The sequence below is a fragment of the Pseudomonas sp. GW821-FHT11G12 genome, from assembly GCF_058808055.1.
In genome coordinates this window covers 395,399-451,229 of the sequence record NZ_JBXARH010000002.1, presented here as the reverse complement: position 1 = coordinate 451,229, position 55,831 = coordinate 395,399, and the positions used below count along the sequence as shown (strand labels likewise).

At 61.7% G+C, this 55,831-nt stretch carries 54 protein-coding genes and 1 other RNA gene (1 of these 55 only partly in view); 25 read left to right on the top strand and 30 right to left on the bottom strand.

Annotation, left to right across the window (positions count from 1 at the left end):
• Positions 1 to 1,268: the 3' portion of a CYTH domain-containing protein gene (locus tag AC1RR7_RS09805; protein WP_493157252.1), read on the top strand. 103 nt of this gene lie to the left of the window's left edge; only the last 1,268 of its 1,371 coding nucleotides appear in the window; the start codon falls outside the window, past its left edge; it ends in the stop codon at positions 1,266 to 1,268.
• A gap of 39 nt (positions 1,269 to 1,307) precedes the next feature.
• Here AC1RR7_RS09805 and AC1RR7_RS09800 read toward each other — a convergent pair whose 3' ends face one another.
• The gene (locus AC1RR7_RS09800) at positions 1,308 to 1,778 is read right to left on the bottom strand and encodes an Lrp/AsnC family transcriptional regulator (RefSeq protein ID WP_007951785.1); all 471 of its coding nucleotides are present in this window, start codon (positions 1,776 to 1,778) and stop codon (positions 1,308 to 1,310) included.
• A 126-nt stretch (positions 1,779 to 1,904) separates the two neighbouring features.
• On the opposite strand from AC1RR7_RS09800, the gene AC1RR7_RS09795 reads away from it, so the two are divergent.
• Entirely contained in the window at positions 1,905 to 2,243 is a 339-nt protein-coding gene (locus AC1RR7_RS09795) for an ACT-like domain-containing protein (RefSeq protein ID WP_493157250.1), read from the top strand.
• A gap of 90 nt (positions 2,244 to 2,333) precedes the next feature.
• Positions 2,334 to 4,118 carry a type IV pilus assembly ATPase TfpB gene (tfpB, locus tag AC1RR7_RS09790; RefSeq protein ID WP_493157248.1) on the top strand — a complete coding sequence of 595 codons (1,785 nt, stop codon included), beginning with the start codon at positions 2,334 to 2,336 and terminating at the stop codon, positions 4,116 to 4,118.
• A gap of 5 nt (positions 4,119 to 4,123) precedes the next feature.
• Here the strand turns inward: tfpB and AC1RR7_RS09785 are convergent, their stop codons facing one another.
• On the bottom strand, positions 4,124 to 5,089 hold the full coding sequence (locus AC1RR7_RS09785; RefSeq protein WP_493157246.1) for a hypothetical protein: 966 nt from the start codon (positions 5,087 to 5,089) through the stop codon (positions 4,124 to 4,126).
• Between the two features lie 138 nt (positions 5,090 to 5,227).
• Between AC1RR7_RS09785 and AC1RR7_RS09780 the strand changes: the two genes are divergently transcribed.
• A complete protein-coding gene (locus AC1RR7_RS09780) occupies positions 5,228 to 5,548 on the top strand; it encodes a DUF2388 domain-containing protein (protein ID WP_169843014.1) in 321 nt (106 codons plus the stop codon).
• A gap of 54 nt (positions 5,549 to 5,602) precedes the next feature.
• On the opposite strand, the gene gcvP is transcribed toward AC1RR7_RS09780, so the two are convergent.
• Positions 5,603 to 8,476, bottom strand: coding sequence for an aminomethyl-transferring glycine dehydrogenase (gcvP, locus tag AC1RR7_RS09775; RefSeq protein ID WP_493157244.1), 2,874 nt, complete (start codon positions 8,474 to 8,476; stop codon positions 5,603 to 5,605).
• Between the two features lie 157 nt (positions 8,477 to 8,633).
• On the opposite strand from gcvP, the gene AC1RR7_RS09770 reads away from it, so the two are divergent.
• Positions 8,634 to 9,776, top strand: coding sequence for a DegT/DnrJ/EryC1/StrS family aminotransferase (locus AC1RR7_RS09770; protein ID WP_493157242.1), 1,143 nt, complete (start codon positions 8,634 to 8,636; stop codon positions 9,774 to 9,776).
• Between the two features lie 70 nt (positions 9,777 to 9,846).
• On the opposite strand, the gene gcvH is transcribed toward AC1RR7_RS09770, so the two are convergent.
• The 9 genes from gcvH to AC1RR7_RS09725 all read right to left on the bottom strand — a co-directional run bounded on the left by gcvH (position 9,847) and on the right by AC1RR7_RS09725 (position 19,153).
• Positions 9,847 to 10,230: a glycine cleavage system protein GcvH gene (gene gcvH / locus AC1RR7_RS09765; protein ID WP_493157240.1), complete on the bottom strand. Its 384-nt coding sequence runs from the start codon at positions 10,228 to 10,230 to the stop codon at positions 9,847 to 9,849.
• A gap of 48 nt (positions 10,231 to 10,278) precedes the next feature.
• Entirely contained in the window at positions 10,279 to 11,361 is a 1,083-nt protein-coding gene (gene gcvT / locus AC1RR7_RS09760) for a glycine cleavage system aminomethyltransferase GcvT (protein WP_096817431.1), read from the bottom strand.
• A 156-nt stretch (positions 11,362 to 11,517) separates the two neighbouring features.
• Positions 11,518 to 13,134: an ABC transporter permease gene (locus AC1RR7_RS09755; RefSeq protein ID WP_493065655.1), complete on the bottom strand. Its 1,617-nt coding sequence runs from the start codon at positions 13,132 to 13,134 to the stop codon at positions 11,518 to 11,520.
• Positions 13,135 to 13,229: 95 nt separating this feature from the next.
• Complete coding sequence (locus tag AC1RR7_RS09750; protein ID WP_096817428.1) at positions 13,230 to 14,234, bottom strand: extracellular solute-binding protein; 1,005 nt, start codon at positions 14,232 to 14,234, stop codon at positions 13,230 to 13,232.
• Between the two features lie 107 nt (positions 14,235 to 14,341).
• Positions 14,342 to 15,559 carry a 2-octaprenyl-3-methyl-6-methoxy-1,4-benzoquinol hydroxylase gene (locus tag AC1RR7_RS09745; protein WP_493157431.1) on the bottom strand — a complete coding sequence of 406 codons (1,218 nt, stop codon included), beginning with the start codon at positions 15,557 to 15,559 and terminating at the stop codon, positions 14,342 to 14,344.
• Between the two features lie 9 nt (positions 15,560 to 15,568).
• On the bottom strand, positions 15,569 to 16,054 hold the full coding sequence (locus AC1RR7_RS09740) for a DUF4442 domain-containing protein (protein ID WP_102619639.1): 486 nt from the start codon (positions 16,052 to 16,054) through the stop codon (positions 15,569 to 15,571).
• Positions 16,047 to 17,234, bottom strand: a complete 1,188-nt coding sequence (ubiH, locus tag AC1RR7_RS09735) for a 2-octaprenyl-6-methoxyphenyl hydroxylase (protein WP_007951808.1) — start codon at positions 17,232 to 17,234, stop codon at positions 16,047 to 16,049. The genes AC1RR7_RS09740 and ubiH overlap by 8 nt, the downstream gene beginning before the upstream one ends.
• Entirely contained in the window at positions 17,231 to 18,565 is a 1,335-nt protein-coding gene (pepP, locus tag AC1RR7_RS09730) for a Xaa-Pro aminopeptidase (protein ID WP_192559255.1), read from the bottom strand. Before pepP ends, ubiH begins: the two co-directional genes overlap by 4 nt.
• Before the next feature lie 27 nt (positions 18,566 to 18,592).
• Positions 18,593 to 19,153 (bottom strand): YecA/YgfB family protein, encoded by a 561-nt coding sequence (locus tag AC1RR7_RS09725; protein ID WP_096817420.1) that lies wholly within the window; start codon positions 19,151 to 19,153, stop codon positions 18,593 to 18,595.
• Between the two features lie 125 nt (positions 19,154 to 19,278).
• Here AC1RR7_RS09725 and AC1RR7_RS09720 point away from each other — a divergent pair, with 125 nt between their 5' ends.
• From AC1RR7_RS09720 to AC1RR7_RS09705, 4 genes are all read left to right on the top strand, one after another.
• Positions 19,279 to 19,488 carry a TIGR02449 family protein gene (locus AC1RR7_RS09720; protein WP_096817418.1) on the top strand — a complete coding sequence of 70 codons (210 nt, stop codon included), beginning with the start codon at positions 19,279 to 19,281 and terminating at the stop codon, positions 19,486 to 19,488.
• Positions 19,485 to 19,802: a cell division protein ZapA gene (locus AC1RR7_RS09715; RefSeq protein WP_096817416.1), complete on the top strand. Its 318-nt coding sequence runs from the start codon at positions 19,485 to 19,487 to the stop codon at positions 19,800 to 19,802. Before AC1RR7_RS09720 ends, AC1RR7_RS09715 begins: the two co-directional genes overlap by 4 nt.
• Before the next feature lie 30 nt (positions 19,803 to 19,832).
• Positions 19,833 to 20,011: non-coding RNA, 6S RNA (gene ssrS / locus AC1RR7_RS09710), on the top strand.
• Positions 20,012 to 20,092: 81 nt separating this feature from the next.
• On the top strand, positions 20,093 to 20,698 hold the full coding sequence (locus AC1RR7_RS09705) for a 5-formyltetrahydrofolate cyclo-ligase (protein ID WP_493157237.1): 606 nt from the start codon (positions 20,093 to 20,095) through the stop codon (positions 20,696 to 20,698).
• A gap of 37 nt (positions 20,699 to 20,735) precedes the next feature.
• On the opposite strand, the gene AC1RR7_RS09700 is transcribed toward AC1RR7_RS09705, so the two are convergent.
• A complete protein-coding gene (locus tag AC1RR7_RS09700; protein ID WP_007911192.1) occupies positions 20,736 to 20,891 on the bottom strand; it encodes a hypothetical protein in 156 nt (51 codons plus the stop codon).
• A 197-nt stretch (positions 20,892 to 21,088) separates the two neighbouring features.
• Between AC1RR7_RS09700 and AC1RR7_RS09695 the strand changes: the two genes are divergently transcribed.
• A complete protein-coding gene (locus AC1RR7_RS09695) occupies positions 21,089 to 21,538 on the top strand; it encodes an EVE domain-containing protein (protein WP_096817412.1) in 450 nt (149 codons plus the stop codon).
• A gap of 46 nt (positions 21,539 to 21,584) precedes the next feature.
• Here AC1RR7_RS09695 and AC1RR7_RS09690 read toward each other — a convergent pair whose 3' ends face one another.
• A complete protein-coding gene (locus tag AC1RR7_RS09690; protein WP_065259922.1) occupies positions 21,585 to 21,992 on the bottom strand; it encodes a flagellar basal body-associated protein FliL in 408 nt (135 codons plus the stop codon).
• Positions 21,993 to 22,142: 150 nt separating this feature from the next.
• Between AC1RR7_RS09690 and AC1RR7_RS09685 the strand changes: the two genes are divergently transcribed.
• Positions 22,143 to 23,120, top strand: coding sequence for an NADPH:quinone oxidoreductase family protein (locus AC1RR7_RS09685; protein WP_493157235.1), 978 nt, complete (start codon positions 22,143 to 22,145; stop codon positions 23,118 to 23,120).
• 15 nt (positions 23,121 to 23,135) lie between these two features.
• On the opposite strand, the gene AC1RR7_RS09680 is transcribed toward AC1RR7_RS09685, so the two are convergent.
• Positions 23,136 to 23,768, bottom strand: coding sequence for a flagellar basal body-associated protein FliL (locus AC1RR7_RS09680; protein WP_493065654.1), 633 nt, complete (start codon positions 23,766 to 23,768; stop codon positions 23,136 to 23,138).
• 225 nt (positions 23,769 to 23,993) lie between these two features.
• On the opposite strand from AC1RR7_RS09680, the gene glpT reads away from it, so the two are divergent.
• Positions 23,994 to 25,343 (top strand): glycerol-3-phosphate transporter, encoded by a 1,350-nt coding sequence (glpT, locus tag AC1RR7_RS09675; RefSeq protein WP_096817403.1) that lies wholly within the window; start codon positions 23,994 to 23,996, stop codon positions 25,341 to 25,343.
• Here the strand turns inward: glpT and AC1RR7_RS09670 are convergent.
• A complete protein-coding gene (locus AC1RR7_RS09670) occupies positions 25,319 to 25,987 on the bottom strand; it encodes a gamma-glutamylcyclotransferase (RefSeq protein ID WP_085708964.1) in 669 nt (222 codons plus the stop codon). The genes glpT and AC1RR7_RS09670 overlap by 25 nt on opposite strands.
• A gap of 355 nt (positions 25,988 to 26,342) precedes the next feature.
• Here AC1RR7_RS09670 and AC1RR7_RS09665 point away from each other — a divergent pair, with 355 nt between their 5' ends.
• Positions 26,343 to 26,819: a sn-glycerol-3-phosphate transporter gene (locus AC1RR7_RS09665; protein WP_096817400.1), complete on the top strand. Its 477-nt coding sequence runs from the start codon at positions 26,343 to 26,345 to the stop codon at positions 26,817 to 26,819.
• A 19-nt stretch (positions 26,820 to 26,838) separates the two neighbouring features.
• Here AC1RR7_RS09665 and AC1RR7_RS09660 read toward each other — a convergent pair whose 3' ends face one another.
• The 6 genes from AC1RR7_RS09660 to AC1RR7_RS09635 all read right to left on the bottom strand — a co-directional run bounded on the left by AC1RR7_RS09660 (position 26,839) and on the right by AC1RR7_RS09635 (position 34,180).
• Entirely contained in the window at positions 26,839 to 27,807 is a 969-nt protein-coding gene (locus tag AC1RR7_RS09660; protein ID WP_493157233.1) for a CDP-6-deoxy-delta-3,4-glucoseen reductase, read from the bottom strand.
• Positions 27,807 to 29,273 (bottom strand): 4-hydroxy-3-polyprenylbenzoate decarboxylase, encoded by a 1,467-nt coding sequence (gene ubiD, locus AC1RR7_RS09655; protein ID WP_007951823.1) that lies wholly within the window; start codon positions 29,271 to 29,273, stop codon positions 27,807 to 27,809. The genes AC1RR7_RS09660 and ubiD overlap by 1 nt, the downstream gene beginning before the upstream one ends.
• 69 nt (positions 29,274 to 29,342) lie before the next feature.
• Positions 29,343 to 31,340 (bottom strand): acyltransferase family protein, encoded by a 1,998-nt coding sequence (locus AC1RR7_RS09650; RefSeq protein ID WP_493157231.1) that lies wholly within the window; start codon positions 31,338 to 31,340, stop codon positions 29,343 to 29,345.
• A 171-nt stretch (positions 31,341 to 31,511) separates the two neighbouring features.
• Entirely contained in the window at positions 31,512 to 32,771 is a 1,260-nt protein-coding gene (gene rho, locus AC1RR7_RS09645; protein WP_003229334.1) for a transcription termination factor Rho, read from the bottom strand.
• 251 nt (positions 32,772 to 33,022) lie between these two features.
• Positions 33,023 to 33,352 (bottom strand): thioredoxin TrxA, encoded by a 330-nt coding sequence (gene trxA / locus AC1RR7_RS09640; RefSeq protein ID WP_003206727.1) that lies wholly within the window; start codon positions 33,350 to 33,352, stop codon positions 33,023 to 33,025.
• Between the two features lie 120 nt (positions 33,353 to 33,472).
• Positions 33,473 to 34,180: a FadR/GntR family transcriptional regulator gene (locus AC1RR7_RS09635; protein WP_493157229.1), complete on the bottom strand. Its 708-nt coding sequence runs from the start codon at positions 34,178 to 34,180 to the stop codon at positions 33,473 to 33,475.
• A 256-nt stretch (positions 34,181 to 34,436) separates the two neighbouring features.
• Here AC1RR7_RS09635 and AC1RR7_RS09630 point away from each other — a divergent pair, with 256 nt between their 5' ends.
• The 5 genes from AC1RR7_RS09630 to ppx all read left to right on the top strand — a co-directional run bounded on the left by AC1RR7_RS09630 (position 34,437) and on the right by ppx (position 38,902).
• On the top strand, positions 34,437 to 35,222 hold the full coding sequence (locus AC1RR7_RS09630) for a transporter substrate-binding domain-containing protein (protein ID WP_096817393.1): 786 nt from the start codon (positions 34,437 to 34,439) through the stop codon (positions 35,220 to 35,222).
• A gap of 21 nt (positions 35,223 to 35,243) precedes the next feature.
• Positions 35,244 to 35,924, top strand: coding sequence for an amino acid ABC transporter permease (locus AC1RR7_RS09625; protein WP_011336489.1), 681 nt, complete (start codon positions 35,244 to 35,246; stop codon positions 35,922 to 35,924).
• The gene (locus AC1RR7_RS09620; RefSeq protein WP_102619629.1) at positions 35,921 to 36,571 is read left to right on the top strand and encodes an amino acid ABC transporter permease; all 651 of its coding nucleotides are present in this window, start codon (positions 35,921 to 35,923) and stop codon (positions 36,569 to 36,571) included. Before AC1RR7_RS09625 ends, AC1RR7_RS09620 begins: the two co-directional genes overlap by 4 nt.
• The gene (locus AC1RR7_RS09615; RefSeq protein WP_249483018.1) at positions 36,558 to 37,295 is read left to right on the top strand and encodes an amino acid ABC transporter ATP-binding protein; all 738 of its coding nucleotides are present in this window, start codon (positions 36,558 to 36,560) and stop codon (positions 37,293 to 37,295) included. Before AC1RR7_RS09620 ends, AC1RR7_RS09615 begins: the two co-directional genes overlap by 14 nt.
• A 104-nt stretch (positions 37,296 to 37,399) precedes the next feature.
• Positions 37,400 to 38,902 (top strand): exopolyphosphatase, encoded by a 1,503-nt coding sequence (gene ppx, locus AC1RR7_RS09610; RefSeq protein ID WP_096817389.1) that lies wholly within the window; start codon positions 37,400 to 37,402, stop codon positions 38,900 to 38,902.
• A 66-nt stretch (positions 38,903 to 38,968) separates the two neighbouring features.
• Here ppx and ppk1 read toward each other — a convergent pair whose 3' ends face one another.
• Positions 38,969 to 41,194 carry a polyphosphate kinase 1 gene (ppk1, locus tag AC1RR7_RS09605; RefSeq protein ID WP_096817387.1) on the bottom strand — a complete coding sequence of 742 codons (2,226 nt, stop codon included), beginning with the start codon at positions 41,192 to 41,194 and terminating at the stop codon, positions 38,969 to 38,971.
• An 18-nt stretch (positions 41,195 to 41,212) separates the two neighbouring features.
• Positions 41,213 to 42,226, bottom strand: coding sequence for a porphobilinogen synthase (gene hemB / locus AC1RR7_RS09600; protein ID WP_007951836.1), 1,014 nt, complete (start codon positions 42,224 to 42,226; stop codon positions 41,213 to 41,215).
• Positions 42,227 to 42,434: 208 nt separating this feature from the next.
• Between hemB and AC1RR7_RS09595 the strand changes: the two genes are divergently transcribed.
• Positions 42,435 to 43,091, top strand: a complete 657-nt coding sequence (locus AC1RR7_RS09595) for a DedA family protein (RefSeq protein ID WP_096817385.1) — start codon at positions 42,435 to 42,437, stop codon at positions 43,089 to 43,091.
• Here AC1RR7_RS09595 and AC1RR7_RS09590 read toward each other — a convergent pair.
• Positions 43,072 to 44,307: a sterol desaturase family protein gene (locus tag AC1RR7_RS09590; RefSeq protein WP_493157226.1), complete on the bottom strand. Its 1,236-nt coding sequence runs from the start codon at positions 44,305 to 44,307 to the stop codon at positions 43,072 to 43,074. The genes AC1RR7_RS09595 and AC1RR7_RS09590 overlap by 20 nt on opposite strands.
• Positions 44,308 to 44,423: 116 nt before the next feature.
• Between AC1RR7_RS09590 and elbB the strand changes: the two genes are divergently transcribed.
• The gene (gene elbB / locus AC1RR7_RS09585; protein ID WP_493157225.1) at positions 44,424 to 45,092 is read left to right on the top strand and encodes an isoprenoid biosynthesis glyoxalase ElbB; all 669 of its coding nucleotides are present in this window, start codon (positions 44,424 to 44,426) and stop codon (positions 45,090 to 45,092) included.
• Positions 45,093 to 45,248: 156 nt separating this feature from the next.
• On the opposite strand, the gene AC1RR7_RS09580 is transcribed toward elbB, so the two are convergent.
• Positions 45,249 to 45,704 carry a YaiI/YqxD family protein gene (locus AC1RR7_RS09580; RefSeq protein ID WP_493157429.1) on the bottom strand — a complete coding sequence of 152 codons (456 nt, stop codon included), beginning with the start codon at positions 45,702 to 45,704 and terminating at the stop codon, positions 45,249 to 45,251.
• Between the two features lie 4 nt (positions 45,705 to 45,708).
• Positions 45,709 to 47,604 (bottom strand): FTR1 family protein, encoded by a 1,896-nt coding sequence (locus AC1RR7_RS09575; protein WP_493157223.1) that lies wholly within the window; start codon positions 47,602 to 47,604, stop codon positions 45,709 to 45,711.
• Positions 47,605 to 47,755: 151 nt separating this feature from the next.
• Here AC1RR7_RS09575 and AC1RR7_RS09570 point away from each other — a divergent pair, with 151 nt between their 5' ends.
• The 5 genes from AC1RR7_RS09570 to AC1RR7_RS09550 all read left to right on the top strand — a co-directional run bounded on the left by AC1RR7_RS09570 (position 47,756) and on the right by AC1RR7_RS09550 (position 52,487).
• Positions 47,756 to 49,129 (top strand): COG3014 family protein, encoded by a 1,374-nt coding sequence (locus tag AC1RR7_RS09570; protein WP_493157221.1) that lies wholly within the window; start codon positions 47,756 to 47,758, stop codon positions 49,127 to 49,129.
• 202 nt (positions 49,130 to 49,331) lie between these two features.
• Positions 49,332 to 50,726, top strand: coding sequence for a COG3014 family protein (locus tag AC1RR7_RS09565; protein ID WP_102619623.1), 1,395 nt, complete (start codon positions 49,332 to 49,334; stop codon positions 50,724 to 50,726).
• 15 nt (positions 50,727 to 50,741) lie between these two features.
• The gene (locus AC1RR7_RS09560; protein ID WP_096817374.1) at positions 50,742 to 51,116 is read left to right on the top strand and encodes a YcfL family putative periplasmic lipoprotein; all 375 of its coding nucleotides are present in this window, start codon (positions 50,742 to 50,744) and stop codon (positions 51,114 to 51,116) included.
• Positions 51,117 to 51,152: 36 nt separating this feature from the next.
• On the top strand, positions 51,153 to 51,740 hold the full coding sequence (gene lpoB / locus AC1RR7_RS09555; protein ID WP_096817372.1) for a penicillin-binding protein activator LpoB: 588 nt from the start codon (positions 51,153 to 51,155) through the stop codon (positions 51,738 to 51,740).
• A gap of 3 nt (positions 51,741 to 51,743) precedes the next feature.
• Positions 51,744 to 52,487, top strand: coding sequence for a penicillin-binding protein activator LpoB (locus tag AC1RR7_RS09550; RefSeq protein ID WP_096817370.1), 744 nt, complete (start codon positions 51,744 to 51,746; stop codon positions 52,485 to 52,487).
• Positions 52,488 to 52,547: 60 nt separating this feature from the next.
• On the opposite strand, the gene AC1RR7_RS09545 is transcribed toward AC1RR7_RS09550, so the two are convergent.
• The 3 genes from AC1RR7_RS09545 to AC1RR7_RS09535 form a co-directional block, all read right to left on the bottom strand.
• On the bottom strand, positions 52,548 to 53,180 hold the full coding sequence (locus AC1RR7_RS09545) for a LysE family transporter (protein WP_085708946.1): 633 nt from the start codon (positions 53,178 to 53,180) through the stop codon (positions 52,548 to 52,550).
• Between the two features lie 114 nt (positions 53,181 to 53,294).
• Positions 53,295 to 53,876, bottom strand: a complete 582-nt coding sequence (locus tag AC1RR7_RS09540; protein WP_096817368.1) for a mechanosensitive ion channel family protein — start codon at positions 53,874 to 53,876, stop codon at positions 53,295 to 53,297.
• Positions 53,876 to 55,786, bottom strand: a complete 1,911-nt coding sequence (locus AC1RR7_RS09535; RefSeq protein WP_096817366.1) for an ATP-binding cassette domain-containing protein — start codon at positions 55,784 to 55,786, stop codon at positions 53,876 to 53,878. The genes AC1RR7_RS09540 and AC1RR7_RS09535 overlap by 1 nt, the downstream gene beginning before the upstream one ends.
• Positions 55,787 to 55,831: the final 45 nt, after the last annotated feature.

The following is a 55,831-nucleotide window of genomic DNA, read 5'->3' as shown; positions in this document are numbered from 1 at the left end:
GCCGTGAGTTGATGAACCAGTACTTCGACACGCCCGAGCGTGACCTGGCCCGGGCCAAGGTTGCCCTGCGCCTGCGCAAGGACGGCGAAGAAGTGATTCAGACCCTCAAGACCCGTGGCCAGAGTGTTGCCGGTCTGTCCGAGCGTAACGAGTACGACTGGAACCTGCCCAAAGCCAAGCTCGACGTGAAGAAACTCGACGGCGAATGCTGGCCCGAGTCCCTCGCCGAGCTGGACAAGAAAACCCTGAAGCCGATCTTCACCACCGATTTCGTCCGCGAGCGCGCCGAAATCGCCTGGGGCCGTGGCAAGACCAAAGTGGTCATCGAAGCCGCGCTGGACCTGGGCCACGTGGTAGTCGGCAAACAGAAAGAAGAAATCTGCGAGCTGGAACTGGAACTGCGCGAAGGCGAGCCTGCCGCGTTGCTGGAACTGGCCGCCGAACTGGCCGAAACCCTGGCCCTGATGCCGTGCGACATCAGCAAGGCCGAGCGCGGCTATCGCCTGTACGACGCCAACAGCTATTCGCTGAGCCTGCCGGCGCCGGCCATCACCGCTGAAACCCCGCTGGACGATGCCTTCGCCGCCCTGAGCTGGCACTTGCTCGGCAGCAGCCAGCGTCTGGCCGAACAGTATCGTTTCAACGGCCACTGGCGCCTGCTGCAGGACTGGGTCGAGAACCTCGCGGAAATGCGCGCCCTGCTCAGCAGCCTCGGCCAGGCCGCACCGCGTCAGTCGACCCACGACCTGCGCGTTGCACTGGACGCCTTGCTGGAAGACTGGCGTCCACTGGTACAGGTCGGTATTGAAGACGAAGACGTGCGCAAAGCCGCGCCGGAGCAGTTCCTCGAAGAACTGGAAGACCCGCGCTGGGGCCTGTTCTCGCTGAACACGTCGCGCTGGTTGCTGGCCCGCACCTGGGCGGCCGACCGCAACACCCGTGGCAATCGCCAGGGCGCTGCGCAATTGGGCAGCTGGTTGCCGCGCCTGCTGGGCGAAGAAGCCACTTCGCTGCAATTGCAGCGTTATCAGCAGCAGCCGGAAGATCTGGCCGAGCAACTGCCGCGCATCGAGCGCATCCAGGTCTGGCTGCACCACGCGCGCAGCGTGCTGGAGATCCCGGAAATGGATCGTCTGTACGGCGAGCTGAACAAACTGGCGCAACTGGCCAACGAGCCGACCATCACGGATGAACTGCTCGATGCGCGCAAGCATCAGGCGATTGCGGTTTACCAGAACCGCGCCTGGAAAATGCTGCTGCGCATGTAATCCCCGGATGATGATCGTTCCCACGCGTGGGAACGATCATCATCGCAATACCGGCAGGCTTGTCGTCGACTTGATCTCCGACAGCGCCACGATCGAGTTCACCTCCTGAATCCCCGGCACCAGCGACAGCTTCTCGAAGAAGAATCGCTCATACGCCTCGATGTCCGCCGCGACAATCCGCAACAGAAAGTCCACCGCCCCCATCAGCACGTAACACTCCAGCACCTCGGGAAAGCCGCGAATCGCCTCGGTGAATTCGGTGAAGTTCGAACGGCCGTGGGCGTTGAGTTTGATTTCGGCGAAGATCTGCGTGTTCAGGCCGATTTTCTTGCGATCGAGCAAGGTCACCTGACCACGAATGATCCCCTCCTCCTTCATCCGCTGAATCCGCCGCCAGCACGGCGACTGCGACAGGCCCACCTGTTCGGCGATCTGTGCGCTGGACAAGGAAGCGTCCTCTTGCAGCAGGGCGAGAATGCGCCGGTCGTAGCTGTCCAGCTCACTGTGCATAAATAATCCTCAAAATCAGCCAACAGCGAATCGATCTGCCTTATCAATCGCCTGATCAGCTCATCTTAGACAAGAAATGCCCAGCATCGGATGTAAAAATTCCTCCACTGATTCCGGAGACCTGCCATGCCACACCTCGAAGCCGTCAACACCCCAGCGCCCCGTGCCGATGTGTGGAACGTCAACAACGCCCATTGCCTTGCGCAGTACCAGATACTGGCCGAGGCCGAGCCGGATTTGCTGGTGCGAGTGCTGAACCTGTTCGCCTTGCAGTTCCTCACCCCGGAGCAGGTCAGCGTCCAGCGTCTGGACGATCTGCTGTCCATCGACATCATCATGGGTGGCCTGAGCTGGCATCGCGCCCAGGTGATCGCGGAAAAACTTCGTAACCTGATCAACGTCTGCTCGGTGAACCTGCAAAACCCCGACGCGGCGTGGGATGCGCCCACTCAGGCGGCAGGCTGACAAAAGCGGAAACGCCTTTGTCGGGTAGTGGCCCAACGGTCTACGGGGCCACGACTATCCTTTGCGAACTGTCGTTCAAAAGGAGCCCGCATGTCCGTTCAACTCGCCACTCAGGACCGCTGGCTGGATCTCAATGATGTATTGCGTGAACTGGTCGCCCAGGGCTTCATCAGCCAGGACTCCGCCGAGCACGCCCTGAATGCGCGCCGCCGGCATGCAACCCACGGGCAGGTGCACCCGCTGGAATTCATCGCCGGCCAGCAACTGGACGACCTCAGCCGGCCGGGCAAACACCTGGACCTGGAAAGCCTGACCCTGTGGCTGGCGCAGCAGGCCGGCCAACCGTATTTGCGGATCGATCCGCTGAAGATCAACGTCGCCGCCATCACCCCGCTGATGTCCTACGCCTTCGCCCAGCGCCACAGGATCCTTGCAGTGTCGGTCGACCGCGATGCCGTGACCGTCGCCAGCGCCCAGCCCTACGTCAATGGCTGGGAAGCCGACCTGACCCACGTGCTGAAACTGCCGATCAGACGGGTCGTCGCCAACCCGGTGGACATCCAGCGCTTCAGCGTCGAGTTCTTTCGTCTCGCCAAATCGGTCAGCGGCGCCAGCAACGCCGACCAGCCGGGCAGCAACCTCGGCAATTTCGAACAACTGCTCAACCTCGGCGCCAGCGATCAGGAGCCGGACGCCAACGACGCGCACATCGTCAACATCGTCGACTGGCTGTTCCAGTACGCCTTCCAGCAACGGGCCAGCGATATCCACATCGAACCACGCCGCGAGCAAGGCACGGTGCGCTTTCGTATCGACGGCGTACTGCACAACGTCTATCAATTTCCGCCGCAGGTGACGATGGCGATTGTCAGTCGCCTGAAAAGCCTTGGCCGAATGAACGTCGCCGAGAAGCGCAAACCCCAGGACGGCCGGGTCAAGACCAAGACCCCGGACGGCGGCGAGGTCGAGTTGCGCCTGTCGACGCTGCCCACCGCGTTCGGCGAAAAAATGGTGATGCGGATCTTCGACCCGGAAGTACTGCTCAAGGATTTCGATCAGCTCGGGTTTTCCGCCGACGACCTGCGCCGCTGGCAGGACATGACCCGCCAGCCCAACGGCATCATTCTGGTGACCGGGCCGACCGGTTCGGGCAAGACCACCACGCTCTATACCACCCTGAAAAAACTGGCGACCCCGGAAATCAACCTTTGCACCATCGAAGACCCGATCGAGATGGTCGAGCCGGCCTTCAACCAGATGCAGGTGCAGCACAACATCGACCTGACCTTTGCCGCCGGCGTACGGGCACTGATGCGGCAGGACCCGGACATCATCATGATCGGCGAGATCCGCGACCTGGAGACCGCCGAAATGGCGATCCAGGCTGCATTGACCGGGCACCTGGTGCTATCAACCCTGCACACCAACGATGCACCGAGCGCCATCAGCCGCCTGCTGGAACTCGGCGTGCCGCATTACCTGATCAAGGCCACGGTGCTCGGGGTCATGGCCCAGCGCCTGGTTCGTACGTTATGCCCGCACTGCAAGGCGCCATTGCCCATTGGCGAGGAAGACTGGCAAACCCTGACCCGGCCGTGGCAGGCGCCGCTGCCGGGCAACGCACAACGGGCCATCGGTTGCCTCGAGTGCCGCGACACCGGTTATCACGGTCGTGCCGGGGTCTACGAAATCATGCAACTGACCGACAGCATCAAGGCGTTGATCAGCCCGGATACCGATCTGACGGCGCTCCGGCGCCAGGCCTTCAAGGAGGGCATGCGCAGCCTGCGGCTGTCCGGCGCGCAGAAAGTCGCGGCGGGGCTGACGACTATCGAGGAGGTGTTGCGGGTCACTCCGCAAAGCGAACAGAAATAGCCCGGTTACCGGTCAAACCCCTCAACCTCGGTGCTGGGTTTGATCCATAGCTCGGAGCCGTCCAGCCTGTGCTGCTCAATCGACTGGCCGGGACCCAGCTTCTTGCCGGAGTGCAGGTTTCGTCCGGTGTAGTATTCGTCCGCACTGAATATCAATGTGGATGGCGCGTTCTGTTGCACACTCATTCCTTGAGGGTACGTCCACTCGCCAAGGGTCAGCGGGCTCTTCAGGTTCCCCTCCCAACGCACGAGCGTGCGCTGCGGATCCAGGCGGACGCTCACGTTCGCCAGTTCAATGCCGTCGATGAAAACCGTGGATGTCGAACGAAAATGGGTAACAGCGTAGCCGGTGTCCAGCTTGTAGAGCTGGCTGGAGTCCGGCCAGTTCAGCCCGGCGATTTTCGTACCAGCCACCAACTGACAATCGCTGAACTGCCAATGCTCCGGCTGAAACCGGGTATGCTCGCCGAAGCCCAGATGAACCCAACTCCCTCCGCGACAGGGCCAGCCCTCCACCTCTTGATCCCCGACGAGCTTCAAATTTACTGCCAACGGGAGAATCATCTGCAGGGTAGAAACTCGCATTCCCTTGATGGTATGCGGTACAGCAAACTCGGCACCCCGCAGGTTGGCCAGTCCATAGACCTGAGGCTGGCCGCTCCCGTCCAGCGGTTCGGCTGATCTCAGGTGCAACCGGGTGCCGGCAGGAAAATTCAGACCCTGAACTTGAACGGCATCCTCCAGTTTCGGATTAAGGAGCTTGTTTTCCCGATAACTGACCGCCACCTGAAACAAGGTAAACCCAACCACGCTGACACAGACCAGCATCAGGACAGCAAATTTGCGCGGATGGCGCAGCAGCGCCCTGCGCCATGGCGGAACACAGAGCATGATCAAAAGGCCAGGAAGGCCGATGAACGCGCCCATCAGCACCGTCCACATCACCCCGTAAATCAGCGCGATAACACCCACGATTGCATCCCTGCGAAAAAATCAGGGGGCATGGTCTCAAACAAGTGACCGCGCCTCTAGCGCTACTTGAGCCGCCATGGAACTCGACAGGGTAAATGGCGATCCAAGGTCTCAGTTCAACCCCCTGTGGAGTCACCCATCATGCGTCTCAAACTTGCTGTCGCCACCCTCGCCCTGCTGTCCCTTCCCGTTGGTTCAGCGATGGCCGACAGCTTTTGGCGTAACGTCATTTCGTCCGGCGCCACCACTGGCTCGACGTACCTGACCTTCAAGGATCACAAGCTGATCGTCGCCGCCCAGGATGACGCCGGCAGTTTCGTTGCCAGCGATGGCGGCATCCGTGGCCCGTACCTGGAAGCCGCGATGCAGAAAGTCCGCGCCGACAACCCGGGCCTGCAAGCGACGGACATGGAACTGGCGAACGCGATCCTGGCGAAGAACGCCGTAGCATCGGAATAAACCTTTCGCCCAAAAAAATGCCGCTCACATGAGCGGCATTTTTTTGCCCGCCAATCAGCGGTAATCATCCACCGGCACACACGCGCAGAACAGGTTGCGGTCGCCATAGACGTTGTCCACCCGGTTCACCGCCGGCCAGTATTTGTGCGCCTTGGTATGCGCATCCGGCGTGATGCCCTGCTCAATAGTGTAAGGCCGCTCCCAGACGCCGGTGACATCGGCCAGCGTATGCGGCGCACGCTTGAGCGGATTGTCCTCGGCCGGCCAGTTGCCGTTTTGCACTTCGGTGATTTCCGCGCGGATGCTCAACATGGCGCCGATGAAGCGGTCCAGTTCGGCCTTGGACTCACTCTCGGTCGGCTCGACCATCAAGGTGCCCGGCACCGGGAACGACATGGTCGGCGCATGGAAGCCGTAATCCATCAGGCGTTTGGCGATGTCTTCCTCACTGATGCCGGTCTGCGCTTTAAGCGGCCGCAGATCCAGAATGCACTCGTGGGCCACCCGATCATTGCGCCCGGTGTAGAGCACGGGAAAGGCGCCGGACAGATGCTGCGCCAGGTAATTCGCCGCGAGGATCGCCACTTCGCTGGCGTCCGCCAGTTGCGGCCCCATCATGGCGATGTACATCCAGCTGATCGGCAAAATGCTCGCACTGCCCCAGGGCGCTGCGCTCACCGCGCCGTTCTGCGGTTGCGGCCCGTCGATCGGCACCACCGGGTGATTGGCGACGAACGGCGCCAGATGCGCGCGAATGCCGATTGGCCCCATGCCCGGCCCGCCTCCGCCGTGGGGAATGCAGAAGGTCTTGTGCAGGTTCATGTGTGAAACGTCGGCGCCGATGTCCGCCGGCCGCGCGAGCCCGACCTGGGCATTGAGGTTGGCACCGTCCATGTACACCTGACCGCCGTGCTTGTGGATAACTTCGCAGATTTCGCTGATGCCCTCCTCGTACACGCCGTGGGTCGACGGATACGTCGCCATCAGGCACGACAACTTGTCTCCCGCCTCGGATGCCTTGGATTTCAGGTCATCCAGATCAACGTTGCCCGCCTCGTCGCACTCGACGATCACCACCCGCATCCCGGCCATCTGCGCCGAGGCCGGGTTGGTGCCGTGGGCCGAGGACGGAATCAGGCAGATGTCGCGCCCGCCCTGCTGGCGACTTTCGTGGTATTTGCGGATCGCCAGCAACCCGGCGTATTCGCCCTGGGCACCGGAGTTGGGCTGCATGCAGATCGCATCGAACCCGGTGATCGCGCACAACCAGCGCTCCAGCTCTTCGATCATCAACGTGTATCCAACGGCCTGCTCTCGGGGCACGAACGGGTGCAGGTTGGCGAACTGCGGCCAGGTGATCGGGATCATTTCACTGGTGGCGTTGAGTTTCATGGTGCAGGAGCCGAGCGGAATCATCGACTGGTTGAGCGCCAGATCCTTGTTCTCCAACTGCTTGAGGTAGCGCAACATCTCGGTTTCGCTGTGATGGGCGTTGAACACCGGGTGGCGCAGGTACGGCGAGTTGCGTTGCAGGTTGTCAGGAATCCCGGATACCAACGCTTCGGCATCGAGTTCCTCGACGTTCAGCCCATGATCGACGCCCAACAGTACATCGAACAGTTTGCCGACGGTGCTCTCGTCACAGGTTTCATCGAGGCTCAGGCCCAAATGGCCGCGACCGAGAATCCGCAGGTTGATCTGCGCGGCCTGAGCGCTTTCGATGATCGCGGTCTGCGCGCCGCCGACGTCCAGGGTGAGTGTGTCGAAAAAGTGCTCGTTGATGCGCTTGATGCCATGCCGCTCAAGGCCGGCGGCGAGGATGCAGGTCAGCCGGTGCACGCGCTGGGCGATCCGCTTCAGCCCTTGCGGCCCATGATAGACCGCGTAAAAACTGGCGATGTTGGCCAGCAACACCTGGGCGGTGCAGATGTTCGAATTGGCCTTCTCCCGGCGAATATGCTGCTCGCGAGTTTGCAGGGCCATGCGCAGCGCCACGTTCCCGCGAGCGTCCTTCGACACGCCGATGATCCGCCCGGGAATCGCCCGTTTGTACTCTTCGCGACTGGCGAAAAACGCCGCGTGCGGCCCACCGTAACCCATCGGCACACCGAAACGCTGGGACGAGCCGAACACCACATCGGCGCCCAGTTCACCCGGCGGTGTCAGCAACAACAGACTCAGCAGGTCAGCCGCTACACAGGCCAGCGCCTGTTGCGCATGCAGGTGATCGATCAACGGACGCAGGTCGCGGACCTCGCCGTGAGTGTCGGGGTATTGCAGCAGCGCGCCGAACACCTGGTGCTGCTTCAAGTTATCCACCGTGTCGACGATCAGCTCGAAGCCGAAGCCTTCGGCGCGGGTCTGCACCACGGAAATGGTTTGCGGATGACAGTTTTCGTCGACGAAAAACAGATTGCTCTTCGACTTCGCCACGCGTTTGGCCAGCGCCATGGCCTCGGCGGCCGCAGTGGCTTCATCGAGCAACGAGGCGTTGGCCAGCTCCAGGCCAGTCAGGTCGATGGTCAGTTGTTGGAAGTTGAGTAACGCTTCGAGCCGGCCCTGGGCAATCTCCGGTTGATAGGGCGTATAGGCGGTGTACCAGCCGGGATTTTCCAGCACGTTGCGCAGAATGACCGTCGGCGTGAGGGTGCCGTGGTACCCCATGCCGATCAGGCTGGTCCAGACCTGGTTCTGTTCGGCGTACCCGCGCAGTTTCGCCAGGGCTGCTTGCTCGTCCAGCGCGGGCGGCAGGTCCAGTTCGCGGTTGAGGCGGATGGCGGGCGGGACAGTCTGCTCGATCAGTTCGATCCGGCTGCCGAGGCCCAGGCTGTCGAGCATCGCCTGCTGCTCGGCGGCATCGGGGCCGAGGTGACGGCGCAGGAAGGCATGGGGGTCGCGTAACTGGCTCAGGGATGGCAACTGGGACATGACGGGCTCTCTCTTGGCTGGCGGCTCGGCGTCAATGCAACACGGTCAAACCAGCATAGCAGTCGATACCGTCGCGGACGGCTTGGCGGCGGGTGGCCGAACGGGGCATGCTGTGGCACCTGTAACACGCGCCCAACCCTCGGATGATCGAATCCTCATGAGCCAACAGCCGTTTCTGCCGTTTTCCAAACCTGTCATCGATGAAGCCACCATTGCCGCCGTCGGCGATGTCCTGCGTTCCGGCTGGATCACCAGCGGTCCGAAGGTCCAGGCCTTCGAGGCGCAACTGTCGGAATATTTCGGCGGGCGCCCGGTACGCACGTTCAACTCCGGCACCTGCACCATGGAAATCGCCCTGCGCATCGCCGGCATCGGCCCGGGGGACGAAGTGATCACCACGCCGATTTCCTGGGTGGCCACGGCCAACGTGATTCTTGAGGTGGGGGCCACACCGGTGTTCGCCGACATCGACCCGGTCACCCGCAACATCGACCTGGATCGACTGGAAGCGGCCATCACCCCGCGCACCAAGGCGATCATCCCGGTCTATCTCGCCGGGTTGCCGGTGGACATGGAGCGCCTGTACGCCATCGCCAAAAAACACAACCTGCGCATCGTCGAAGACGCCGCGCAGGCACTCGGTTCGAGCTGGAACGGCCAGCGCATCGGTGCCACCGGTGATTTCGTGTCGTTCAGCTTCCAGGCCAACAAGAACGTGACCTGCTCCGAAGGCGGATGCCTGGTGCTGAATACGCCGGAAGAAGTGCGTCTGGCGGAGAAATATCGCCTGCAAGGCGTCACCCGCACCGGGTTCGACGGTCTGGATGTCGATGTGCTGGGTGGCAAGTTCAACATGACCGATGTGGCGGCCGTCATCGGCCTCGGCCAGTTCGCTCACATCGAAGCGCTGACCGCCCATCGTCAGGAACTGGCTCGCCACTACTTCAAATGCTTTGGCGACGACTTCGAAGCCACGTATGGCGCGCAACTGCCACCTGCCGACTTCACCAACAGCAACTGGCACCTGTTCCAGCTGGTGTTGCCGGAGCGCAAGGACGGCTTGCCGGCGCGGGCCACGTTCATGGAGCAGATGCAGGCGCTGGGCGTCGGCATCGGCTATCACTACCCGCCGATCCACCTGCTGAGCCTGTACCGCGAGCGCGGTTTCAAGGAGGGGATGTTGCCGGTGGCCGAGCGCGTCGGGCGGCTGATTGTGTCCTTGCCTATGTTCACCACCATGACCAAGGCAGATGTCGAGCGCTCGGTGGCGGCGGTCAAAGCGGTGTTGGGCAACGCCTGAGCCGCGCGATTGAAAGCTGCGGCCACAAAAAAGCCCCGACGGATCGGGGCTTTGCGGTGTTGCGTGAAGCTTATTCGCCGATGGCAGCCTTGTAGGCGGCAGCGTCGAGTAGCTTTTCCAGGTCCGCAGCGTTATCTGGCTTGAGTTTGAAGATCCACGCGCCGTAAGGGTCGGAGTTCAGCAGTTCCGGCGAGGCGCTCAGTTCTTCGTTGACAGCGATCACTTCACCGGCAATCGGCGAATAAATGTCGGAAGCGGCTTTCACCGACTCCACCACACCGGCCTGATCTTCAGCTGCAAACTTGTTACCCACTTCCGTCAGCTCGACGAACACCACATCACCCAGCGCTTCCTGCGCGTGATCGCTGATGCCCACGGTGACGGTGCCATCGGCTTCCAGGCGCGCCCATTCATGACTTTCGGCAAAACGCAGTTCGGCTGGGATGTTGCTCATGCTCGGTGTCCTCAAGAAATTGTCAGCGGTCGTGCCCGCCGGAAAAGGTTAGATCAAGGTTTTGCCGTGACGGACGAAGGTCGGTTTGACCACTCGTACCGGATACCACTTGCCACGGATTTCCACTTCGGCGCGGTCGGCAGTCGCCATCGGTACACGCGCCAGGGCAATCGACTTGCTAAGCGTAGGAGAGAAACTACCACTGGTGATCTCTCCTTCGCCAACATCAGCGATACGAACCACCTGATGCGCACGCAAAACCCCGCGTTCCTCGAGCACCAGACCCACCAGTTTGTGCTGCACGCCGGCGGTTTTTTCCGCTTCCAGCGCATCGCGACCGATGAACCGACGCGTGGCCGGTTCCCAGGCGATGCTCCAGGCCATGTTCGAAGCCAGTGGCGAAACGTCTTGATGGATGTCTTGGCCGTAGAGGTTCATCCCGGCTTCCACCCGCAAGGTGTCGCGGGCACCGAGGCCGATGGGAGAAATGCCAGCGCCCACCAGATCGTTGAAAAATCCGGGGGCCTGATCGGCCGGCAGGGCGATTTCCAGACCGTCCTCACCGGTGTAGCCGGTCCGCGCAATGAACCAGTCGCCGTCGACGTGGCCTTCGAAAGGCTTGAGCATCTGGATCAGATTGGCACGGGACTGGGTCACCAGCTCGGCAATCTTGTGCCGGGCATGGGGGCCTTGAATGGCGAGCATCGCCAGATCCGTACGCTCGTGCAGTTGCACGTCGTAGCCGGTGAGATGAGCCTGCATCCACGCCAGGTCCTGATCGCGGGTCGAGGCGTTGACCACCAGTCGGTAACCGTCCTCGAGACGGTAGACGATCATGTCGTCGACGATACCGCCGCGCTCGTTGAGCATGGTGCTGTACAACGCACGGCCGGGGCTGTGCAGGCGTTCGACGTCATTGGCCAACAAATGCTGGAGCCAGGCCTTGGCCTGGTGGCCGGCGACATCGATCACGGTCATGTGGGATACATCGAACACCCCGCAATCGCGACGCACCTCGTGGTGCTCCTCGACCTGCGAGCCGTAATGCAGTGGCATGTCCCAACCGCCAAAATCGACCATCTTCGCGCCGAGGGCGAGATGCAGGTCATACAGAGGCGTACGCTGTCCCATGGGTTTCTCCTTCCGGGCGTGGCGAAGGTGCGGAGCGCTGCTGCACGGTTTGAAAGCCCTGTAGAAGAAGGCTTTCAGCCGATTTCAGCGACAGGGTCTGTCAGACGGACCGCACCGAATGCCGCGCATTGTAGCCGCATGATTCAGGACTGACGACTAAGTGTTTCTGTGCGCCGAACGTCGGATCAGGCCGATCACCGGCAACAACCCGACAAGCACCAGCGTCAGCGCCGGCAAAGATGCCCTCGCCCATTCGCCTTCGCTGGTCATTTCGAAGATCCGCACGGCCAGCGTGTCCCAGCCAAACGGGCGCATCAGCAGGGTCGCGGGCATTTCCTTGAGTACATCGACGAACACCAGCAGCGCGGCGCTGAGCGTGCCGGGCAGCAGCAACGGCAGATACACTTTGAAAAACAGTCGCGGCCCACTGACACCCAGGCTACGTGCCGCTTCAGGCAAAGAGGGCCGTATACGCGCCAGACTGCTTTCCAGCGGCCCGTAGGCCACCGCCACGAACCGCACCAGATAAGCCATCAACAACGCCGCCAGACTGCCCAGCAGCAGCGGTTTGCCCGCACCGCCGAGCGAGCCGGAGAGTGGAATCACCAGCTCACGATCCAGATAACTGAATGCCAGCATGATCGACACCGCCAGCACCGAGCCCGGCAAGGCGTAGCCGAGATTGGCCAGACTGACGCCGGAACGGATCGCCTGGGTCGGTGCCAGACGTCGGGCGAACGCCAGCAACATCGCCACGCTGACCGTGATCAACGCCGCCATGCCACCCAGATACAGGGTGTGCAGAATCAGCCCGGCGTAACGCTCATCCAGATCGAAACGCCCGCGCTGCCAGAACCACACCAGCAGTTGCAGCACCGGGATGACAAACGCACAGGCGAACACCAGACCGCACCAGCCGGTCGCCGCCCAGGCCTTGGGCCCGCGCAGGTGATATAGCGCTTTGACCCGTGGTCGTTCGTTGCTTGCCCGGTTCGCGCCACGGGCGCGCCGCTCGCCGTACAACACCAGCATCACCACCAGCAACAACAGGCTGGCCAGTTGCGCGGCGCTCGACAGGCTGAAGAAGCCATACCAGGTCTTGTAGATCGCGGTAGTGAAGGTGTCGAAGTTGAACACCGAGACCGCGCCGAAATCCGCCAGGGTTTCCATCAGTGCCAGCGCCACGCCAGCGCCGATGGCCGGCCGCGCCATCGGCAACGCTACACGCCAGAATGCTTGCCACGGCGACTGGCCGAGCACTCGCGCGGCTTCCATCAATCCCTTGCCCTGCGCTAGGAACGCGGTGCGCGCCAGCAAGTAAACATAGGGATAGAACACCAGCACCAACACCAGAATCACCCCGCCGGTGGAGCGCACTCGCGGCAGACGCAGGCCGGTTCCGAACCATTCGCGTAACAGGCTTTGCACGGGACCTGCGAAGTCCAGCAGGCCGACGAACACGAACGCCAGCACATAGGCCGGGATCGCAAAGGGCAGCATCAACGCCCAGTCGAGCCAGCGCCGACCGGGGAATTCGCAGAGGCTGGTGAGCCACGCAAGGCTTACGCCCAGCAGGGTCACGCCGATGCCGACACCGAGCACCAGCGTCAGGGTGTTGCCCAACAGGCGTGGCATCTGGGTTTCCCACAGGTGCGACCAGATCTGTTGATCGATGGTTTGCCATGACAGCAGGAGCACGCTGAGGGGGAGCAGCACCAACGCGGCGATGGCGAAGACGATGGGGTACCAGCGACGTTGGGCGGGGTGGGCCAAGGAAAGACTCTCGTTAAATGAATGTGCCCACGCTCTGCGTGGGCACACATCCTGTGACGCTACGCGTCACGCTTGCGGCGATTCGACTCGCAACGTCAGTTCCAACCCGCCCGATCCATCATCCGGATCGCCTCGGCCTGACGCTTGCCCGCCACCTCAACCGGCAACGTATCGGCCACAAACTGCCCCCACGCCGCCACTTCTTCCGAAGGTTTCACCGCCGGATTCGCCGGGAACTCCTGGTTCACGTCGGCAAAGATCTTCTGCGCCTCAGGCGTGGTCATCCACTCGACCAGTGCCTTGGCCGCTTCCGGGTGCGGCGCATGTTTGGTCAGACCGATGCCCGACAGGTTGACGTGCACACCGCGATCCGCCTGGTTCGGCCAGAACAGTTTCACCGGCAGATCCGGTTTCTGCTTGTGCAGGCGACCGTAGTAGTAGGTGTTGACGATGCCGACGTCGCACTGGCCGGCGTTGATCGCTTCCAGCACCGCGACGTCGTCGGAGAACACGTCGGTGGACAGGTTGTTGACCCAGCCTTTGAGGATCTTCTCGGTTTTTTCGGCGCCGTGGACTTCGATCATGGTGGCGGTCAGCGACTGGTTGTAGACCTTCTTCGCCGTACGCAGGCACAGGCGGCCTTCCCAGTTCTTGTCCGCCAATGCTTCGTAGGTGGTCAGCTCGCCCGGTTTCACCCGTGCGGTGGAATAGGCGATGGTCCGCGCACGCAGGCTCAGACCTGTCCAGGCGTGGGTGGACGAGCGGTATTGCAGGGGAATGTTGGCGTCGATGGTTTTCGAGGTGAACGGCTGGAGAATGCCCATCTGCTCGGCCTGCCAGAGGTTGCCGGCATCGACGGTCAGCAGCAGGTCGGCGGTGGCGTTCTCGCCCTCAGCCTTGATCCGCTGCATCAGCGGCGCTTCCTTGTCGGTGATGAACTTGATCTTCACCCCGGTCTTGGCGGTGTAGGCATCGAACACCGGCTTGATCAGTTCATCGATACGCGACGAGTAGACCACCACCTCATCGGCGGCCTGGGCGGCGGTACTGCCAATCAGGGTCAGGGCCAGTGCGGTCAGAAGACGCTGGGGTGCCAACATGGGAGTGATCTCTCGGTCGGGAAAAGTGGCCCAAATGATAAGGACTCACATTTACCAGCTCAATCGATCACTTTCCCAAGGAGTTACCAGATGTTGCACGACATTCGTCAGGCCTTGGCGAGGGCCGGCAAGTCCCCGGTCAGTCCCAACGCTTCACGCACAAACAGTGCTTTGGCCTCGGGCATCTGCTCGACGATTTTCAGCCCGGTGTTGCGCAACCAGCGCAGCGGCAGCGGATCGGCCTGGAACAAGCGCTCGAAGCCTTCCATCGCGGCCATCAGCGCCAGGTTATGCGGCATGCGCCGGCGCTCGTAGCGGCTCAGCACTTTCACGTCCGCCAGGCGTTCGCCGCGCTCGTTCGCTTGCAACAACACTTCGGCCAGCACCGCAGCGTCGAGGAAACCGAGGTTCACGCCCTGCCCCGCCAGCGGGTGAATGGTGTGCGCGGCATCGCCGATCAACGCCAGGCCTTCGGCCACGTAGCGTTTGGCGTGACGCTGGCGCAGCGGCACACACAGACGCGGATCGGCGCTGATGACGTCGCCGAGGCAACCTTCGAAGGCGCGTTCCAGCTCACGGCAGAAATCTGCTTCATCCAGCGCCATCAACCGTTCGGCTTCGCTCGGCGTGGTCGACCAGACGATCGAGCACCAGTCCTGCCGACCATCACGCTCCAGCGGCAGAAACGCCAGCGGCCCGTGATCGGTGAAGCGCTGCCACGCGGTCATACGGTGCGGTTTGCTGCTGCGCACGCTGGTGACGATGGCGTGGTGCAGATAATCCCACTCGCGAGTGGCGACACCGGTCAGACGGCGCACGGCGGAGTTGGCGCCGTCCGCCGCGATCACCAGCGGCGCGCGCAGGGTGCGGCCATCGGCCAGGGTCAGCAGCCAGTCGTCACCGGAGCGGCGCATCTGCTCCAGCCGCGCATTGGGCAGCAAGCCCAGATCGCAATCATGCAGACGATCGAGCAAGGCATCCTGCACCACGCGGTTTTCGACAATGTGGCCGAGCACATCGGCGTGCACGCTGCTGGCCGAGAAGTGAATCTGCCCGGTGCCGCTGCCGTCCCAGACGTGCATGTCGGTGTAGGGGCTGCTGCGTCGGTTGACGATGCCGCCCCACACGCCGAGGCGATCGAGGATCCGCTGGCTGGCTGCCGACAACGCGCTGACTCGCGGCTCGAACGGCGCATCGCCATTGAAGGGTTTGACGCTCAGCGGGCTGCCGTCGAGCAGCAGGACTTCCAGCCCGCTGTTCTGCAACGCCAGCGCCAGGGCGCTGCCGACCATTCCGGCTCCGACAATCAGCAGATCTGCGCGCATTTCCATGCTTTAAGCCTGTCTCGCTTGCGGCTTGAGCCGCACGTAAAGGGTTTTACCGACCCGCGCCACCAGGTTGCCGGCGCCGTCATGAATGTCGACCTGCAACTGCGGCAGGTATTTCTCGCCACTGGCGGTCTGCCGACGGATCTCGTCGAGCAGGGTGTCGTCGATGTTGAACCGGGCGAACACCGGGCCTTTGCCCGGCGCAATGAAGTCAATGTCGGCAGCCTTGTCCCAGACGATGTACCGCGAGCCGAGGTTTTCCATGAGCATCAACATGAAGAACGGATCGACCATCGAATACAGACTGCCGCCGAACTGGGTGCCGACGTAATTGCGGTTGTACCAGCCCAGGCCCATCGAGACCTGGATGTCGCGAAAGTCATCGCTGATGTGCTTCACCCGGACACCGGCGCCGAAGTACGGCGGGTAGAACGTCATGATCCAGCGCATCAGCTGCGCCTTGCCAAACTGTTTGATCAGCCACTCACGCATCCGGCCGCGTCCCCAGCCCCATGGCCTGACGGGCAAACCAGCGCTTGGCCGGCGGCAGCAGATCGAGGCCGAGCAGGCCGATGTTGCGGCCCAGCGACACCAATGGCTGGGTGCTGCCGAACAGGCGCGTGACCTGATCGGAGAAACCGACGGTGAGGTCCTGATCGAGGCGCTGGCGCTCGCGATAGGCCTGCAACGTGGCGAAATCACCCAGCGGTTTGTCGCTGGCCAGCAGCGCGGCGGCCAACGCATCGGCATCGCGCAGGGACAGGTTGAAACCCTGCCCGGCAATCGGGTGCAGGCTGTGGGCGGCGTTGCCGAGGACGGCCAGATGCGAACGCACCTGCTCTTCGGCTTCCACCAGCGACAGCGGATACAGATGCCGCGCGCCGACCTGTTTCAGGGTGCCGAGGCGGTAGCCGAACACGCCTTGCAGCTCGCTGAGGAAATCCCGCTCGCTCAGGTCCGCCAGACGTTGCGCGTCCATGCCCAGACGGGTCCAGACCAGCGCGCAGCGGTTCTCCGGCAGCGGCAGCAGCGCCATCGGGCCTTCGTCGGTGAAGCGCTCGAAGGCCATGCCGTTGTGCGCTTCACTCGGGGTGATGTTGGCGATCAGCGCGCTCTGGTTGTACGGGCGTTTGCGCACGTTGATGCCCAGTTGCTCGCGCAGACCGGAACGACCGCCATCGGCGAGCACCGCCAGATCGCACTCGACCGTGGTTTCATCGTTGAGCGTCAGGCGATAGCCGTCGGGCAACGGTTCCATGCGGGTGACTTCTGCCGGACAACGCCAGCTGATCACCTCTTTATCGAGGTGCTGCCACAGGCACTGGCCGAGCCAGGCGTTTTCAACGACATAACCGAGCGCCGGGACGCCCTCTTCCATCGCCGACAGTCGGGCGGTGGAAAAACGACCACGGTCGGACACGTGAATCTGCTTGATCGGCTCGGCGCGGCGGGAGATTTCCTGCCACACGCCCAGCCGTTGATAGATCTGCCGCGAGCCGAAGGACAGCGCCGACGAACGGGCGTCGTAACTTGGCTGCCAGGTGTCGCCGGGGGCGAACGGTTCGATCAGCACGATCTTCCAGCCACGGGCCTTGGCCCCGGCTTGCAAGGCCAACGCCAGACTGGCGCCAACCAGACCACCACCGATGATTGCCAGATTGACCCGACTCATGCCGCGCAGGTCCGTGCTTGCGCCATCAGGGCTTCGATCTCGGCGACGGTTTTCGGCACGCCGTGGGTCAAAATTTCACAACCGCTCTTGGTCACTACCACGTCGTCCTCGATGCGCACGCCAATGCCGCGCCATTTCTTCGCTACGTTCTGATTGTCCGGGGCGATGTAGATGCCCGGCTCCACGGTCAGCGCCATGCCGACTTCCAGCACTCGCCATTCGCCGCCGACCTTGTATTCGCCGACGTCATGCACATCCATCCCGAGCCAGTGGCCGGCGCGGTGCATGTAAAACGCCTTGTAGGCCTCGGACGCGATCAACTCGTCAACTTCGCCCTGCAACAACCCCAGCTTCACCAGCCCGGTGGTGATGACCCGAACCGTGGCTTCGTGCGCCTGGTTCCAGTGCTTGTTCGGGGCGATTTCGGCGAACGCCGCTTCCTGCGAGGCCAATACCAATTCGTAGATCGCTTTCTGCTCGGCGGAAAACTTGCCGTTGACCGGCCAGGTGCGGGTGATGTCGCTGGCATAACAGTCGATTTCGCAACCAGCGTCGATCAGCACCAGGTCACCATCCTTGAGCAACGCGTCATTCTGCTGGTAATGCAGGATGCAGCTGTTGCGCCCGGCGGCGACGATCGAACCATAGGCCGGCATCTTCGCCCCGCCCTTGCGGAACTCGTAATCGAGTTCGGCTTCGAGGCTGTACTCGTACAGCCCGGCGCGGCTGGCCTGCATCGCCCGGATGTGGGCCTGGGCGGAAATCCGCGCCGCTTCGCGCATCACCTTCACTTCTGCCGCCGATTTATACAGGCGCATGTCGTGCAGCAGGTGATCCAGGGCAACGAATTCGTTCGGCGGCTGGGCGCCGAGGTGCGCCTTGGAGCGGATCACGTTGATCCAGTCCATCAGATGGCGGTCGAATTCCGGGTTGCTGCCCATGGCCGAATACACCCGATCGCGGCCCTCGATCAGGCCCGGCAGGATGTCGTCGATGTCAGTGATGGGGAAGGCATCGTCGGCGCCAAAATCGCGAATCGCGCCTTCCTGGCCGGCGCGCAGGCCATCCCAGAGTTCCCGTTCGGCATTGCGTTCACGGCAGAACAGCACGTATTCGCCATGTTCGCGACCAGGCATCAAGACGATGACCGCCTGTGGCTCGGGGAAACCGCTCAGGTACTGGAAGTCGCTGTCCTGACGGTAGACGTGCTCGACGTCACGGTTGCGAATGGCAACCGCAGCGGCGGGCAGGATGGCGATGCTGTTGGGTTCCATCTGCGCCATCAGCGCCTTGCGGCGACGGCTGTATTCCGCTTTCGGGATATGGATCATGGGCAGATGGCTTTCCCTGGCACGCGATCAGTGCAGCGACGGCTTGGCGGCTGGCGGCACGTCGGCTTTCTTGGTTTCGGAGAACAGCAGCAGCGGCGCTACGCGCAGGTACTCCATGACTTCCATGTAGTCGCTTTCGCCGTCTTCGGACTCTTCCAGGGCGTCTTGCACCTGGGAGATCGCCGCCAGATCCTGCAACACTTCGGTGGCCTCGGTGCTCAGCATGCTGCTGTCGCGGCAGTTCAGGCCGAACCCGGTGAGGAAGCCCTGGCACCATTCACCCAGCGCGGCAGCGCGCTCGGCCAGTGGCGCGTCATCGTTCGGCAGCAGCAGAACCACGGTGACGTCGTCGCCGGTGAGTTCGCTCTTGACCATTTCCTGCAGACCGATCAGCGCGGCACGAACGTTGTCCTGCGGCTCGCCTTCGAGCAGCTCGGCGGCATCGATCAGCCATTCGTCTGCATTGAAGCCGGCGCCGGCGCAACTGCGGCCCAGCAACAGGCCGTGCAGTTCGGCAGGCGAAACGGAGTGACCGCTGGAATTCAGCAGGGTGGCAAAGCCTTGGTACGGGGAATTCTGAATGGGCATGGGCAGCTAGGCGCCAGACGGCGCTATGTCTAGAATGAAGGCCTTGTATCCTACATCGACAGACTCGCCAAGACCATTAAAGGCTGTCCGCCAGCCAAACCCATCAGACCGAATCAGTGGACACAATGGAAGACACCGACCTGCAAGCGCTGATGGCCAGACTCGAACTGCTGATTACTCGGGTCGAGCAACTAAAGAGTCAAAACGCACTCTTACAAGCTCAGGAAAAGACCTGGCGCGAGGAACGCGCTCACCTCATTGAAAAAAACGAAATCGCCCGGCGTAAGGTCGAATCGATGATTTCGCGCCTCAAGGCCCTGGAGCAAGACTCATGAGTTCAAGCAATAGCGTTACCGTGCAGATCCTCGACAAAGAATATTCGATCATCTGTCCGCAGGAAGAACGCAGCAATCTGGTCAGTGCCGCGCGTTACCTGGACGGCAAGATGCGCGAGATCCGCAGCAGCGGCAAAGTCATCGGCGCCGACCGCATCGCCGTGATGGCCGCGCTGAACATCACCCACGATCTCTTGCACAAAGAAGAGCGCCCGGACATCCAGGCCAGCGGCTCGACCCGTGAACAGGTGCGAGACTTGCTCGATCGTGTCGATCTGGCGCTGGCCGACGATCCGGACATCAGCAAGGGCTGATTCGCCAGGCGGCTTGAGGTATACTCGCCGCACTCCCTGGGGTGCTTGCCAGTTGACGATGTCCCTGAGCCGATTTGCACTACCCTGGGGGTTGCACGTTGGGCTGGTGTGCATGTCCGCCAGACGGAAAGCCTTAAAGCCTACTGCATCCTCCACCTTGAACTCTCGGGTTCAAGGGCTAAGTCGACAGCGGCTCATCCGGGGAGCCTGATTCGAATCCGATGCCGGTGCATGCCGGCATCGGATTTTTTATGCGTACGTTTTCGTCCTCATCCTGCCGAAGCCGAACCATGACCAAACCCGCGTTGCTGCCCCGCCCCCAACTGCGCCGCCTGCTGCGCAAGGCCCGCCGCTCCCTGACGCCGAGCCAGCAACGCCAGGCCGCCGAAGGCCTGTACAAACAGCTCGCGCAGGACCCGCAATTTCGCCGGGCCAGACACATTTCCCTGTACCTGCCCACCGACGGTGAAATCGACCCGCGCCTGCTGCTGCGCGCCGCCCAGCGTCGAGGCAAGAAAACCTACCTGCCGGTGCTGAGCGCCTGGCCGCGAACCAAAATGGTCTTTCAGCAGATTCGGCCCGGCGAAAAGCTGCGGCCCAACCGTTTCCGTATTCTTGAGCCCCGGGTCAATGTCGCCCGTCAGCGCAAGATCTGGGCACTGGATCTGGTGTTGTTGCCACTGGTGGGGTTTGACGATGTCGGCGGGCGCCTGGGGATGGGCGGTGGATTCTACGACCGCAGCCTGGCGTATCTGGCCCGACGCCAGAACTGGCGCAAGCCGACGCTGTTGGGCCTGGCCCATGAATGTCAGAAAGTCGAACGACTGGCGCAGGCCAGCTGGGATGTACCGTTGCAGGGAACGGTGACCGACAAGGCGTGGTATTTCGCAGGGTAGGCGCCGCGAGGGATTCAGCGGGGCCGGGAAGACGGTGTCAGCGTTTGAACGCTGTCGACTGCTGTACTTGTTGCGCCACTTCAATCGGAGCATCGGCCTTGTTGGCCCACAGACTTTGCGCATAACCGGTGGTCACGACGCCAAGACCGAACAAAATCACCAAAGTCCACAGCAAATCCGGTTTGCGTTTCATCGATTGCCCCCCTCAAGGCACATCATCACGATGACAGCAGCGGTTTCCATTCGTAGGCCGTGCAGCAGCGTCAAGCTTTAAAGGCCGGCATTTTGCGACAACGTGAACCTCTGCGCAAATGCTGGCGTCAACCGACTGTCGGTTTGTCATAAAATTGCCCGACAACCTGCCCAATGACCGTTTCAGGAGCACACACCATGGCCTATTGGCTGATGAAATCCGAGCCCGACGAACTTTCGATCAAGGGTCTGGAAAAACTCGGCAAAGCGCGCTGGGACGGGGTGCGCAACTATCAGGCGCGCAATTTCCTGCGGGCCATGGCGGTGGGGGATGAGTTCTTTTTCTATCACTCCAGCTGCCCGGAGCCGGGCATTGCCGGAATCGGCAAGATTATCGAGGCGGCCTACCCCGACCCGACGGCACTCGAGCCCGAGAGCCACTACTACGATCCGAAAGCCACGCCGGAGAAAAACGCCTGGAGTGCGATCGATGTCGCCCATGTCGAGACGTTTGCCCGGGTATTGAAGCTGGATTACCTGAAACAGCAGACCGCCCTGGCCGAAATGCCACTGGTGCAGAAGGGTTCGCGGCTGTCGGTGATGCCGGTGACGGCCGAGCAGTGGGCGGCGGTCATCGCGTTGCGCTAATGCGCCTGTGCAGGAGCCGGCAAACCGGCTCATGCACATTCCAGTCTTACTGAATGATCAGGTTGTTGAACAACAGATCCTCGACCACCGGCTTGCCGGTCTCGTCATTCATCACTTGCTGGGTCTGCTTCAAGGCTTCCTGACGCAGTTTTTCCTTGCCTTCGATGCTGCCCATCGCATCGGTGGTCTGCTGGGTGAACAGCGCCACCAGCTGATTGCGGATCAGCGGCTCGTTGGCCTTGACCAGTTTGGTCGCCTCGTCACCGGTCACCCGCAACGCCACGTCGGCCTTGTAGACCTTGAGCTTCGGCGTGCCGTCCAGCCCGTAGTTGCCCACGAACGGCGGGCTCAAGGTGATGTAGTTGACCTTCGGCGCCTCGCCTTCTTTGGCTTCTTCGGCCAGCGCTGCCACAGGCAGAGACAGGGCCAGCAACAACATGATCCACGCTTTCACAATTCGCTCCTTATCCGGTTTGCGGCCTAGCATAACGACCCGCCGCGCAAGCACAAGCTTATGGCGGACTATCAGGGCCGGGCATGCTCGTTGACCCGTTGACTGCCACACCTACACTTATCGGCCATCACTCCCAAAGGAATAGCCCTGATGAAAGCCGTGCTGTGCAAAGCCTTCGGCCCTGCCGAATCGCTGGTGCTGGAAGACGTCGCCAGTCCTGTCGCCAAGAAGAATGAAATCCTGCTGGACGTGCACGCCGCCGGGGTCAACTTCCCGGACACGCTGATCATTGAGGGCAAGTACCAGTTCAAGCCGCCCTTCCCGTTTTCCCCGGGTGGCGAAGCCTCCGGCGTGGTCAGCTCGGTAGGTGAGAAAGTCAGTCATTTGAAGGTCGGTGACCGGGTCATGGCCCTGACCGGTTGGGGCAGCTTCGCCGAGCAGGTCGCCGTGCCGGGCTATAACGTGCTGCCGATTCCACCGTCGATGGATTTCAACACCGCCGCCGCGTTCAGCATGACCTACGGCACTTCGATGCACGCGCTCAAGCAGCGCGGCAACCTGCAACCGGGCGAAACCCTTTTGGTGCTCGGCGCCTCCGGCGGCGTTGGCCTGGCTGCCGTGGAGATCGGCAAAGCCATGGGCGCCCGGGTGATCGCGGCCGCCAGCAGCGCCGAGAAGCTTGCCGTGGCCAAGGCCGCCGGTGCCGACGAATTGATCAACTACAGCGAAACCAGCCTCAAGGACGAAATCAAGCGCCTGACCGACGGCCAGGGTGCCGACGTGATCTACGACCCGGTCGGCGGCGACCTGTTCGACCAGGCCATCCGCGCCATCGCCTGGAACGGCCGCCTGCTGGTGGTCGGCTTCGCCAGCGGACGCATTCCCGAACTGCCGGTCAACCTCGTGCTACTCAAAGGCGCGGCCGTGCTCGGCGTGTTCTGGGGCTCCTTCGCCCAGCGCCAGCCACAGGACAACGCGGCGAACTTCCAGCAACTGTTCGGCTGGTTTGCCGAGGGCAAGCTGAAGCCGCTGGTGTCGCAGGTGTATCCGCTGAGCGAGGCGGCACAGGCGATCAATGATCTTGGGCAGCGCAAGGCTGTTGGCAAGGTTGTGGTGCAGGTGCGCTGAAGCACCTCAGAGCCGTCATCTGTTGCCGGGAGGATCCTCAGCATCGCCCGGCAACAGATGTTCCTGAACCTTCCGGCTGCGGGCCTTGATGAGGTGGCCCTCTTCATCGAAGCGCAGGACGATCAACCAGTCGTAGACTTCGTCCGGCCATTTTTTCTGGCCCATCAGGGCCGTGCTGTCGCCGCCGAACGCTTGAATCAGGTGGTTGATATGGCCGTGATGCCAGGCGATCAGGATCGTCGGCGCCTGATTGCTCTTGCGCAGCAGCTTGACCAGTTCGTGGGCATCGCCATTGATGTAAGGCTGTTCGACAGACAGGCCCAGGCGCTCGGCCAGCGGGGTCAACGTCAGGCGTGAGCGGGAACTCACCGGGCTGTCGCCGGCGGCAATCAGTCGTTCCGGGGTCAGTGTCTGGCCATCCAGCTTCAACGGATTGAAATAGTCCACATAGGCCTGAGCCCGTTGTTCGCCCCGGGCATTGAGTACCGTCCCTTCAGTCGGCTTTTCCGCATGGCGAATGATCAGCACCGTGGCATTGCGCAAACCGGACTGGGCAGGGTGATCGGCGTAAATCAATGTCAGCACCGCAACGACAATGACCGTCGCTGCCAATAATCGGCGCATCAGCATGCGAACCTTCAAAGCCATCATTCATCTCTGTTGATCAGTCGGTCGACGGATCGCGAGTCTAAGCCACCCCATGTTCACAAGTGGTGAAAACGCCCTGTTCTTACAGCAGAGCGACAGGTTCGTAAAAGAACGTGCGACTTCCAACATTTTCCGCTGTTTTGCCGATGCGAACCGGTGCTATTTTCGGTAACGAAACTGTAACATTCGCATCCGCAGTCAAAACAAGAAATTTGGAGCTCTTGAATGTTTGCTTTCTTTCGACCTGCCGCACATCAGGCTCCATTGCCTGAAGAAAAAATAGACAGTACTTACCGACGCCTGCGTTGGCAGATCTTCGCCGGTATCTTCTTTGGCTACGCGGGTTACTACCTGCTGCGCAAAAACTTCTCCCTGGCCATGCCGTACCTGATCGACGAGGGTTATACCCGTGGCGAGCTGGGTCTGGCGATGTCGGCCATCGCAATCGCCTACGGTCTTTCCAAGTTCCTGATGGGCCTGGTCTCCGACCGCTCCAACCCGCGCTACTTCCTGCCATTCGGCCTGCTGGTCTCGGCGGGGGTGATGTTCATTTTCGGTTTCGCGCCTTGGGCAACGTCCAGCGTGACCATGATGTTCATCCTGCTGTTCATCAACGGCTGGGCCCAGGGCATGGGCTGGCCGCCGAGCGGACGGACCATGGTGCACTGGTGGTCGCAGAAGGAACGCGGTGGCGTGGTGTCCGTGTGGAACGTGGCGCACAACGTCGGTGGCGGTCTGATCGGCCCGCTGTTCCTGATCGGCATGGGCCTGTTCAACGACTGGCATTCGGCATTCTACGTGCCGGCGGCGGTAGCCCTGGCGGTGGCGGCGTTTGCCTTCATCACCATGCGTGACACCCCGCAATCGGTCGGCCTGCCGCCGATCGAGAAGTACAAGAACGATTACCCGGAAGGCTACGACGCCAGCCACGAAGACGAATTCAGCGCCAAGGAAATCTTCGTCAAATACGTGCTGCGCAACAAAATGCTCTGGTACATCGCCCTGGCCAACGTCTTCGTCTACCTGTTGCGCTACGGCGTACTGGACTGGGCGCCGACCTACCTCAAGGAAGCCAAGCACTTCGACGTCGACAAGACTTCGTGGGCCTACTTCTTCTACGAGTGGGCGGGTATTCCGGGCACGCTACTGTGCGGCTGGATGTCGGACAAGATCTTCCGTGGCAACCGTGGCCTGACCGGCATGGTGTTCATGGCCCTGGTGACCGTGGCGACCCTGGTTTACTGGCTGAACCCGGCCGGTAACCCGACCGTCGACATGATCGCGCTGTTCTCGATCGGCTTCCTGATCTACGGCCCGGTGATGCTGATCGGTCTGCAGGCGCTGGAGCTGGCGCCGAAGAAAGCCGCCGGTACTGCAGCGGGCTTCACCGGCCTGTTCGGTTATCTGGGTGGTTCGGTCGCGGCCAGTGCAGCGATGGGCTACACCGTGGACCACTTCGGTTGGGATGGCGGTTTCGTGCTGCTGGTGGGCGCTTGCCTGCTGTCGATGGCCTTCCTGGCGCCGACCCTGTGGCACAAGCAAGTCGCCAGTCAGAGCCGCGAAGCAGTCGCCTGATCGGCTTTTGACTTACAGCGCTTGAGCCGCGCCTCCAGATTCCGGTCTGGCATGGCGTGGCTGCGCAGGGCGTGAGCGGTCTGCTCGACATAATCGCGAGTCGTGCCGTAACGCCCGCAAGCGCTTTCGAACACCTGGCTCAGCACATGATCCGGCAGATTGCCGGCATAGCTGGGCAGGTGTCGTTCCAAGACAAATCCCAACGCCTGTACCTGGCTGCCATCTTCAAGTCGGCAGTTGAGCCAGTGTGGGCGATAGGACGGGAACGGCATCTCGCGTTTCCACAGCGCATACAGCGCACTGTCGAGGTTGTCTTCCGGCAACCGATAGGCGAAGCCGCTGCACGAGCCGCCGCGATCCAGACCGAACACCAGCCCCGGCATTTCCGGCGTGCCGCGATGTTCGTGAGACCACAAGTACAAACCGCGATGGTAGCCATGCACCCGCCCGCGCACCCGCTCCACCGCCGAACATTCCGGCCGCCATATCAACGAACCATACGCGAACAACCACACCGGCCCACCCTTGTGGCGTGCCATGGTCGATTGCATGGAAGCGAGAAGTTGTTCGTGAGTCAGCTGCGGCCCCAGGTCGAGCCGCGGAGGGTAAGCCAGATTCAGAAAAGCAGATTCAATGGCTGTCATGACGGAAGTATTCGGCCCCGCAAGTATTACAAGATGTAAGCACAATTCGCTTGATAGAACATATAGCAGTAACTGTAAAACGAAAAGTGCTAAAGGATGTATGACACCTTTGATAGCGCTAATTCGGGGTTATCCGCGAGGGCTATCTTGTTTGATATAGCCTAATACCATTGCGCAGATATCTTAAATACCCGAATGAAATATCGATAAGCCTTCGCTTCGTTCAGGTTTCGTTCATGAAGCCCCGGGATTTTTCCTACTAAAATTTCGGACTTTCCATATTTACCGTCGCTGAACGCCTACGTACAACGGCTTTCCTCTGGCGCAAGCCAACCCGTTCAACCGAGGCTGCACGATGAACACACCAAGGCTTTTGGCCGCACTTTTATTGATTCAGACCGGCCAGGCACTGGCCGCCGATGATTCGCAAGAGGACAAGGGTTTCTGGTATGCACAGACCAGTGTCTATACCAAACATTACTCACCCGACCCCGAACACAATAATCATCAGGACTTGATCGGCATTGAACGCAATCAGGCTTCCGGCTGGGTATTTGGCGGGGCAACTTTCCGCAACTCGTTCCGCCAGCGCTCCAATTACGCCTATGCCGGCAAACGCTTCGACAGTGCCGATTATCCGGTGTACGTGAAACTCACCGGTGGGTTGCTGCAGGGTTATCGGGGTGACTACAAGGACAAGATCCCGCTCAATCACTTCGGCGTTGCACCGGTGATCATTCCGTCCGTCGGCACCCATTACGGCCCGCTGGCCGCCGAGCTGGTCTTTCTCGGCGCCAACGCGGCCATGGTGACGACGGGCGTGCGGTTCTAGGAGGGCTCAGTCGCGCGGCTCAAGAGCGCGGCGCATACGCAAACACATCGGCGCGCATCTGGTGGGCATCCATCCCGGCTTCCACCAGCGCATCCAGCGTGCCGTAGACCATCGCCGGCGAACCACTGGCATAGACGTGCAAGGGTTTCAGATCCGGAAAGTCCTCGCACACCGCCTCATGCAACATCCCGCAGCGCCCTTCCCAGCCGCATTGGTCGCTGACGACCTTGTGCAGGAACAGGTTGGGCAGCTTCAGCCATTCGTCCCAATGTTCGATTTCATAGAAATCTTCCGGACGACGCACGCCCCAGTACAAATGCACCGGATGTTTGAAGCCGTTGGCCCGGCAATGTTCGATCAGGCTGTGAATCTGGCCCATGCCGGTGCCGGCGGCGATCAGCACCAGCAGCCCGTCGGGCAATTCCGCGAGGTGGGTGTCGCCGAACGGCAGCTCGACCCGCACCATCGAATTGCGCTGCAGTTGCTCGATCAGGTTCAGGGCACTGGCTTCACGCGCCAGTACGTGGATTTCCAGGTCTCGCCCGCCGTGGGGCGCCGAGGCCATGGAAAAGGCTGACTTCTCGCCGCTCTCGCGCTCGATCATCAGGTACTGGCCCGCGTGATAACGCGGCGGCTTGCCGGCCGGCGCCCGCAGGCGCACGCGCCAAGTATCGCCACCGACGTCCCGGCATTCGATGACCTGACACGACAGGCTGCGCACCGGCAGTTCTCCCAGCGCGAGCACGCCATCCCACAGCAGGATGCAGTCTTCCAGCGGCTCCGCTATGCAAGTGTAGAACTCGCCGTGGTCTTGCACCTTTCCGGCCTGTTCGACCCGGCCTTCCACCAGCAGCGCTGCGCACACGTGACAATTGCCGTTGCGGCAGCTTTGCGGGCATTCGTAGCCCAGGCGCCGCGCACCATCGAGAATCCGCTCTCCGGGCCGTATCTCGAGCACCGCTCCGGAGGGCTGCAGGGTTACACGCATCAATCTATTCCTAACTGATTCCAGATGGCATCGATCCGTTGGGTGACGGCATCATCCTTGACGATGACGCGGCCCCACTCGCGAGTGGTTTCGCCCGGCCACTTGTGAGTGGCGTCCAGGCCCATCTTCGAGCCAAGACCCGACACCGGCGAGGCGAAGTCGAGGTAGTCGATCGGCGTGTTGTCGATCATCACCGTGTCGCGCTTGGGGTCCATGCGCGTGGTGATGGCCCAGATCACGTCGTTCCAGTCCCGCGCGTTGATATCGTCGTCGGTGACGATAACGAACTTGGTGTACATGAACTGTCGCAAAAACGACCAGACACCCAGCATCACGCGCTTGGCATGCCCCGGATACGACTTCTTCATCGTCACCACGGCCATGCGGTACGAACAGCCTTCCGGCGGCAGGTAGAAGTCGGTGATCTCCGGGAACTGCTTCTGCAGGATCGGCACGAACACTTCGTTCAACGCCACGCCGAGAATCGCCGGTTCATCCGGTGGACGGCCGGTGTAGGTGCTGTGGTAGATCGGTTTGATCCGGTGGGTGATGCGCTCGACGGTGAACACCGGGAAGCTGTCGACTTCGTTGTAGTAACCGGTGTGGTCGCCGTACGGGCCTTCGTCGGCCATCTCGCCCGGATGGATTACGCCTTCAAGGATGATTTCGGCCGTGGCCGGCACTTGCAGGTCGTTGCCACGGCACTTCACCAATTCTGTGCGGCTATCGCGCAACAGGCCGGCGAAGGCGTATTCGGAGAGGCTGTCCGGCACCGGGGTGACGGCGCCGAGAATGGTTGCAGGATCCGCGCCGAGGGCCACGGACACCGGGAACGGCTGGCCCGGATGTTTCTCGCACCACTCACGAAAATCCAGCGCGCCGCCACGGTGGCTGAGCCAGCGCATGATGACCTTGTTGCGGCCGATCACTTGCTGACGGTAGATGCCGAGGTTCTGCCGATCCTTGTTAGGACCTTTGGTGACGGTCAGGCCCCAGGTGATCAGCGGCGCCACGTCGCCCGGCCAGCAGGTCTGCACCGGCAGCATCGCCAAGTCGACGTCATCACCTTCGATGACCACTTCCTGGCACGGGGCGTCTTTGACGACTTTCGGCGCCATCGCGATGATCTTGCGGAAGATCGGCAACTTCGACCACGCATCTTTCAAGCCCTTCGGCGGCTCCGGCTCCTTGAGGAACGCCAGTAGCTTGCCGATTTCGCGCAGCTCGCTGACCGACTCGGCGCCCATGCCCATGGCGACCCGCTCGGGCGTGCCGAACAGGTTGCCGAGCACCGGAATGTCATAGCCGGTCGGTTTCTCGAACAGCAGCGCCGGGCCCTTGGCCCGCAGTGTGCGGTCGCACACTTCGGTCATCTCCAGCACCGGCGAGACGGGAATCTGGATGCGTTTCAACTCTCCGCGCTGCTCAAGCTGCTGCACGAAATCCCGAAGATCCTTGAATTTCATTGACGATGGCACCCTCAAAATAGGCGTACATCCTACCTGCTATGCCGGTCGCTGGCAGCCCGTCACTGCTTACTTGGCTGCATTCACCTGGCCGCTACCCGGATTTTTACCGGCCTGCAGACTGACAAACAGCGGTTCGAGGATCGGCGCCACGAATCGCGCACCGACTTCCGACAGGTGATTGTCATCCTTGTACAGCGAATAGCCGTCGAGTTCGGCGCGACACAGACCGTGTTCATCACACAGCCGTGGCGCCGGATCGATCACCCGCACCATCGGATCCTGCGCCAGTTGGGCGAACAACCGGCTGATGAATGCCTGGCGCTTGTCATGCTCGCCGATGGCCAGGCCGACCTCATCCACCGAATGACCCAGCATCGCAAGGCGTGTCAGGCGATACGGCGGGTTGAACGCCTGCAACGGCGCCTCTTTCACCAGCCAGACCCGATGCCCGCCCTCACGCAATTGAGCAAGCCGTGCGCGCAGCCCATCGGCCAGACGTTGTTCAGCGACGGCACTGTCGTACTTACCATCCGGCTTTCTGAGCGCATGGTCGAGATCCCCTTTGGCGTCGCCATACAGATAGAGGCTCCAACGCGCGACCAGCACCACATCGCTGATACGTTGCGCGCTCAACCCCTGCTCGACACGCCGATTGAAACGCGTACAGGCCGCGTCATGCTCCAACCCTTCAACCGGAATACAACCGGCAGAGCTGGCGAGGATCACGTTGACGCCATGGGCTTGCGCAGCGTCCTCCAGCACCGGAATCAGTGCCGTAGCGTGGCTGTCACCCCAGACCATCGCCTGGGCCGGCAGGCTTTCCACACCGTAATGGCAGAACAGCTTGTCATCCGGGGCCTTGTCGTCCGTCAGGCACGCCATCAGCTCCGGCCGCCACTCGTGGCCCTTGGCATATTGCAGCGCCTGCTCGGACAGACGCGACGGCAAGCCATCGGTCCAGCGCAGGGCTTGCCCGGCCAGGCCGAGCACCAGAATGCCGCAAAAACCGGCCAGCAGAACCTGCCGGCGTCCGGCGAGCAGGCGACGCTCGCGGAACGGTGTCTCGACGAACTTCCAAGACAGGTAACCCAGCACCAGCGTCAGCAGGATCAATCCTGCGATGTCCAGCGCCCCCGGTTCCTCGACGCTGGCATAGCTGGAAAACACGAACACCGGCCAGTGCCACAAGTACCAGGAATAGGAAATCAGGCCGAGGCCGACCATCACCCGACTGCTCAGCAATTGACCCATCAACGTTTCACGATGACCGTTGGCCAGGATCAGCGCCACCACGCCCAGCACCGGCAGCAGCGCCGCGGCGCCGGGGAATGGCGTGCTTTTGTCGTACCCGAAGACGGCCAGCAGGATCAGCGCCATGCCGAGCAGGCTCAGCCCCTGCGCTGCCATCGGTTTGAGGCGCCACGAATGCCGGGGCGCCACGGCGAGCATCGCACCGGCCAGCAGCTCCCACGCCCGCATCGGCAACAGGAAAAACGCCTTCTCCGGATAATGATGGACCGCCCACACGCTCAGCCCGAAGGACAGCAACAACACGCCGAACAGCGCCAGCCGCCAGTGTTTCAGACGGCTCGACAGCAAGGTCAGCAACAGCGGGAAGAGAATGTAGAACTGTTCCTCCACCGCCAGCGACCAAGTGTGCAGCAGCGGCTTGAGATCCGAAGCGACGTCAAAATAGCCATCCTGACGCATGAACAGAATGTTCGAGACGAAGGTTACCTGGTAGCGCACCGAGCGCCCGAGCTCTTCGTAGTCCTTGGGTGCCAGCAGGAACCAGCCCACCGCCAGCACCGCGATGATCATCGCAAACAGCGCCGGCAGGATCCGCCGGGCGCGTCGGGCCCAGAACTCGACGAAGCTGAAACGCCCGGCCTGGCGCTGGTTCCAGATGATCGAGGTGATGAGGTAGCCGGAAATCACGAAAAACACGTCCACGCCGACAAATCCGCCGGTGAACCCCGGGACGCCAAAGTGGAACAGCACCACGGCAATCACAGCGACTGCGCGCAAGCCGTCGATATCCCTTCGATAAGCGAGTGTGCTCATAAATCTTTAATGCCAATCAGGTGGTTATTTTTTGTACAGCCCAAGGCGCTGCTTCTTGTTTTTCCGGCACACGGACCTTAACAGATCGCACACCTGCGATCGCCCGGACAAAAATCAGGCAAAAAAATGGCGCCCCTGAAGGGCGCCATCTTTCGGACTCAACCGACGATGTTACTTGCGCTTCATCGACAGGAAGAACTCGTCGTTGGTCTTGGTCGTTTTCAGCTTGTCGACCAGGAACTCGATGGCAGCTACTTCGTCCATCGGGTGCAGCAGCTTGCGCAGGATCCACATGCGCTGCAGTTCGTCGTCGGCGGTCAGCAACTCTTCGCGGCGGGTGCCGGAGCGGTTGATGTTGATGGCCGGGAACACACGCTTCTCGGCGATCTTGCGATCCAGAGGCAGTTCCATGTTGCCGGTACCCTTGAACTCTTCGTAGATCACTTCGTCCATCTTCGAGCCGGTTTCAACCAGCGCGGTGGCGATAATGGTCAGCGAGCCGCCTTCTTCGATGTTACGCGCGGCACCGAAGAAACGCTTCGGCTTCTCCAGGGCGTGGGCATCGACACCACCGGTCAGCACCTTGCCGGAGCTCGGGATCACGGTGTTGTAGGCACGGGCCAGACGGGTGATGGAGTCGAGCAGGATCACCACGTCCTTCTTGTGTTCGACCAGGCGCTTGGCCTTCTCGATCACCATTTCAGCCACTTGTACGTGACGGGTCGGCGGTTCGTCGAAGGTCGAGGCAACCACTTCGCCGCGCACGGTGCGCTGCATTTCGGTCACTTCTTCCGGACGTTCGTCGATCAACAGCACGATCAGGTGAACTTCAGGGTTGTTACGGGCGATGTTGGCCGCGATGTTCTGCAGCATGATCGTCTTACCGGCTTTCGGCGGTGCAACGATCAGACCGCGCTGGCCTTTGCCGATCGGGGCGCACAGGTCGATCACACGACCGGTCAGGTCTTCGGTGGAACCGTTGCCGGCTTCCATCTTCATGCGCACGGTCGGGAACAGCGGGGTCAGGTTCTCGAAGAGAATCTTGTTTTTCGCGTTCTCTGGACGATCGAAGTTGATCGTGTCGACCTTGAGCAGGGCGAAGTAACGCTCGCCTTCCTTTGGCGGCCGGATCTTGCCAACGATGGTGTCACCGGTGCGCAGGTTGAAACGGCGGATCTGGCTCGGCGAGACGTAGATGTCGTCAGGGCCGGCGAGGTAGGAAGCGTCAGCGGAGCGCAGGAAGCCGAAGCCGTCCTGGAGAATCTCCAGCACGCCATCACCGGAGATTTCCTCACCGCTTTTCGCGTGCTTTTTCAGCAGGGAGAAAATCACGTCCTGCTTGCGCGAACGGGCCATATTTTCTATGCCCATCTGTTCGGCCAATTCGAGCAGTTCGGTAATCGGCTTTTGCTTGAGTTCAGTCAGATTCATATAGGAATGACGTAATCATTTATGGAGGGGGGGGAAATTAAGCTTTTGGCTTAATGAGGCCGCGCCGCGGAGAAGGCGACAGGATCGCGTACTTGTTCGAAAAGGAGTGCGTCGGCGACGGCTAGCAGGGGGCAGTGGAGAAACCAGTGCGGGGCCGAATGTATCACCTGAGTTTCGGAGCGTCTAGCCCTGAATACGCAAAAAGCCCCGCGATTTGCGGGGCTTTTTGAGGACAATCTTTACCGCGACGCTTAGATGTTGGCGTCGAGGAAAGCAGCCAGTTGCGACTTCGACAGAGCGCCGACCTTGGTCGCTTCCACGTTGCCGTTCTTGAACAGCATCAGGGTCGGAATACCACGTACGCCGTGCTTGGCCGGGGTTTCCTGGTTTTCGTCGATGTTCAGCTTGGCAACGGTCAGCTTGCCTTTGTAAGTCTCTGCAATCTCGTCCAGAACCGGAGCGATCATTTTGCAAGGGCCGCACCATTCAGCCCAGTAGTCGACCAGGACAGCGCCTTCGGCCTTGAGTACGTCGGCTTCGAAGCTAGCGTCGCTAACGTGTTTGATCAGATCGCTGCTCATGGAATTCTCCAGGTTGTAAGCAAAAAAACGTGGCCCATCATAGCCGCCCTTCCCTTGTTCAGGAAGCCGCAGATGATTGAGTCTTGCTATGGCACTCGATGAGTTTGGGTATAGCTCAAGTCACGCGCTGGCGGGGGCGATGAAGGCAATTCCAGTGCGCAACGCCGCGTTGCGCACGTGCTCCTGCATGGCTTTCTGGGCGGCAGCGGACGCCCGGCGCGCCAGGGCGCGGAGGATCTTGCGGTGTTCCTGCCAGGTTTCCATGGCCCGTTCGGCGCGGATGAACGGTAGCTTCTGGCTCTCCAGAAAGATGTCGGCGCTGGCGGTGAGGATGCTCAGCATCGCCTGATTGCCGCTGGCCCGCAGGATCCGCCGGTGGAATTCGAAATCCAGTTTCGCCGCGGCCTCGAAGTCGCCAGCGCGCAGCTGTTCGCGCATGGCCGCCACGTTGTCTTCCAGTTCATCCAGATCAAACGTACTCAGCGTCACCGCCGCCAGCCCGGCCGCGAACCCTTCCAGCGCATAGCGCAACTGAAAGATCTCCAGCGGCGAGGCCTGGGCTGCAAACGGCCAGGCCGGCGCGCCCTCCCCGCGCGGCAACTCCACCGGCGACTGCACGAACACACCCTTGCCCGGCTGGATGCTGACCACCCCCAGCGCACTCAAGGACGACAACGCCTCGCGCAACGACGCCCGACTGACCCCCAACCGCACCGCCAGATCCCGCTGCGAGGGCAGCGCATCACCGGGGCCGAAACCCTGCTCGGTAATCAGTTTGCGGATCGCTTGCAGCGCCACTTCGGGTACGGCGCGGGAGATCGAGTTCATGGTTTTCCAGTCGGACCAGGCCAAGGTGCGGCCAGTTGTAAAGCTATTCGAGGCGTCAGGCAAGTCATGCCCCAGCGGGGTTCGACGGCGCACGCCGATGCGCTATCGCAGTGCGAAATCCAACCTGACTGTTCAGACCAGTAAGACCGAACAAACCCGCTAAACCCGTGGCTTTGCGCCGCCAAACCGCTGTCTTGGCACGGCCCATGCTCTGTCCGATCGCAGAATTCACTTCCCGCCGATCCGGAGATTGTCCATGACGAAGCGTTACAGCGCCCTCCTCGCCGCCCTGTTTGCCGGTCTGATGCTGAGCCAGGCCCCCGCCCATGCCGACGGTCTGGACGACGTGGTCAAACGCGGCACCTTGAAAGTCGCCGTGCCTCAGGACTTCCCGCCATTCGGCTCGGTCGGCCCGGACATGAAGCCGCGCGGCCTGGACATCGATACCGCGAAACTGCTGGCCGACCAGCTCAAGGTCAAACTCGAACTGACCCCGGTCAACAGCACCAACCGCATCCCGTTCCTGACCACCGGCAAGGTCGACCTGGTGATTTCCAGCCTCGGCAAGAACCCCGAACGCGAGAAGGTCATCGATTTCTCCCGTGCCTACGCACCGTTCTACCTCGCTGTGTTCGGCCCGCCGGAGGCAGCCGTCAGCACCCTGGACGACCTCAAGGGCAAGACCATCAGTGTCACTCGCGGCGCCATCGAAGACATCGAGCTGACCAAGGTCGCCCCTGAAGGCGTGACCATCAAACGCTTCGAAGACAACAACTCGACCATCGCCGCCTATCTCGCCGGCCAGGTCGACCTGATCGCCAGCGGCAACGTGGTGATGGTGGCGATCAGCGAAAAGAGCCCGAAACGCGTACCGGCGTTGAAAGTGAAGCTCAAGGATTCGCCGGTCTACGTCGGCGTGAACAAGAACGAACCGGCGCTGCTGGGCAAGGTCAACGAGATCCTGGCCACCGCCAAGGCTGACGGCGCGCTGGAAAAGAACGCGCAGACCTGGCTCAAAGAGCCGCTGCCGGCCGACCTCTGACCGGCAACGCGGGAGACTTTCATGGCCTATCAGTTCGATTTCTTGCCGGTGGTGGAAAACACCGACCTGCTGCTGCGCGGGGCGCTGTTCACCCTTGAGCTGACAGCCATCGGCGCGCTGTTCGGGGTTGGCGTGGGCATCGTCGGGGCGCTGGTGCGGGCGTGGAACATCCGCCCGTTCTCGACAATCTTCGGCGTGTACGTCGAGTTGATCCGCAACACGCCGTTCCTGGTGCAGCTGTTCTTCATCTTCTTCGGTCTGCCGTCCCTTGGCGTGCAGATCTCCGAGTGGCAGGCGGCGGTGCTGGCGATGGTGATCAACCTCGGTGCGTACTCGACCGAGATCATCCGTGCCGGCATCCAGGCGATCCCGCGCGGGCAACTGGAGGCCGCTGCTGCGCTGGCGATGAGCCGTTTCGAAGCGTTCCGCCACGTGGTGCTGCTGCCGGCACTGGGCAAGGTCTGGCCGGCCCTGAGCAGCCAGATCATCATCGTCATGCTCGGTTCGGCGGTGTGTTCGCAGATCGCCACCGAGGAGTTGAGCTTCGCCGCCAACTTCATTCAGTCGCGCAACTTCCGCGCCTTTGAAACCTATGCCCTGACCACCCTCATTTATCTGTGCATGGCGCTGCTGATCCGTCAGTTACTGAACTGGCTCGGTCGGCGCTACCTGTCGAAAAGCAGCGCAAGGAGCAGCCAATGAGCGACTTCACGTTCTGGGACATCCTGCGCAACCTGCTCACCGGCCTGCAATGGACGCTGGCGTTGTCGCTGGTGGCGTTCATTGGCGGCGGGATCGTCGGGTTGCTGATCCTGATCATGCGCATCTCGAAAAAACCGCTGCCCAGCAGCATCGCCCGCACCTGGATCGAACTGTTCCAGGGCACGCCGTTGCTGATGCAGCTGTTTCTGGTGTTCTTCGGCGTGGCGCTGGCCGGCGTGGAGATTTCGCCGTGGATGGCGGCGGCCATTGCCCTGACGCTGTTCACCAGCGCCTATCTGGCGGAGATCTGGCGCGGTTGCGTCGAGGCGATTCCCAATGGCCAGTGGGAAGCTTCGTCGAGCCTGGCGCTCAATCCGCTGGAGCAACTGCGTTACGTGATCCTGCCGCAAGCGCTGCGCATCGCCGTGGCGCCGACCGTGGGCTTCTCGGTGCAGGTGGTCAAAGGCACCGCCGTGACCTCGATCATCGGCTTCACCGAATTGACCAAGACCGGCGGCATGCTCGCCAACGCCACCTTCGAACCGTTCATGGTCTACGGCCTCGTCGCCGCCGGCTACTTCCTGCTCTGCTACCCCTTGTCCCTCAGTGCGCGCTACCTGGAAAGGAGACTGCATGCCTCTGCTTAGAATTTCCGCCCTGCATAAATACTACGGCGATCACCACGTGCTCAAAGGCATCGACCTGAGCGTCGAGGAAGGCCAGGTCGTGGCGATCATCGGCCGCAGCGGTTCGGGCAAATCCACCCTGTTGCGCACCCTCAACGGCCTGGAATCGATCAACGACGGCGTGATCGAAGTCGACGGCGAATACCTTGACGCCGCCCGCGCCGACCTGCGCAGCCTGCGGCAGAAAGTCGGGATGGTGTTCCAGCAGTTCAACCTGTTCCCGCACCTGACTGTGGGCGAAAACGTGATGCTCGCGCCGCAGGTGGTGCAGAAAGTGCCCAAGGCCAAGGCTGCGGAACTGGCGCGGCAGATGCTTGAGCGCGTTGGCCTCGGCGAAAAGTTCGACGCCTTCCCGGAACGCCTCTCGGGTGGCCAGCAACAGCGTGTGGCGATTGCCCGGGCGCTGGCGATGTCGCCCAAGGTGCTGCTGTGCGACGAGATCACCTCGGCGCTGGACCCGGAACTGGTCAACGAAGTGCTCAGCGTGGTCCGCCAGCTCGCAAAGGAAGGCATGACGCTGATCATGGTCACCCACGAAATGCGCTTCGCCCGGGAGGTCGGGGACAAACTGGTGTTCATGCACCAGGGCAAGGTGCACGAGGTGGGCGACCCGAAGGTGTTGTTTGCCGATCCGCAGACGCCGGAACTGGCGAATTTCATCGGAACCGTGGAAGTCGCAGGCTGAAAGCAGGCCGTCAGTGCGCTAAATCAAGGGTTTGTACCATGCGCGTTGGCGGCAGCGTTTGATCGTGGCACGATGTCGAGGTTATCGACCGAGACCCCCAGACCATGCCGCAATCCCAAGCCAAGAATCTGTCCCTGATCGCCGCGATCGACCTGGGCTCCAACAGCTTCCACATGGTCGTGGCCAAGGCCCAGAACGGCGAAATCCGTATTCTCGAACGTCTCGGGGAGAAGGTTCAGCTGGCCGCCGGCATCGACGATGAGCGCCATCTCAACGAAGAATCCATGCAGCGCGGGCTTGATTGCCTCAAGCGTTTTGCCCAACTGATCAACGGTATGCCGCTGGGCGCCGTGCGGATCGTCGGCACCAACGCTCTGCGCGAGGCGCGCAACCGTGGCGAATTCATCCGTCGTGCCGAAGAAATCCTCGGCCACCCGGTGGAAGTCATCTCCGGCCGTGAAGAGGCGCGCCTGATCTACCTCGGCGTCTCTCACACCCTCGCCGACACTCCGGGCAAACGCCTGGTCGCCGACATCGGCGGCGGCAGTACCGAATTCATCATCGGCCAGCGCTTCGAGCCGTTGTTGCGCGAAAGCCTGCAAATGGGCTGCGTGAGTTTCACCCAGCGCTACTTCAAGGACGGCAAGATCACCCCGGCACGCTACGCCCAGGCCTACACGGCGGCGCGGCTGGAAATCATGAGCATCGAACACGCCCTGCACCGCCTGACCTGGGATGAAGCCATCGGCTCCTCGGGCACCATCCGCGCCATCGGCCTGGCGCTGAAGGCCGGCGGACATGGCACCGGCGAAGTGAACGCCGAAGGCCTGGCGTGGCTCAAGCGTCGCCTGTTCAAGCTCGGCGATGTCGACAAGATCGATTTCGAAGGCATCAAGCCGGATCGCCGCGCGATCTTCCCTGCAGGTTTAGCGATTCTTGAAGCGATCTTCGACGCCCTCGAACTGCAGCGTATGGATCACTGCGAAGGCGCGCTGCGCGAAGGCGTACTCTACGACCTGCTCGGCCGCCATCATCACGAAGACGTGCGCGAACGCACCCTGACCTCGCTGATGGAGCGCTACCACGTCGATCTGGAACAGGCCGTACGCGTCGAGCGCAAAGCCCTGCACGCCTTCGATCAAGTGGCTGTCGATTGGCAGCTGGACGATGGTATCTGGCGCGAACTGCTGGGCTGGGCGGCGAAAGTGCACGAAGTCGGGCTCGACATCGCTCACTACCAATACCACAAGCACGGCGCCTACCTGATCGAGCACTCGGACCTGGCCGGTTTCTCCCGCGAAGACCAGCAAATGCTCGCCCTGCTGGTGCGCGGCCACCGCCGCAACATCCCCAAGGACAAGTTTGCCGAGTTCGGCGACGACGGCGACAAGCTGATCCGCCTGTGCGTGCTGCTGCGCTTTGCGATCCTGTTCCATCACATTCGCGGCACCCAGACCATGCCGCAGGTCGCGCTGCACGCCAATGGCGACAACCTCGATGTGGAATTCCCGGAGAACTGGCTGGATGAAAACCAGCTGACTCAGGCGGATTTCGCACTTGAGGCCGAGTGGCTGACGCGGGTGGGGATTGTTCTGACCGTGCACTGAGTAACCGGCAGGCACAAAAAAGGCGATCCGGATGGATCGCCTTTTTTATTGCGCCGAAATCTTCAGTCAGCTGCTGACCGGCAGAATCGGACTGCCCAACCGCTCCAGCAACGTCGCCTGCGCACTGCGCGGGTTCTGGTTGCCGGTCGGCGTGTTGCGGATGTAGCGGCCGTCCGACTGCAGGCTCCAGCTGTGGGTGTTGTCGGTCAGGTACAACTCCAGCTCTTTCTTGACCCGGGTCAGCAGCTTCTTGCCTTCCACCGGGAAGCAAGTCTCGACGCGCTTGTCGAGGTTGCGCTCCATCCAGTCAGCGCTGGAAAGGAACATTTGCTCCTCGCCACCGTTGAGGAAGTAGAACACGCGGGTGTGTTCAAGGAAGCGACCGATGATCGAGCGCACGTGAATGTTGTGCGAAACCCCGGCGATGCCCGGCCGCAGGCAGCACATGCCGCGCACCACCAGATCGATGCGCACGCCAGACTGGCTGGCCTTGTACAGCGCGCGGATGATCTTCGGATCGGTCAGCGAGTTGAACTTGGCGATGATGTGCGCCGGCTTGCCGTCGAGCGCGAATTGCGTCTCGCGCAGAATCATGTCGAGCATGCCCTTCTTTAGGGTGAACGGCGCGTGCAGCAGCTTCTTCATGCGCAGCGTCTTACCCATGCCGATCAACTGGCTGAACAGTTTGCCGACGTCTTCGCACAAGGCGTCGTCGGAGGTCAGCAGGCTGTAGTCGGTATACAGACGGGCGTTGCCGGCGTGGTAGTTACCGGTGCCGAGGTGCGCGTAACGCACGATCTCGCCGGCTTCGCGACGCAGGATCAGCATCATCTTGGCGTGGGTCTTGAAGCCGACCACGCCATAGATCACCACCGCACCGGCCGCTTGCAGACGGCTGGCCAGTTGCAGGTTGGACTCTTCGTCGAAGCGCGCACGCAGCTCGATGACCGCCGTCACTTCCTTGCCGTTACGCGCGGCGTCCACCAGCGCATCGACGATTTCCGAGTTGGCGCCGGAGCGGTACAGGGTCTGGCGTACAGCCAGAACGTGCGGGTCTTTCGCAGCCTGGCGCAGCAGGTCGACCACCGGGGTGAACGACTCGAACGGGTGCAGCAGCAGGATGTCCTGTTTGCTGACAACGCTGAAAATGTTCTCGCTGTTCTGCAGCAGTTTCGGGATCTGCGGCGTGAACGGCGTGTATTGCAGCTCCGGATGGCTGTCCAGACCGGTGATGCTGAACAGACGCGTCAGGTTGACCGGACCGTTGACCTGATACAGCTCGGTCTCGCTCAGGTTGAACTGCTTGAGCAGGTAGTCCGACAGGTGTTTCGGGCAGGTGTCGGCGACTTCCAGGCGCACGGCATCACCGTAACGACGGGAGAACAACTCACCACGCAGGGCGCGGGCCAGGTCTTCAACATCTTCGGAGTCGAGCGCCAGGTCAGCGTTTCGGGTCAGACGGAACTGGTAGCAGCCTTTTACCTTCATGCCCTGGAACAGGTCATCGGCGTGGGCATGGATCATCGACGACAGGAATACATAGTTGTCGCCAGGGCCGCCGACTTCTTCCGGCACCTTGATGATCCGCGGCAGCAAGCGTGGCGCCGGGATGATCGCCAGGCCGGAATCGCGACCGAAGGCGTCAATGCCTTCGAGCTCGACGATAAAGTTCAGGCTCTTGTTCACCAGCAACGGGAACGGGTGCGTCGGGTCGAGGCCGATCGGGGTGATGATCGGCGCGATCTCGTCGCGGAAGTAACGGCGCACCCAGGTCTTGAGCTTGGTCGTCCAGTAGCGGCGACGGATGAAGCGCACCTGATGCTTTTCCAGCTCCGGCAGCAGGATGTCGTTGAGGATCGCGTACTGACGGTCTACATGACCGTGCACCAGCTCGCTGATCCGCGCCAATGCCTGATGCGGTTGCAGGCCGTCGGCGCCGGCCTGTTCACGGGCGAAGGTGATCTGCTTCTTGAGGCCGGCGACGCGAATTTCGAAAAATTCGTCGAGGTTGCTGGAGAAGATCAGCAGGAACTTCAGCCGCTCCAGCAACGGATAGGACTCGTCCAGCGCCTGTTCCAGCACGCGGATGTTGAACTGCAGTTGCGACAATTCCCGGTGGATATACAGGCTGCTGTCATCCAGGCCGGGAATCGCGATCGCCGGGGCCGCCGGAGCGGGTTCAGTTGCCGGCGCAGGTGGCGCGGGCTCCAGTTCCGGCGGGGTTTCGGTAATCTGCTCGACCACGGGTTGAGCTTCTTTTACGGCAACTTCAGTGAGTCCTTCGGTATTCATCGAATGTTCCTGGGAGGGCTATTTCTGCTCTCGTAACAATTGAGCGGCACGGACAGCAAAGTAAGTCAGGATGCCATCAGCGCCGGCACGTTTAAAGGCGGTCAGGGATTCGAGGATCACGCCTTCGCTCAACCAGCCATTCTGGATCGCCGCCATGTGCATGGCGTATTCGCCGCTAACCTGATAGACGAAGGTCGGCACTTTGAAGGCATCTTTTACCCGGAACAAAATATCCAGGTACGGCATGCCGGGTTTGACCATGACCATGTCCGCGCCTTCAGACAAGTCCGCGCCCACTTCGTGCAGCGCTTCGTCGCTGTTGGCCGGGTCCATCTGATAGGAAGCCTTGTTCGCCTTGCCCAGGTTCGCGGCCGAACCCACAGCATCGCGGAACGGGCCGTAATAGGCGCTGGCGTACTTGGCCGAGTAGGCCATGATCCGCACGTTGACGTGACCGGCCAGCTCCAGCGCCTCACGGATCGCCTGGATGCGGCCATCCATCATGTCCGACGGGGCAACCACCTGGGCGCCGGCGGCGGCGTGGGACAGCGCCTGTTTGACCAGTGCATCGACGGTGATGTCGTTCTGCACATAGCCTTCTTCGTCGAGAATGCCGTCCTGACCGTGAGTGGTGAACGGATCCAGGGCGACGTCGGTGATCACGCCCAGCTCCGGGAATCGGTCACGCAGGGCGCGGGTGGCGCGCTGGGCGATACCTTCGGGATTCCAGGCTTCGGCGGCATCGAGGGATTTGAGCTCAGGTGGCGTGACCGGGAACAGCGCCAGCGCCGGAATCCCCAGCTCGACCCATTTGGCGGCTTCTTCAAGCAGCAGGTCGATGGTCAGGCGCTCGACACCTGGCATCGAAGCCACGGCTTCGCGGCGGTTTTCACCGTCGAGCACGAACACCGGCAGGATCAGGTCATCGACCGTCAACACGTTCTCACGCACCAGTCGCCGGGAAAAATCATCACGGCGATTGCGACGCAGGCGGGTGGCAGGGAACAGACGGTTGGCTGGGGTAAAGCTCACGGCAGACTCCTGAGCCCGCGCAAACGGGCGAGCGTGACAGTTATAGATGGCCATTATGACCAACGTATTACAGTTATGTGCACCCCTGTGGCAGGTAGTCGCATTCCATTGTCGTTGTAGGAAATGTTCACGTCGAGACACATTTCGACACTTTCCTGAATGTGTCCGAAGGGTTAGGCTGCGCGTTCATTTCGCCAGCACCCAGACAATGCTCCAACAATTTCTGCATGACTTCGGCTACTTTGCCCTGTTTCTCGGCACGTTCTTCGAAGGCGAAACCATCCTGGTGCTCGCGGGCTTCCTCGCGTTCCGTGGATACATGGACATCAACCTGGTGGTGGTCGTGGCGTTCTTCGGCAGCTATGCCGGCGATCAGCTGTGGTACTTCCTGGGCCGCAAACACGGACGCAAGTTGCTGGCGCGCAAACCGCGCTGGCAAATGATGGGCGACCGCGCGCTGGAGCATATCCGCAAGCACCCGGACATCTGGGTCCTGAGCTTCCGCTTCGTGTACGGCCTGCGCACGGTAATGCCGGTGGCGATCGGCCTGTCGGGCTACCCGCCGGGACGCTATCTGCTGCTGAACGGGATTGGCGCTGCGATCTGGGCCGCCGCCCTCGCTGCGGCCGCATACCACTTCGGTGCGGTGCTCGAAGGCATGCTGGGCAGCATCAAGAAATATGAGTTGTGGGTACTCGGTGCGCTGCTGGTGCTGGGTGTCGGCCTGTGGCTGCGCCGCCGGTTCAAGAATGCCCGGCTGGCCAAGAAGGTCTACGAGGACGAGCAGGCCGAACAACTGGCCAAAGCCGAACGGCACAAGGCTGAACTGGCCAAGGCTACCGACCCTAAGACGCCAGCCGAATAAACCGCTGGCGGCAGCAATACAGCCCGACGCCGCTGAGCAGGCTGTAACCGAACAGGCCGACCCACATCTGCGGGCCGGCCGGCCATAGCCCGACCTGCGGTGCCAGCCATACCAGCGGCAAATTCGCCGCCAACCGCAGCAGTTCCAGCCTCAGCGCCCACGGGCGATTCTCCAGGGCCACGCCCAACACAAACAAACCCAATGCCACCGCGCCCCAGCCCAGAATCAGGGCGCCGGTCGACAGGCTGTGTTCCAGATTCATCAGATAACTGCCCAGCGCCACGTAAACACCGAATTGCAGCACCACGTACCACTGCTGCCGGGTGCCCAACGGTACTTCGAATTTGCGGAACCGGCTCAAGTCCGGCTTGTGCATCGGGTATTTCGCCGCCACGTCTGCCGGACGCCAGCCGGTGCGCATGAACCAGATCCGCAGCTTGTCCCATTTGCTCCCGGCGCGGCGCGCGTCGTCCCACAGCTGCGCGTAGAACTGCACGTTAGCCCACAGCGGATTCCAGCTCGCCAGCGGAGTGGTCACGCCAAAAATCACCGGCTCGTTGTCGTCCTCTTCCTGGAACGAACCGAACAGACGATCCCAGATAATGAACACCCCGCCGTAGTTGCGATCCATGTAGAGAGCGTTCTGTGCATGGTGGGCCCGATGATTCGACGGTGTGACGAAGCACCATTCAAACCAGCCAAGCTTGGGAATGTGCTTGGTGTGAACCCAGAACTGGTACAGCAAATTGAGCGCCGCAACACTGACGAACACCAGCAACGGCACGCCGAGCACCGCCATCGGCAGGTAGAAGATCCAGCCCAGCAGAAACCCGGTGCTGGTCTGGCGCAACGCGGTGGAAAGGTTGTAGTCCTCACTCTGGTGATGCACCGAGTGAGCCGCCCAGAGAATGTTCCGCTCGTGGCCCATGCGGTGCAGCCAGTAGTAACAGAAGTCGTAGAGGACAAAAGCGAAGACCCACACCCAGGCACTGTCCGCCGGCAACCTGACCAGCGCCAGATGCTCCAGGGCAAAGCCGTAGGTCACCAGCCCCATGCCTTTGGTCAGCAGGCCGGTGGTGGTCGACAACACCCCGGTGCTGATGCTGTTCACCGCATCGGCCAGGCGATAGTTGCTCACCCCGCGCCAACGGTCGGCGATGAGCTCTGCCACGATCAATACGAAGAAAAACGGCACCGCATACAGAATGAAGTTCATGACGCGCCCTGATCGAGATCCGTGTGCACAGATCCTAGGTGTAGCCGTGGCTCGACCCTATGGCAACGAACGACAAATTAGTGGACATTTAGCGCCATGAATCTGGAGAGAAACCCATGAGCAAAAAAGTTGCAGTGATCCTGTCCGGTTGCGGCGTGTACGACGGCGCCGAGATCCACGAAAGCGTCATCACCCTGCTGCGCCTCGACCAGCGCGGCGCCCAGGTGCAGTGCTTCGCCCCGGACATCGCGCAATTGCATGTGATCAACCACCTCACCGGCAAGGAGATGTCCGAGTCGCGCAACGTGCTGGTGGAATCGGCACGCATCGCCCGGGGCAACGTCAAGGATGTCCGTGAAGCCGATGTCGATGACTTTGATGCGCTGATCGTGCCCGGCGGTTTTGGCGCAGCGAAGAACCTGTCGAACTTCGCCGTCGACGGCGCGGGCTGCTGCGTTCAGCCGGACGTACTGGCGCTGACCGAGGCCTTTGCCGAAGCGGGTAAACCGGTGGGCCTGATGTGCATTTCGCCGGCGCTGGCCGCCAAGATCTACGGCCCGGGCGTGACCTGCACCATCGGCAACGATGCCGACACCGCCACGGCGATCGGCAAGATGGGCGCCACCCACGAAGACTGCGCCGTGACCGACATCATCGAAGACAAGGCGCGCAAACTGGTGACCACCCCGGCCTACATGCTGGCGCAGTCGATCAGTGAAGCGGCTTCGGGGATCAACAAATTGGTGGATCGCGTGCTTGAACTGACCCACGAAAACGACGCCTGACCCCTCTTCTACGGCAATCGTTCCCACGCTCTGCGTGGGAATGTCTCTCGGGACGCTCCGCGTCCCAGCCTCACCGCGGATACAGATCAGACGCGGAGCGTCCAAGGCTGCATTCCCACGCGGAGCGTGGGAACGATCAAGTGCTGCGGGTGACGATCAAACCTCGCGCGCCAACCGCGTCAGGATCCGGTCCAGCGCATTGGCGAATGCCTGCTTCTCCCGGTCGCCGAACGGCGCCGGGCCGCCGCTGACCTGGCCCTGCTCACGCAGATCGGTGAACAGGTTGCGTGTCGCCAGCCGTTCACCCATGTTCTGCGCGTCGAACTCTTTGCCTCGCGGATCCAGCGCTGCAACGCCTTTCTTCACCAGCCGGTCGGCCAGCGGGATATCGCTGCAGATCACCAGTTCGCCCGGCACCGCGTGTTCCACCAGATAATCATCCGCCGCATCCGGGCCGCTCGGCACCACGATCAGCTTGACGATGGCCAGCGCCGGTTTGCTTTGCGGCTGCCCCGCCACCAGCACCACCTCGAAGCGGCGCTTGAGGGCGAACTTCACCACCAACTCCTTGGCCATCTTCGGGCAGGCGTCGGCATCGATCCATACGCGCATCATCTCAAGCCGCCACTCGGCGCTTTTCAGCCACCCAACTGCGGCCATACAGCACGATGATCGCCGCAATCGCCACAGCCTGAGCCGTCAGCGAGTAGGCGTCGGCATGAATCCCCAGCCATTCGAAATCGAAGAACGCCACCGGACGCGTGCCGAAGATCCCGGCTTCCTGCAACGCCTTCACACCATGACCGGCAAACACCACCGACAGCGCGCAGAGCAGCGCCGCGTTGATGCTGAAAAACAGTGCCAGCGGCAGTTTCGCCGAGCCGCGCAGGATCACCCACGCCAGACCGAACAGCAGCACCAGCGCCGTCGCCCCACCCGCCAACACCGCGTTGTGCCCGGCAGGCCCCGCCTGCAACCACAGGGTTTCGTAGAACAGGATCACCTCGAACAGCTCGCGGTACACCGAGAAGAACGCGAGGATGGCGAAGCCGAATCGACCACCGCCACCGACCAGGCTCTGCTTGATGTAGTCCTGCCAGGCCGCTGCGTGGCGACGGTCGTGCATCCACACCCCGAGCCACAGCACCATGACACTGGCGAACAGCGCGGTGGCGCCTTCCAGCAGTTCGCGCTGGGAGCCGCTGACATCGATCACATACGCCGCCAGCGCCCAGGTGCCGAGACCGGCCAACAGCGCCAGGCCCCAGCCGACGTTGACGCTGCGCACCGCCGATTGCTGGCCGGTATTGCGCAGGAACGCGAGGATCGCCGCCAGCACCAGAATCGCTTCCAGCCCTTCACGCAACAGAATCAGCAGCCCGGAGATGTAACTCAGCGACCAGCTCAGTCCGTCGCTGCCCAGCAGGCCGGCGGATTCCTTGAGTTTGGCCTTGGCCGCGTCGAGGCGCTGCTCGGCCTGCTCGACCGACAAGCCATCCTGCAGCGATTGCCGGTAGGCCATCAGGGATTTTTCGGTGTCCTTGCGCACGTTGGCGTCGACGTTATCCAGCGAGCTTTCGACCAGTTCGAAGCCTTCCAGATACGCGGCAACGGACAAGTCATAAGCCTGATCACGCTCGCCGGCGCGGTAAGCGGCAAGGCTCTTGTCCAGCGTCGCGGCGGTGTAGTCGAGCAACTGCGCCGGGCCTCGCTTTACCTGCGGCGGTTGCGCCCGTTGTGCGCGGAAGGTCGCGGCCGCGGCCGGGCCTTCGGCGGCCTGCACTTCGGCCGGTGTCTGACGGGCGAGGTCGGCGATGTTGTAAGTCTTGTCGGTTTTGGCCGTGGCCGGATCGGCGCTGAACTGAGCGATATAGGTCGCCAGATCCCAGCGCTGACGATCGTCCAGTTGATCGGCGAAGGCCGGCATGTCGGTGCCTTCGACGCCCTGGCCGAGGGTGTTGTAGATCGCGTACAGGCTCAGGTGATCCAGGCGCGCCGCATCACGCAGGTTGGCCGGCGCGGGCTCCATGCCGACACCCGCAGGGCCATCGCCGGCACCGTTGGTGCCATGACACACCGAGCAGTGCTGGGTATAGAGCGGCGCGCCACGGGTCGGATCCGGGGTGATGATCGGGGCCTGGCTGACTTCATAGGCCACCGCCAGTTTCGCCCCCAGTTGCCGGGCCTGACGGGCGACGTCCGTGCCGTCCTGCTTGGCGGTGATGGCGGCGAGCAGAGCGTCGATGCCTTGCTCCAGACCAGCCTTCTCCGGTTTGGCCGGCATGCCGGCAATCAAGCCTTGCAGCGCGCGGGTGAACTCCAGTTGTTCACGGTATTCGGCATCGTCGATGACCTTGCCCGCCTCTACCGTTGGCGGGTAATCGGCGCTGATGTAATCGAGCAGGTGCAGCGCTTGCGGCGCGCCTTCCACGGTTTCGGCCAGCAGATTGAAGCTGCTCAGGGCAAACAACGGGAACACCAGCCAGGCCAGGAATCGGGACGAGGCAGTCATGAAGGGGTCTCAATTGGAAATGCGAAGTAACACATTGTTCACGTCGCGGAAGCCTGACTCAAGCTTTCTCTACAATCTCCGGCACATAGCCATCGCCCGCCCCTATAATCCGACACCTCCCGCCTCACTGTTCAAGGACGAGCTGCACTCCATGCGCCAATGCCTGCTGTTCCCGGTGTTAATCGGCACGATCCTGCAACTGAGCGGGTGCGCCGCCTACCGCAATTACGATCTGGAGATGCAACAGACCAATGCCCAGTTGATGCGCGGCGACTTTCAGGGCGCGCTGGATCTGCTGGAATGGCACAACCCCTGGAAAGACAAGGATCTGCTCTATTACTTCGAAAAGGGCTCGATACTCAGCTTCGCCAACGCCTTGCCGCAGAGTCAGACGGCCTGGCGCAGCGCCGACCGCATGGTGTTTCAACGTGAAGAGGTCGTGCCTTCTGCGCCCATGAAGCTGCTCAATCAGTTCTCCTATGAAATGGGCACCATGCTGGTCAACGACAAGTTGAGCCGCTACGACGGCTACGACTACGAAAAGGTCATGCTGACCACGCAGATGGCCCTCAACCAACTGGCCGTCGGCGATTTCGACGGCGCCCGGGCCGACATCAAGAAAACCCATGAGCGCGAAACACTGATTGCCCGTCAACGGGAACGTCAGTACGAGGAACTCGAGGAACAGGCCAAGACTCAAGGCATCTCCGTGCAATACAAGGATCTGCAGGGCTATCCGGTCCAGACCCTGAATGCGCCGGCGGTGATTGAACTGAAAAACGGCTACCAGAGTGCCTTCAGCCATTACCTGGCCGGCTTCACCTATGAAGCACTGGGCGAGCGGGGTCTGGCGGCTCCGGGCTATCGCCAGGCAATCGAGTTGCGCCCGAATACACCGTTCCTCGAACAGGCGCTGCGCAACCTCGACAAGCCACCGGCCAACAATGATGAAAGCGACGTGCTGATCGTCGTCCAGAGCGGTCTGGCCCCGGCTCGCAGTTCCGTCAGCGTGCCGATCCCGGTGCGGCTCAATGAAAACCTGGTCATTACCGCGCCGATCTCCTTTCCCATCCTGGTGCCGGACACTGTCACACCGGCGTTCGACCACATCATGGTGGATGGCCGCAAACGGCCGCTGACCGCGATCAACAGCGTCACCGACATGGCATTTCGCACGTTGCGCGACGATATGCCGGCGATCATTTCCCGGGCGATGTTCCGCGCCAACATGGCGGCCATTTCTCAGGCCCATGAAAATGAACGCAACCCGGCCAAGGCCTCGCTGGTCGTCACTGAGCACGACCCCTTTGAAGAAGCGGATACGCGAACCTGGCGCACCCTGCCAGACAAGACACTGGTGGCACGGCTGCGGCTGAAAAAGGGCAATCATCAGTTCGGCGCCCCCAATGTGCCGGGTGCGGCACCGGTCACCCTGCGGATCGACCGCGACCATCAATTGGTCAACTTGAGACTTTTGAGCGATATCGGCAATGCGATCGGCAATGCCGGGCTACCTGATAAGTAGTGGCACAGAACTAACCGGTGCGATTAAAAAGCTATTACATAGCCAGCATCGGCCGCCTATAATGCCGCGCCCTCGTTATCGCGATGCGGCATTAAAGCTCCTCTGATTATGAGGAATTGGCAGGAGGCCAACGCCACTGCCGATCGGTCCCAGCAGCCCGACCCGCACCCGAGGCTGTCGCTACTCATGGAAGAAGTACCCCATGGCATTCCGCGCTCCCACTCTGATCGCGCTTGGCGCAGTCACCCTGCTGTCCGGCTGTTCGGCGTTTCGCAACTACGATTCCGAACTGGCCCAGACCAACCAGCAACTGGCCACCGGCAACGTCGACGCCGCCCTGACCCTGCTGGAAAAGAACAACACCGGTCCAGACAAGGACCTGCTCTACTACTTCGAAAAAGGCGAACTGCTACGCGCCAAGGGTGATCTGTCCGGCAGCCAGAACGCCTGGACCAGCGCCGACCAGGTAGTGGGCAAGTGGGAAGACTCGGTCAAGCTCGACACCGACAAATACCTGGCCCAGTTCGGCAGCTTCCTGGTCAACGACAAGGTTCGTCGCTACGAAGGCTACGACTACGAAAAAGTCATGCTGACCACGCAGATGGCCCTGAACCTGCTGGCGGTCAACGATTTCGACGGCGCCCGCACCGCGATCAAGAAGACCCACGAACGTGAAGCCGTGATCGCCGACCTGCGCGACAAGGAATACCTCAAGAGCGAAGAGGAAGCCGAGAAAGAAGGCATCAAGACCCAGTACAAGGACCTGCAAGGCTACCCGGTCGCCAGCCTCGACGCCCCGGAAGTGGTCGGTCTGAAGAACAGCTACCAGAGTGCGTTCAGCCACTACCTGGCCGGCTTCGTCTACGAAGCCCTGGACGAAAAAGACCTGGCGGCACCGGGTTATCGCAAGGCGGCCGAGCTGCGCCCGAACACGCCGCTGCTGGAGCAGGCGCTGGTCAACCTGGACAAACCGGTCAAGAGCGATGACAGCGACATCCTGATCGTGGTGCAAAGCGGTCTGGCACCGGCCCGCGACTCGATCCGCGTCCCGCTGCCGCTGCCGATCTCCAACAGCGTGGTGATCACCCCGCTGTCGTTCCCGATCATCAAGCCTGACACCTCGACCGCGCCGTTCGCGCAGATCGGTGTCGACGGCCAGCAACTGAACCTGACCGCCCTCAACAGCACCACTGCCATGTCCCGCCGCGCCCTGCGCGATGACATGCCGGGGATCATCGTACGCACCATGGTGCGCGCGATCACCAAAGGCGTGGCGCAGAAGAAGATCAACGAAACCAACCCGCTGGCGGGCCTGGCGGTCGGTATCTCTTCAGCTGTGCTCGAAGGTGCCGATACCCGTACGTGGCGTACCTTGCCGGACACCACCCAGGTGGTGCGTCTGCGCCTGAAAAAGGGTGAGCATCAGGTTACCCTGCCGAGCGCCGTGGGTGGTTCGGTGGTCAAGATCACCGTCGATCAGCGTTATCAGGTGATCACCCTGCGCGCCGTGGGCAACCAGGTGTTTGCCGCCGGGCTCGCCGCCCACGTGATCCCGAGCGCCAACGCCACTGCTGTGGCCAGCCTCAAACAACCTTAAGAACGGAGTCTTTGCATGCGTTTCAAACTCTTCGCCGTCGCCGCCCTCGCCTTGCTGGCCAGCGGCTGCGCCACCCCGCCACCACCGGAGCCGGGCAGCGCCGCGAGCAAGGTCGTGGCCATGGGCCCGCAGAAACACATCGCGGTCGGTGCCATGCGCGTCGCCCGTGAGAACGGCTTCATGACCGTCAATGTGCAGTTGACCAACACCCTCAACAGCAACAAGACGTTCTACTACCGCTTCGCCTGGCTCGGCGCGGAAGGTTTCCCGATTGCCGAAGAAGAAGTCTGGAAGAGCCAGATGATGTACGGCGCCCAGACCAGCTTCATTCAGGGCATCGCCCCGACACCGAAAGCCGTGGATTTCCGTCTGGAACTCAAGACGCCTTAAGCCCGACACCCTATTCCTGATTCAGAGAGCATTCCCATGTTTGCACGCTTTTCCTTCATCGCCGTCATCGCCCTGCTGGCCAGCGGTTGCGCCAACACTTCGCCGACCCTGGGCAGCAAGAACATCAGCTACGGCGACACCAAGGCCGTTGAAACCGTGACCAACGAGTTCGGTTCGACCGACCTGCAGATGATCGCCGAGTCGATGACCCGTTCCCTCGCCCAGTCCGGCATTCTGCAGGGCCGCCCTGTGGTGCAGGTCTACGACGTGAAGAACAAGACCAGCGAATACATCGACACCCGTGAAATCACCACCAGCATCAAGACTCAGCTGATGAAGTCCGGCGCCGCCCGTTTCGCCAGCGACAACACCGCGATGCAAAGCCAGGTCGACCAGCTCAAGCTGCAAAACCAGAGCGGCCTGTACAAGAAGAACACCGTGGCCAAGACCGGCAACATGATTGCGGCCAAATACCGTCTTGAAGGTTCGATCAGCTCGATCGTCAAGCGCAGCAGCGACTACAAGGACGTCTTCTACAAATTCAGCCTGCAACTGATCGACGTTGAAAGCGGTCTGGCCGAGTGGATGGACGAGAAAGAGATCCGCAAAACCACGGAGCGTTAATTGATGCGCGCATGGATTGGCATGATGGCCCTGGCTTGCGCGTTCAGCGCGCAAGCGGCCCCGAAAGTCGCGGTAACGGATCTGGCGTACCAGGAACGTGTGGAGCAATACATCCACATCGTTTCGTCGAAGAACAATTACCGCGAGGGCTACTACAGCTCCAGCGGTTCTTCGAGCTACGACGAGTTCGAAGCCAACACCAGTTACATCGAGCAGGCCGAGCTGCGCAAATTCACCGGCGACATCAAGGGTGAAATCCTGCGCACCGGCATGTTCCAGTTGATCCAGGGCACGCCGTACACTGCCTCGTCCAAGGGTGACATCTACGATGTGATCAAGCGGATCAAGGCCGGCAACTTCAAGGGCGCCGACTACGTGCTGTTCGGCACGGTGTCTGACATCGACTTCACCCAGGACATGAACGAGCTGGCGAACACCGACAGCTATTCGGCCGTTCTGGGCCTGACGCTGGTGGCGGATTTCAGCCTGATCAACACCAAGACCTACGAAATCACCTCGGCCTTCACGGCGATGGGTGAAGCGCAGGACACCAAACTGGTGAACCACCGCGACATCAAGATCTCACTCAACCGCCCACGGGTGGTGCGTGATGTCTCGAAAGCGCTGGGCGAAGACGTCGCCGGACAGCTGAGCATGCAACTCGGCGGCAACGGTTACGAGCAACCGCGCGAACCGCAGCAGCGCAACAATCTGCCGCGTGATACGGCGCCGGTGATTCTTCACTGACCGACTGCCGAAAACGAAAAAGGCGACCTGAAAAGGTCGCCTTTTTTATGCCTGTCCGCTTTACGCGGCGGCTTTGCGCAACGTCGCCATGAACGCCGCCGCACCGATGAACAGCCCGGCAAACGTGCGGTTCATGCGCTTCTGCTGGGTCGGTGTACGCAGCAGACGCAGCACCTTCGACGCCAGCCCGGTGTAGCCGGCCATGACGATCAGGTCGACGCAGATCATGGTCACGCCGATCACCACGTACTGGATCAGCAGCGGCGCGTGAGGGTTGATGAACTGCGGCAGCACCGCCAGCATGAACACCAGAGCCTTGGGGTTGCTGATGTTCACCAGGAACCCACGGAACACCAGCGCCATCGGCCGACCGATCGGGCGTACCGCCGCGTCATCGCTCATGTCCATCGGCAGTGCGCGCCATTGCTTGATCGCCAGATAAACCAGGTACGCGACACCGAACCATTTGATCGCATGGAACGCAGTGGCCGAAGCGGTGAGGATGGCGCCGACACCGGCACCGACGATGGCAATCTGCAGGGCCAGACCCAGTTGCAAGCCCAAGGCGTTCCAGTAACCGCGCCAGAAACCGTATTGCAGACCGCTGGACATCGACGCAATCGCGCCGGCACCAGGAGAAAGGCTGATCACCCAGCAGGCGGCAAAAAACGCCAGCCATGTTTGAAGCTCCATCGCACACCTCGACTCAGACTCGTGACAAACGTCCAAGCTAATGCGATTCAGGCTGGATGACTACCGATTTTTTTCAGGATGTTGCGGCTGCCGACCAACGTGGCCGGCGCCCGATCACTTTTCGAAACCGCTGGAAGGAAACACATCCGACCCGCGCCAGCGTCGCACGGAGCGTTGGAAGAACAGGCTGTTGGGCACCTGCACCATGGCGCTGCCGGTGCCGAGTTCTTCGGCTTCGATCAGCGTGGTGTAGAGCAGATTGATCGCCACCACCCGACCTTTGACGCCGGGCTTGTCGGTGGTGTCCACCAGCTCCACCACATCGCCCAGACGAAACGGACCGACGGTGAAGATCAGAATCGCGCAGAGCAGGTTCGACAGCACACTCCACATGGCGAAGAACGCCACCGCCGCGACGGCGACGAAGCCGGACAACGCCGTCCACAGCACCGTGGCGGAGACTCCGAGGCGCTCCAGCACGAAGATCAGCGCGCTGCCCATGATCAGCCAGCGCAAACCACCGCGCAGCGGCATCAGCAGCTGCGGCGGGAATGGATACTTCTCGCCCAGGCGGGTCAGGAATCGGGCGACGACGCGCTGTGCGAAGTAGCCGGCCAGCAGGATCAGCAGAATCTGCACGCCCAGCCAGATCGGCTCGATCCATACCGCTGGCAGCGGCAGCTTGAACGCGTCCATCAGGACAGCGCCTCCAGCTCCGACTGCATGCTTTCCAGGGTTTCCAGCGCTTGCATCCACGCCTCTTCAAGTTCGCCTTCGCGCACTTTCAGCTTGGCCTGTTCGGCCAGCAGGTCGCGCAATTCGTTCTTGCGCGCCGGCTCGTAGATGTCGCTGTCGCCAAGGCTGGCATCGACCTTGGCGAGTTTCTCGTGCAGCTTGCCCAACTCGGCTTCGAGCTTGTCGGCCTCGCGCTTGTGCGGCGCCAGTTGCTGGCGCAACGCGGCAGCAGCCTGACGCTGGGCCTTCTTGTCGGTCTTGTCCGGGTTGACCGGCGTGTTACTGACCGGGGCGTTGCGCTGGCGGTATTCCACCAGCCAGCGGGCGTAGTCTTCGAGGTCGCCATCGAACTCTTCGACCTTGCCGTCCGCGACCAGGTAGAAGTTGTCGGTGGTGCTCTTGAGCAGATGCCGATCGTGGGAAACCACCAGTACCGCTCCGCTGAATTCCTGCAACGCCATGGTCAGCGCCAGGCGCATTTCCAGATCGAGGTGGTTGGTCGGTTCGTCGAGCAGCAACAGGTTCGGCCGCTCCCAGGCGATCAACGCCAGGGCCAGACGGGCCTTTTCACCACCGGAGAAATTCAGCACCGGCTCGTCGAGACGCGCACCACGGAAGTCGAAACCACCGAGGAAATCACGCAACGTCTGCTCGCGCTCGGTCGGTGCCAAGCGCTGCAAGTGCAGCAACGGGCTGGCCTTGGCGTCCAGCGAGTCGAGCTGATGCTGGGCGAAGTAGCCGACCACGGTGTTTTCGCCACGGGTCAGGCGCCCGGCCAGCGGTTCGAGCTCGCCGGCGAGGTTCTTGATCAGGGTCGACTTGCCCGCGCCGTTGGGGCCGAGCAAGCCGATCCGCGCGCCGGGGGTCAGTTGCAGCTTGACCTTCTCCAGCACGGTTCTGTCGCCGTAGCCCAGGTTGGCATCAGACAGGTCGATCAGCGTGCTGGAAATCTTGGTCGATTCACGGAACACGAAGTCGAACGGCGAATCGACGTGGGCCGCCGACAGCTCTTCCATCCGCTCCAGCGCCTTGATCCGGCTCTGGGCCTGACGGGCCTTGGTGGCCTGGGCCTTGAAGCGGGCGATGTAGCTTTCCATGTGCGCACGTTGCGCCTGCTGCTTCTCGTAGGCCTGTTGCTGCTGGGCCAGACGTTCGGCACGGGCGCGTTCGAACGCGGTGTAGCCGCCGCGGTAGAGGGTCAGCTTGCGCTGATCGACGTGGGCCACATGATCGACGACTTCATCGAGGAAATCCCGGTCGTGGGAGATCAGCAATAACGTGCCGGGGTAACTTTTCAGCCACTCTTCGAGCCAGATGATGGCATCGAGGTCCAAGTGGTTGGTCGGTTCGTCGAGCAGCAGCAGGTCCGATGGGCACATCAAAGCCTGCGCAAGGTTCAGACGCATCCGCCAGCCACCGGAGAAATCTCCTACCTGACGATCCATCTGCTCATTGGTGAAACCGAGACCGGCCAGCAACTTGCGCGCACGCGCATCGGCGGTATAGCCGTCGGCGCTGTCGAGTTCGATGTGCAGGCGGGCCAGGGCGGTGCCGTCGTGAGCCTCTTCGGCTGCCGCGAGCTCACGCTGCACTTTGCGCAGACGCAGGTCGCCGTCGAGCACATAGTCGACCGCCAGGCGCTCAAGGGTGTCGACCTCCTGGCGCATGTGGGCGATACGCCAGTCGGCCGGCAGCAGGCAATCGCCCGAGTCCGGGTGCAACTCACCGCGCAGCAAGGCGAACAGGCTGGATTTGCCGGCGCCGTTGGCACCGATGAGACCGGCTTTGTGGCCGGCGTGCAGGGTCAGCTCGGCGTCTTCTAGCAGACGTTGCGGGCCACGCTGTAAAGTCAGGTTCTGAAGTCGGATCATAATGGCGGCGGAGTCTACCAGCTTCGCTCACAACTGGCGCGAGTA

Coding starts and splice junctions, on each gene's coding strand:
- AC1RR7_RS09800 (WP_007951785.1), bottom strand. CDS start 1,778: ATGCACAGTGAGCTGGACAGCTACGACCGGCGCATTCTCGCCCTGCTG.
- AC1RR7_RS09795 (WP_493157250.1), top strand. CDS start 1,905: ATGCCACACCTCGAAGCCGTCAACACCCCAGCGCCCCGTGCCGATGTG.
- tfpB (WP_493157248.1), top strand. CDS start 2,334: ATGTCCGTTCAACTCGCCACTCAGGACCGCTGGCTGGATCTCAATGAT.
- gcvP (WP_493157244.1), bottom strand. CDS start 8,476: ATGTCCCAGTTGCCATCCCTGAGCCAGTTACGCGACCCCCATGCCTTC.
- AC1RR7_RS09770 (WP_493157242.1), top strand. CDS start 8,634: ATGAGCCAACAGCCGTTTCTGCCGTTTTCCAAACCTGTCATCGATGAA.
- gcvH (WP_493157240.1), bottom strand. CDS start 10,230: ATGAGCAACATCCCAGCCGAACTGCGTTTTGCCGAAAGTCATGAATGG.
- gcvT (WP_096817431.1), bottom strand. CDS start 11,361: ATGGGACAGCGTACGCCTCTGTATGACCTGCATCTCGCCCTCGGCGCG.
- AC1RR7_RS09750 (WP_096817428.1), bottom strand. CDS start 14,234: ATGTTGGCACCCCAGCGTCTTCTGACCGCACTGGCCCTGACCCTGATT.
- AC1RR7_RS09745 (WP_493157431.1), bottom strand. CDS start 15,559: ATGCGCGCAGATCTGCTGATTGTCGGAGCCGGAATGGTCGGCAGCGCC.
- AC1RR7_RS09740 (WP_102619639.1), bottom strand. CDS start 16,054: ATGCGTGAGTGGCTGATCAAACAGTTTGGCAAGGCGCAGCTGATGCGC.
- ubiH (WP_007951808.1), bottom strand. CDS start 17,234: ATGAGTCGGGTCAATCTGGCAATCATCGGTGGTGGTCTGGTTGGCGCC.
- pepP (WP_192559255.1), bottom strand. CDS start 18,565: ATGATCCATATCCCGAAAGCGGAATACAGCCGTCGCCGCAAGGCGCTG.
- AC1RR7_RS09725 (WP_096817420.1), bottom strand. CDS start 19,153: ATGCCCATTCAGAATTCCCCGTACCAAGGCTTTGCCACCCTGCTGAAT.
- AC1RR7_RS09720 (WP_096817418.1), top strand. CDS start 19,279: ATGGAAGACACCGACCTGCAAGCGCTGATGGCCAGACTCGAACTGCTG.
- AC1RR7_RS09715 (WP_096817416.1), top strand. CDS start 19,485: ATGAGTTCAAGCAATAGCGTTACCGTGCAGATCCTCGACAAAGAATAT.
- AC1RR7_RS09705 (WP_493157237.1), top strand. CDS start 20,093: ATGACCAAACCCGCGTTGCTGCCCCGCCCCCAACTGCGCCGCCTGCTG.
- AC1RR7_RS09700 (WP_007911192.1), bottom strand. CDS start 20,891: ATGAAACGCAAACCGGATTTGCTGTGGACTTTGGTGATTTTGTTCGGT.
- AC1RR7_RS09695 (WP_096817412.1), top strand. CDS start 21,089: ATGGCCTATTGGCTGATGAAATCCGAGCCCGACGAACTTTCGATCAAG.
- AC1RR7_RS09685 (WP_493157235.1), top strand. CDS start 22,143: ATGAAAGCCGTGCTGTGCAAAGCCTTCGGCCCTGCCGAATCGCTGGTG.
- AC1RR7_RS09680 (WP_493065654.1), bottom strand. CDS start 23,768: ATGGCTTTGAAGGTTCGCATGCTGATGCGCCGATTATTGGCAGCGACG.
- glpT (WP_096817403.1), top strand. CDS start 23,994: ATGTTTGCTTTCTTTCGACCTGCCGCACATCAGGCTCCATTGCCTGAA.
- AC1RR7_RS09670 (WP_085708964.1), bottom strand. CDS start 25,987: ATGACAGCCATTGAATCTGCTTTTCTGAATCTGGCTTACCCTCCGCGG.
- AC1RR7_RS09665 (WP_096817400.1), top strand. CDS start 26,343: ATGAACACACCAAGGCTTTTGGCCGCACTTTTATTGATTCAGACCGGC.
- AC1RR7_RS09660 (WP_493157233.1), bottom strand. CDS start 27,807: ATGCGTGTAACCCTGCAGCCCTCCGGAGCGGTGCTCGAGATACGGCCC.
- ubiD (WP_007951823.1), bottom strand. CDS start 29,273: ATGAAATTCAAGGATCTTCGGGATTTCGTGCAGCAGCTTGAGCAGCGC.
- AC1RR7_RS09650 (WP_493157231.1), bottom strand. CDS start 31,340: ATGAGCACACTCGCTTATCGAAGGGATATCGACGGCTTGCGCGCAGTC.
- rho (WP_003229334.1), bottom strand. CDS start 32,771: ATGAATCTGACTGAACTCAAGCAAAAGCCGATTACCGAACTGCTCGAA.
- trxA (WP_003206727.1), bottom strand. CDS start 33,352: ATGAGCAGCGATCTGATCAAACACGTTAGCGACGCTAGCTTCGAAGCC.
- AC1RR7_RS09635 (WP_493157229.1), bottom strand. CDS start 34,180: ATGAACTCGATCTCCCGCGCCGTACCCGAAGTGGCGCTGCAAGCGATC.
- AC1RR7_RS09630 (WP_096817393.1), top strand. CDS start 34,437: ATGACGAAGCGTTACAGCGCCCTCCTCGCCGCCCTGTTTGCCGGTCTG.
- AC1RR7_RS09625 (WP_011336489.1), top strand. CDS start 35,244: ATGGCCTATCAGTTCGATTTCTTGCCGGTGGTGGAAAACACCGACCTG.
- AC1RR7_RS09620 (WP_102619629.1), top strand. CDS start 35,921: ATGAGCGACTTCACGTTCTGGGACATCCTGCGCAACCTGCTCACCGGC.
- AC1RR7_RS09615 (WP_249483018.1), top strand. CDS start 36,558: ATGCCTCTGCTTAGAATTTCCGCCCTGCATAAATACTACGGCGATCAC.
- ppx (WP_096817389.1), top strand. CDS start 37,400: ATGCCGCAATCCCAAGCCAAGAATCTGTCCCTGATCGCCGCGATCGAC.
- ppk1 (WP_096817387.1), bottom strand. CDS start 41,194: ATGAATACCGAAGGACTCACTGAAGTTGCCGTAAAAGAAGCTCAACCC.
- AC1RR7_RS09595 (WP_096817385.1), top strand. CDS start 42,435: ATGCTCCAACAATTTCTGCATGACTTCGGCTACTTTGCCCTGTTTCTC.
- AC1RR7_RS09590 (WP_493157226.1), bottom strand. CDS start 44,307: ATGAACTTCATTCTGTATGCGGTGCCGTTTTTCTTCGTATTGATCGTG.
- elbB (WP_493157225.1), top strand. CDS start 44,424: ATGAGCAAAAAAGTTGCAGTGATCCTGTCCGGTTGCGGCGTGTACGAC.
- AC1RR7_RS09580 (WP_493157429.1), bottom strand. CDS start 45,704: ATGCGCGTATGGATCGATGCCGACGCCTGCCCGAAGATGGCCAAGGAG.
- AC1RR7_RS09575 (WP_493157223.1), bottom strand. CDS start 47,604: ATGACTGCCTCGTCCCGATTCCTGGCCTGGCTGGTGTTCCCGTTGTTT.
- AC1RR7_RS09570 (WP_493157221.1), top strand. CDS start 47,756: ATGCGCCAATGCCTGCTGTTCCCGGTGTTAATCGGCACGATCCTGCAA.
- AC1RR7_RS09565 (WP_102619623.1), top strand. CDS start 49,332: ATGGCATTCCGCGCTCCCACTCTGATCGCGCTTGGCGCAGTCACCCTG.
- AC1RR7_RS09560 (WP_096817374.1), top strand. CDS start 50,742: ATGCGTTTCAAACTCTTCGCCGTCGCCGCCCTCGCCTTGCTGGCCAGC.
- lpoB (WP_096817372.1), top strand. CDS start 51,153: ATGTTTGCACGCTTTTCCTTCATCGCCGTCATCGCCCTGCTGGCCAGC.
- AC1RR7_RS09550 (WP_096817370.1), top strand. CDS start 51,744: ATGCGCGCATGGATTGGCATGATGGCCCTGGCTTGCGCGTTCAGCGCG.
- AC1RR7_RS09545 (WP_085708946.1), bottom strand. CDS start 53,180: ATGGAGCTTCAAACATGGCTGGCGTTTTTTGCCGCCTGCTGGGTGATC.
- AC1RR7_RS09540 (WP_096817368.1), bottom strand. CDS start 53,876: ATGGACGCGTTCAAGCTGCCGCTGCCAGCGGTATGGATCGAGCCGATC.
- AC1RR7_RS09535 (WP_096817366.1), bottom strand. CDS start 55,786: ATGATCCGACTTCAGAACCTGACTTTACAGCGTGGCCCGCAACGTCTG.